General features: G+C 68.3%; 46 protein-coding genes and 1 tRNA gene (1 of these 47 only partly in view). 22 read left to right on the forward strand and 25 right to left on the reverse strand.

Annotated features, from left to right (window positions below; translation table 11 throughout):
• From K9U41_RS00470 to K9U41_RS00515, 10 genes are all read right to left on the reverse strand, one after another.
• Positions 1-2,069: the 5' portion of an Eco57I restriction-modification methylase domain-containing protein gene (locus K9U41_RS00470; RefSeq protein WP_282638871.1), read on the reverse strand. The gene continues 2,044 nt to the left of window position 1, outside the view; only the first 2,069 of its 4,113 coding nucleotides appear in the window; the start codon lies at positions 2,067-2,069; the stop codon falls past the left edge of the window.
• Between the two features lie 85 nt (positions 2,070-2,154).
• Positions 2,155-3,264 (reverse strand): tyrosine-type recombinase/integrase, encoded by a 1,110-nt coding sequence (locus K9U41_RS00475; RefSeq protein WP_282638872.1) that lies wholly within the window; start codon positions 3,262-3,264, stop codon positions 2,155-2,157.
• 4 nt (positions 3,265-3,268) lie between these two features.
• Positions 3,269-3,751: a helix-turn-helix domain-containing protein gene (locus K9U41_RS00480; protein WP_282638873.1), complete on the reverse strand. Its 483-nt coding sequence runs from the start codon at positions 3,749-3,751 to the stop codon at positions 3,269-3,271.
• Between the two features lie 5 nt (positions 3,752-3,756).
• Complete coding sequence (locus K9U41_RS00485) at positions 3,757-3,969, reverse strand: helix-turn-helix transcriptional regulator (RefSeq protein ID WP_282638875.1); 213 nt, start codon at positions 3,967-3,969, stop codon at positions 3,757-3,759.
• A gap of 131 nt (positions 3,970-4,100) precedes the next feature.
• Positions 4,101-4,796, reverse strand: coding sequence for a hypothetical protein (locus K9U41_RS00490; RefSeq protein ID WP_282638876.1), 696 nt, complete (start codon positions 4,794-4,796; stop codon positions 4,101-4,103).
• 112 nt (positions 4,797-4,908) lie between these two features.
• A complete protein-coding gene (locus tag K9U41_RS00495) occupies positions 4,909-6,102 on the reverse strand; it encodes a tyrosine-type recombinase/integrase (RefSeq protein WP_282638877.1) in 1,194 nt (397 codons plus the stop codon).
• Positions 6,103-6,268: 166 nt separating this feature from the next.
• Positions 6,269-6,355, reverse strand: a tRNA-Leu gene (locus K9U41_RS00500).
• Between the two features lie 212 nt (positions 6,356-6,567).
• The gene (locus tag K9U41_RS00505) at positions 6,568-7,338 is read right to left on the reverse strand and encodes an enoyl-CoA hydratase (RefSeq protein ID WP_282638878.1); all 771 of its coding nucleotides are present in this window, start codon (positions 7,336-7,338) and stop codon (positions 6,568-6,570) included.
• Between the two features lie 212 nt (positions 7,339-7,550).
• Positions 7,551-8,432: a bifunctional DNA-formamidopyrimidine glycosylase/DNA-(apurinic or apyrimidinic site) lyase gene (gene mutM / locus K9U41_RS00510; protein WP_282638879.1), complete on the reverse strand. Its 882-nt coding sequence runs from the start codon at positions 8,430-8,432 to the stop codon at positions 7,551-7,553.
• A gap of 110 nt (positions 8,433-8,542) precedes the next feature.
• A complete protein-coding gene (locus tag K9U41_RS00515; protein ID WP_282638880.1) occupies positions 8,543-9,709 on the reverse strand; it encodes a DNA recombination protein RmuC in 1,167 nt (388 codons plus the stop codon).
• Between the two features lie 80 nt (positions 9,710-9,789).
• Between K9U41_RS00515 and def the strand changes: the two genes are divergently transcribed.
• From def to truA, 3 genes are all read left to right on the forward strand, one after another.
• Complete coding sequence (gene def / locus K9U41_RS00520; protein WP_282638881.1) at positions 9,790-10,308, forward strand: peptide deformylase; 519 nt, start codon at positions 9,790-9,792, stop codon at positions 10,306-10,308.
• A gap of 137 nt (positions 10,309-10,445) precedes the next feature.
• Positions 10,446-11,369, forward strand: a complete 924-nt coding sequence (gene fmt / locus K9U41_RS00525; RefSeq protein WP_282638882.1) for a methionyl-tRNA formyltransferase — start codon at positions 10,446-10,448, stop codon at positions 11,367-11,369.
• Between the two features lie 16 nt (positions 11,370-11,385).
• Positions 11,386-12,123 (forward strand): tRNA pseudouridine(38-40) synthase TruA, encoded by a 738-nt coding sequence (gene truA, locus K9U41_RS00530; RefSeq protein ID WP_282638883.1) that lies wholly within the window; start codon positions 11,386-11,388, stop codon positions 12,121-12,123.
• 142 nt (positions 12,124-12,265) lie between these two features.
• Here the strand turns inward: truA and K9U41_RS00535 are convergent, their stop codons facing one another.
• Positions 12,266-13,153 carry an aldose 1-epimerase family protein gene (locus tag K9U41_RS00535; RefSeq protein WP_282638884.1) on the reverse strand — a complete coding sequence of 296 codons (888 nt, stop codon included), beginning with the start codon at positions 13,151-13,153 and terminating at the stop codon, positions 12,266-12,268.
• A 256-nt stretch (positions 13,154-13,409) separates the two neighbouring features.
• Here K9U41_RS00535 and K9U41_RS00540 point away from each other — a divergent pair, with 256 nt between their 5' ends.
• Positions 13,410-13,748 carry a Rieske (2Fe-2S) protein gene (locus K9U41_RS00540; protein ID WP_282638885.1) on the forward strand — a complete coding sequence of 113 codons (339 nt, stop codon included), beginning with the start codon at positions 13,410-13,412 and terminating at the stop codon, positions 13,746-13,748.
• A 15-nt stretch (positions 13,749-13,763) separates the two neighbouring features.
• Here the strand turns inward: K9U41_RS00540 and K9U41_RS00545 are convergent, their stop codons facing one another.
• Positions 13,764-16,994: a multicopper oxidase domain-containing protein gene (locus K9U41_RS00545; protein ID WP_282638886.1), complete on the reverse strand. Its 3,231-nt coding sequence runs from the start codon at positions 16,992-16,994 to the stop codon at positions 13,764-13,766.
• Positions 16,995-17,253: 259 nt separating this feature from the next.
• On the opposite strand from K9U41_RS00545, the gene trxA reads away from it, so the two are divergent.
• Together trxA and K9U41_RS00555 are read left to right on the forward strand one after the other, a co-directional pair.
• Complete coding sequence (gene trxA / locus K9U41_RS00550) at positions 17,254-17,772, forward strand: thioredoxin (RefSeq protein ID WP_282638887.1); 519 nt, start codon at positions 17,254-17,256, stop codon at positions 17,770-17,772.
• 195 nt (positions 17,773-17,967) lie between these two features.
• Positions 17,968-18,993, forward strand: a complete 1,026-nt coding sequence (locus K9U41_RS00555; RefSeq protein WP_282638889.1) for a diguanylate cyclase domain-containing protein — start codon at positions 17,968-17,970, stop codon at positions 18,991-18,993.
• A gap of 184 nt (positions 18,994-19,177) precedes the next feature.
• Here the strand turns inward: K9U41_RS00555 and K9U41_RS00560 are convergent, their stop codons facing one another.
• Positions 19,178-19,645: a MarR family winged helix-turn-helix transcriptional regulator gene (locus K9U41_RS00560; protein ID WP_282638890.1), complete on the reverse strand. Its 468-nt coding sequence runs from the start codon at positions 19,643-19,645 to the stop codon at positions 19,178-19,180.
• A gap of 72 nt (positions 19,646-19,717) precedes the next feature.
• On the opposite strand from K9U41_RS00560, the gene hmgA reads away from it, so the two are divergent.
• The 3 genes from hmgA (at position 19,718) to maiA (ending at position 23,143) form a co-directional block, all read left to right on the forward strand.
• Positions 19,718-21,085, forward strand: coding sequence for a homogentisate 1,2-dioxygenase (hmgA, locus tag K9U41_RS00565; protein ID WP_282638891.1), 1,368 nt, complete (start codon positions 19,718-19,720; stop codon positions 21,083-21,085).
• A 100-nt stretch (positions 21,086-21,185) separates the two neighbouring features.
• Positions 21,186-22,502 carry a fumarylacetoacetase gene (gene fahA / locus K9U41_RS00570; protein WP_282638892.1) on the forward strand — a complete coding sequence of 439 codons (1,317 nt, stop codon included), beginning with the start codon at positions 21,186-21,188 and terminating at the stop codon, positions 22,500-22,502.
• 5 nt (positions 22,503-22,507) lie between these two features.
• The gene (gene maiA, locus K9U41_RS00575) at positions 22,508-23,143 is read left to right on the forward strand and encodes a maleylacetoacetate isomerase (protein ID WP_282638919.1); all 636 of its coding nucleotides are present in this window, start codon (positions 22,508-22,510) and stop codon (positions 23,141-23,143) included.
• 43 nt (positions 23,144-23,186) lie between these two features.
• On the opposite strand, the gene K9U41_RS00580 is transcribed toward maiA, so the two are convergent.
• Both K9U41_RS00580 and K9U41_RS00585 read right to left on the reverse strand, forming a co-directional pair.
• A complete protein-coding gene (locus K9U41_RS00580) occupies positions 23,187-24,977 on the reverse strand; it encodes a monovalent cation:proton antiporter-2 (CPA2) family protein (protein WP_282638893.1) in 1,791 nt (596 codons plus the stop codon).
• A gap of 104 nt (positions 24,978-25,081) precedes the next feature.
• Positions 25,082-25,855 carry an SDR family oxidoreductase gene (locus K9U41_RS00585; protein ID WP_282638894.1) on the reverse strand — a complete coding sequence of 258 codons (774 nt, stop codon included), beginning with the start codon at positions 25,853-25,855 and terminating at the stop codon, positions 25,082-25,084.
• Positions 25,856-25,992: 137 nt separating this feature from the next.
• Here K9U41_RS00585 and K9U41_RS00590 point away from each other — a divergent pair, with 137 nt between their 5' ends.
• From K9U41_RS00590 to K9U41_RS00600, 3 genes are all read left to right on the forward strand, one after another.
• A complete protein-coding gene (locus K9U41_RS00590; protein WP_282638895.1) occupies positions 25,993-26,901 on the forward strand; it encodes a LysR family transcriptional regulator in 909 nt (302 codons plus the stop codon).
• 143 nt (positions 26,902-27,044) lie between these two features.
• Complete coding sequence (locus K9U41_RS00595; protein WP_282638896.1) at positions 27,045-27,506, forward strand: MarR family winged helix-turn-helix transcriptional regulator; 462 nt, start codon at positions 27,045-27,047, stop codon at positions 27,504-27,506.
• Positions 27,503-29,464 (forward strand): FUSC family protein, encoded by a 1,962-nt coding sequence (locus K9U41_RS00600; RefSeq protein ID WP_282638897.1) that lies wholly within the window; start codon positions 27,503-27,505, stop codon positions 29,462-29,464. The genes K9U41_RS00595 and K9U41_RS00600 overlap by 4 nt, the downstream gene beginning before the upstream one ends.
• Positions 29,465-29,515: 51 nt before the next feature.
• On the opposite strand, the gene K9U41_RS00605 is transcribed toward K9U41_RS00600, so the two are convergent.
• From K9U41_RS00605 to K9U41_RS00615, 3 genes are all read right to left on the reverse strand, one after another.
• Positions 29,516-29,746: a DUF2783 domain-containing protein gene (locus tag K9U41_RS00605; protein ID WP_282638898.1), complete on the reverse strand. Its 231-nt coding sequence runs from the start codon at positions 29,744-29,746 to the stop codon at positions 29,516-29,518.
• Positions 29,747-29,759: 13 nt separating this feature from the next.
• The gene (locus K9U41_RS00610; protein WP_282638920.1) at positions 29,760-31,364 is read right to left on the reverse strand and encodes an FAD-dependent oxidoreductase; all 1,605 of its coding nucleotides are present in this window, start codon (positions 31,362-31,364) and stop codon (positions 29,760-29,762) included.
• Between the two features lie 93 nt (positions 31,365-31,457).
• A complete protein-coding gene (locus K9U41_RS00615; protein WP_282638899.1) occupies positions 31,458-31,997 on the reverse strand; it encodes a VOC family protein in 540 nt (179 codons plus the stop codon).
• 205 nt (positions 31,998-32,202) lie between these two features.
• Between K9U41_RS00615 and K9U41_RS00620 the strand changes: the two genes are divergently transcribed.
• Positions 32,203-32,667 carry a MarR family winged helix-turn-helix transcriptional regulator gene (locus K9U41_RS00620; RefSeq protein ID WP_282638900.1) on the forward strand — a complete coding sequence of 155 codons (465 nt, stop codon included), beginning with the start codon at positions 32,203-32,205 and terminating at the stop codon, positions 32,665-32,667.
• A 20-nt stretch (positions 32,668-32,687) separates the two neighbouring features.
• On the opposite strand, the gene K9U41_RS00625 is transcribed toward K9U41_RS00620, so the two are convergent.
• A complete protein-coding gene (locus K9U41_RS00625) occupies positions 32,688-33,155 on the reverse strand; it encodes a MarR family winged helix-turn-helix transcriptional regulator (protein WP_282638901.1) in 468 nt (155 codons plus the stop codon).
• Between the two features lie 208 nt (positions 33,156-33,363).
• On the opposite strand from K9U41_RS00625, the gene K9U41_RS00630 reads away from it, so the two are divergent.
• The 4 genes from K9U41_RS00630 to K9U41_RS00645 all read left to right on the forward strand — a co-directional run bounded on the left by K9U41_RS00630 (position 33,364) and on the right by K9U41_RS00645 (position 37,675).
• Complete coding sequence (locus K9U41_RS00630) at positions 33,364-34,338, forward strand: MBL fold metallo-hydrolase (RefSeq protein ID WP_282638902.1); 975 nt, start codon at positions 33,364-33,366, stop codon at positions 34,336-34,338.
• Between the two features lie 170 nt (positions 34,339-34,508).
• Entirely contained in the window at positions 34,509-35,768 is a 1,260-nt protein-coding gene (locus K9U41_RS00635) for an ABC transporter substrate-binding protein (protein ID WP_282638903.1), read from the forward strand.
• A 155-nt stretch (positions 35,769-35,923) separates the two neighbouring features.
• Positions 35,924-36,322, forward strand: coding sequence for a MarR family winged helix-turn-helix transcriptional regulator (locus K9U41_RS00640; RefSeq protein ID WP_282638904.1), 399 nt, complete (start codon positions 35,924-35,926; stop codon positions 36,320-36,322).
• Positions 36,323-36,367: 45 nt separating this feature from the next.
• Positions 36,368-37,675 carry an MFS transporter gene (locus K9U41_RS00645; protein WP_282638905.1) on the forward strand — a complete coding sequence of 436 codons (1,308 nt, stop codon included), beginning with the start codon at positions 36,368-36,370 and terminating at the stop codon, positions 37,673-37,675.
• 15 nt (positions 37,676-37,690) lie between these two features.
• Here the strand turns inward: K9U41_RS00645 and K9U41_RS00650 are convergent, their stop codons facing one another.
• From K9U41_RS00650 to K9U41_RS00670, 5 genes are all read right to left on the reverse strand, one after another.
• Positions 37,691-38,644 (reverse strand): GlxA family transcriptional regulator, encoded by a 954-nt coding sequence (locus K9U41_RS00650; protein ID WP_282638906.1) that lies wholly within the window; start codon positions 38,642-38,644, stop codon positions 37,691-37,693.
• A gap of 62 nt (positions 38,645-38,706) precedes the next feature.
• Entirely contained in the window at positions 38,707-39,507 is an 801-nt protein-coding gene (locus K9U41_RS00655; RefSeq protein ID WP_282638908.1) for an SDR family NAD(P)-dependent oxidoreductase, read from the reverse strand.
• A 201-nt stretch (positions 39,508-39,708) separates the two neighbouring features.
• A complete protein-coding gene (locus K9U41_RS00660; protein ID WP_282638909.1) occupies positions 39,709-40,647 on the reverse strand; it encodes an antibiotic biosynthesis monooxygenase in 939 nt (312 codons plus the stop codon).
• The gene (locus K9U41_RS00665) at positions 40,644-43,379 is read right to left on the reverse strand and encodes a molybdopterin-dependent oxidoreductase (protein ID WP_282638910.1); all 2,736 of its coding nucleotides are present in this window, start codon (positions 43,377-43,379) and stop codon (positions 40,644-40,646) included. Before K9U41_RS00665 ends, K9U41_RS00660 begins: the two co-directional genes overlap by 4 nt.
• Positions 43,376-44,209: an FAD binding domain-containing protein gene (locus tag K9U41_RS00670; protein WP_282638911.1), complete on the reverse strand. Its 834-nt coding sequence runs from the start codon at positions 44,207-44,209 to the stop codon at positions 43,376-43,378. Before K9U41_RS00670 ends, K9U41_RS00665 begins: the two co-directional genes overlap by 4 nt.
• Before the next feature lie 571 nt (positions 44,210-44,780).
• Here K9U41_RS00670 and K9U41_RS00675 point away from each other — a divergent pair.
• The gene (locus K9U41_RS00675; RefSeq protein WP_282638912.1) at positions 44,781-45,704 is read left to right on the forward strand and encodes a helix-turn-helix transcriptional regulator; all 924 of its coding nucleotides are present in this window, start codon (positions 44,781-44,783) and stop codon (positions 45,702-45,704) included.
• 421 nt (positions 45,705-46,125) lie between these two features.
• Here the strand turns inward: K9U41_RS00675 and K9U41_RS00680 are convergent, their stop codons facing one another.
• Positions 46,126-46,515 carry a winged helix-turn-helix transcriptional regulator gene (locus K9U41_RS00680; protein ID WP_282638913.1) on the reverse strand — a complete coding sequence of 130 codons (390 nt, stop codon included), beginning with the start codon at positions 46,513-46,515 and terminating at the stop codon, positions 46,126-46,128.
• Positions 46,516-46,602: 87 nt separating this feature from the next.
• Between K9U41_RS00680 and K9U41_RS00685 the strand changes: the two genes are divergently transcribed.
• From K9U41_RS00685 to K9U41_RS00700, 4 genes are all read left to right on the forward strand, one after another.
• The gene (locus K9U41_RS00685) at positions 46,603-47,226 is read left to right on the forward strand and encodes a hydrolase (RefSeq protein ID WP_282638922.1); all 624 of its coding nucleotides are present in this window, start codon (positions 46,603-46,605) and stop codon (positions 47,224-47,226) included.
• A gap of 158 nt (positions 47,227-47,384) precedes the next feature.
• Positions 47,385-48,221, forward strand: a complete 837-nt coding sequence (locus K9U41_RS00690; protein ID WP_282638923.1) for an alpha/beta fold hydrolase — start codon at positions 47,385-47,387, stop codon at positions 48,219-48,221.
• Positions 48,222-48,272: 51 nt separating this feature from the next.
• Positions 48,273-48,584 (forward strand): XapX domain-containing protein, encoded by a 312-nt coding sequence (locus K9U41_RS00695; RefSeq protein WP_282638914.1) that lies wholly within the window; start codon positions 48,273-48,275, stop codon positions 48,582-48,584.
• A gap of 13 nt (positions 48,585-48,597) precedes the next feature.
• A complete protein-coding gene (locus tag K9U41_RS00700) occupies positions 48,598-50,562 on the forward strand; it encodes an amidohydrolase (protein WP_432715705.1) in 1,965 nt (654 codons plus the stop codon).
• Positions 50,563-50,692: the final 130 nt, after the last annotated feature.

A 50,692-nucleotide genomic window follows, 5' to 3' on the forward strand; every position in this document is an offset into this window, starting at 1 on the left:
TCGGCAATTTCAACGTCTACCGCGCGCTCGATCAGTTGCATGGCGGCGGCAGCTGACTGGGCCTCCTTCAATTCCTTGACATAGAGCAGTTCACCGCCGCCCCAGGCCGCCGCCTTGTCGATGGCGTCGCGCACCCACAAACCGAATAAACTATCGCCTGCGCGCAGATGATGGTCGACGAAGGAGAGAGGCGCACCCACGGTGAAGGTGTGGAGCCAAAGGGCAACCTTCGCCAATTCCACCGCCATGGGGTTCTTGTCCACCCCATAGATGCAGCGCTTAAGGACCATGCGCCGGACGATATGCCGGTCGTCGAGCTGGGCTTCGTCGATTGCCCATTTCGCCGCGCGGGCGTTACGCAGAATGGTAGTGCGAATATCCTCGATCTTTTCCGCCAGCGGCGAAACATAGCCAAGCTCCCGTCCCTGCGCTGCCGCCTCAGCCATGGCATCGAGCACATGGTCGGCCAACATATCCACGAGGCTCACCAGGAAGTGACCGGAGCCCATGGCGGGGTCGCAGATGCGCAGCCGCAGGATGGCCTCGGCCGGGTCCACCTCACGCAGTTCGCGGCGGCGCACCGCTTCGGATTCTTCGGGGTCGAGTTCAGCAAGCGCCGCATGGAACGCGCCAAGCCGCTCCGAAATGAGTGGCTCCAGTGTCTCGGCGAGAATCAGCCCCACGAGGTCGTCCGGCGTGTAATAACTTCCGCTATTCTTGCGGGCAAAAATATTTGGGCGCACCGAGAGCGTGCCGTCATCGCCACGGACCAGTTCGAACTCCAGCAATCGCTCATAGATTGAGCCAAGCTGCTGCACCGATAGATCGCGATAATTGATATATCGCCTTTCTCCGGTGGAACGCTCAAAGGAAAGGGCATCGAGGGCGCCAGCCATGACGGCATCGCCGATGCGCACCCGCGCGAGAAGCGGCGTCCCGTCGGTGGCGAACAGGCCGCCGTTGTAGGGCGGAATCCCGACGCTCGTATCGCCCCGGTCGATGATGCGCGCCAGGTCCGCCACATGCCCGAAAATACGCTCCGCGCTGGTGGAGAAGGTGTCACCATTCGACACACGCCTGCCTACGTCGAGCCGCAAGTTGCGCAAGGCATAGTCATCATAGCGCTTGTCGTTCACCGGCAGCAGCGCACGGTCTTCAGCGTAGAGCAGGAACAGGAGCCGATAGAGCAGCACCAACGCCGTATCGCGAACCTCGGCTAAGGGTGCTTCGGGGGCCGCCCCGGCGATGGCGCTGGCAAGGCCGGGGAAGACGATGGTAAACACCAGTTCCGACAGGCTAGATGCGACCTTCTCCTCATAGAAGGCCGCATCGGCGCGGGCGCGCTCGTGGAAGGTTCGCCGATCGACGCCTGTGCCGAGGAACGCTTCACGCGAAAACAGGACGGCAAACACGCGCAGCCAATGCTCGCGGTCCGCGTCGCCAGCGAAGAGGTCAGCACCGTCGAGGGCGAGAACACGAGATAGGTCGATTTCCAGAAACTGTTCCGACACCGAACGCGCACCAGCCCAATAGAGCCGCCACCGCGAGCCGTTGGTAAGGATACCCCAACGCAGACGGCCACCGGTCAAGTCGTCGATGCGCCGCAAATATCGCAACATCTGAGTTGATGGTGCAGTGGTCTCATCCTTACCCGATGCGCGGTCAAGGGGCCGAGCCCACCGCTTGCACTCGACGACGCCGAGGCCATGGGCATAGCGTCGCCATTGCTCGGCCTGTGCGTTGGCCGCCACCTTCGATGCGGCGTCGGCGAACAACAGCCCGTCCGGTACATCATCGCGGCCGCCGGCGGTCAGATTCTGCTGGCGTAGACTTTCGGACCAGCCAAGCGCCCCGAGCACGGGCCAAATGAAGTCATCTTCGGTCTGGCTTTCGTTGGTTCGGGTGCTCTTGGGAAACGGAGCAGCGATTTCGGCCAAACGGGCGCGAAGGCTGGCAGCGTCGACGGAGCGATAGGCTTCAGTATGCCTGATCGCGTCCGCGAGGTAGTCGGTCGTGAACAGCGAGCCAGAAATGAACGAAGCCGAATCGGACAAGGTTTCCCCCTGCATCCTCCGCTCAATACCCCCAGAGCCCCCCCCGGCAAAGCGCATTATCGGTCCGGTGCCTCCAACATTTCTCAATCAAGGCCTGAACCTAAGCGACCAAATCGCTACCTTTCCGTCGGGCGAGCAAGGCGCCAATCTGCGCCAATGTATCATCGTCTCCGCCGCAGGTTTGCGCGCCCATCCGCCCCATTACCTCGCCCTGCCGGTGGGGATCGATTCGGCCATATGAGGTGAGCGTGGTGGCGATGTTCTCGTGGCCGAGGTTCTGGCTCCAGGCCTTCAGCTCTTCCGGGGTTCGGCACATGGTTTGTGCCAGATGGCCGAGAGTATGGCGGAAGGAGTGGGGCGGGAAATAGGGCAGGCCCGCGCGCTCGAAGGCCCTGCGAAAAATCTCCCGCACGGGCGAGGCATTGCTCCAGTGTTCCCGCTCGACACCCACCGGCGCGAAGCCGCCATCGTCGCCAAGGCCCATGCGGGTGCGGGGAAAGAGCGGGTCGGCCGGGCCGAACAGGTGGACCTTGCGCAATTCCTCGATCCAGGCGAGCGCGATGGCGGCGAGGTCGTCGCCCACAGGGAAGAAATAGGTGACGATGGCCTTCGCGAACTTGGTCTCGACGCTGTTCGGGTCCTGCGCCACCACCGGGGTCTTGCCGGACGTGTCCACATGGCCAAGGGACAGTGAAACCAGCGCCCGGTCGCGGATGCCGGTCAGGAGCGTGAAGGCGACAAGGGCGCGATTGCGCCGGTCAATCACGGTCTCCCCCGGCATCGCGGCGACGGTGGCGCGCACCTGATCGAGGCTGGGGAAAGGGCGGAGCTTGGCCGCCTTGGCGCGAGCCGCATCCTTGTTCGAGGGCGACAGATAGTCGATGTCCGCCATGTGGACCTTGGACTTGAAGCCCGGCTGCCACGACAGCCAGGTGAAGAAGTCTTTCAACGCGGTCAGCGTCGTCGCCTGCGTCGAGGCGCTCAGGGCCTCGCCGGTGCGCATACCCTCGGTCTCGGCCAGCCGCGCCTTGAAGCCCATGGCCTGCTCGCGCCGGAAGGTCTTGAAGTCCTTTGCGGCCGTGTACGCCTCATAGCGGGCGAGGGCCTTGCGCACGGCATCGAGCGTCGCCTCGCTCTTGCCCTTGGCTTCCTTGAGATAGCGAATATAGTCCCTCTTTAGGCGCTCATTGGACGGGTTCAATCTCGTCATCGCGTCACACCTCCTCGAAAGCACGGTTTGCACTGGGGTCGGAACAACCCTTCATTCGTTCCGGGGCCAGCGTGTGCAGATCGATCAGGCAGCTGAGGGCTGGCAGGTCGGCCCGGCGCACCGTACGGTGCATGGGCGTTCCGCAGCAGGCGCAGAGGGCGGCGAGGCGAGCGACCTTCTCATTGCGGAAAGACAGGTCCGCCGTCCCGCCCCACGGCGCGCGCGGCACCCGGCAGCGGAAGCAATAGAACTCGCCGGGGCGGCATGTCTGGCGCCGATTCTCCCGCCGCTTGGCAAGGAAGGCCTTCAGGGCCGTGCCGTGGATCAGCAGGGGGCGCCGGTCGTCGATCGCCGCCAGCCCCTCCTTCAGCCACCGCCGCACGGTGTTACGGTGGATGCCGAGGAGCTTGGCGATCTCGGCCACCTCATAGGTGGTGCCCTGCTTCACCCTCTGCGGCGAGCACCGGCGCGGCTTGCGGGCGCGCATCCCCTTCACCCCCGCCGCCCCGTGGCGATGCGATCGGCAATCCAGCCGTCGATCTCGGCCTCGATCCAGGCGACGCACCGCTCGGTGAGGGCCACGGGCTGGGGGAAACGTCCCTCCCGCATATAGGCGTAGATGGTGCTACGGCTGAGGCAGGTGCGGGCCTTCACGGCCTCAAGGCGCAGGAGAGAGGGGCGGGTCGTCGTGTCGTTCGCGCTCATCGGTTCCATCCGGGTCCGAGTGGATATGGACGGAAGGATGGGCGCGACGCGGACGGTAAAATAGCTGGGCGAATTTGAAAAAACGTAGGCTGATCAGCCCATTAATCGGGCCGAGAGATACCCCAAGTCACCTAGAAAGGTATCTCGTCGTCAAGGTCGGAACGGAACGAACCAGAGTAGGGGTTTTCCTGAACCAGGGGGCCGGTTTGACCAAACCCACCTGAAGGTTCTGGCGCATCCTCCGGGGTAGCCGGAGCGCCACCGTTGGGCCGCCAGTTCGCGACCTTGGCAATATCCTCGATGCCGGTGGCGTTCGGCTTGCCCTTGTGGAGAAGCCCGTATTCGGCGGCGTGCTCTTCAAGCCACTCCTGCAACGCCTGCTTCACTGATTTGCCCCGCAGGCGCTTCGGGTCGGCGGTCACAGCACGCCATGCAGCATTCGCAGCGGCGAGCTTCGGGGCATAGAATGGACCGCGCCGATCATCGAAATCACAAGCAGGTACAGGCTTAATTCTAAAGAACTGATCGAAATTTCCCGCAGCTGCATACCAATGAATTATATGCTTACTGTGAATTAAACTTTCATCAAAATCTATATCGTTATTGAATGAGCTGTTGTGATAGACCTCTCGCATCAGCGGAATTTCGTTATCAATAACTGCGTGTTGCAAAGCGTGAATGACTGGCAGTGTGATGCGCTGAATCGCCAAGGGCCACCGCCCAAATGCCGTGCCATGGAGGAGCGCGGGATCATAGCCGTGGCTCAGAAGAGCTGCTTGATAGACGGTGAACTGCTTTACGAGGCGCCAACGCTCCAGATCGGACATAGCCGTACCGCCAGTTGATTCGCTGGCATAGTTTCCGTCTAACGCGCGGCAAGTCCAACGCTGTCCAGCGGCACGATGCACAACCCGGATCAATCAGAGCTGCGGATTGGATTCAGTCCGCAGCCTCCCGCAGCCCGTCCAGATGATCCGCCCACCATGCCATCATCCGCACCCGCTCCTCCCAATGCTCGCCCCGCAGATAGGCGCGGCGCACTTCATTGTTCTCGGCATGGGCGAGCTGGCGCTCGATGGCATCCGGATTCCACAGGCCGCTTTCGTTGAGGAGCGTCGAGGCGGAGGCGCGGAACCCGTGGGCGGTGGCGATGTCCGGACCGAAGCCCAGGCGGCGCAGGGCAAAGTTCAGGGTATTCTCGCTGATCGGCTTCTTCGCCGCGCCGATGCAGGGAAAGGCGAAATCCTCCTCGGCCGTGACCGCATAAAGGTCGCGCAGAATGGCTACCGCCTGCGGCGGAAGCGGGATGCGGTGGGGCCGGCGCATTTTCATGCGTTCGGCAGGGATGGACCAAACCGCCTTGTCGAGGTCGAACTCGGTCCAGCGCGCGGCGCGCAGCTCGCCGGGGCGAGGAAACAGCACCGGCATAAGTCTCAGCGCCGCGCGGGTCGCCGGCTGGCCCTGATAGCCGTGGATTGCCTTCAGGAGCTTGCCCAGTTCGGCCGCGGTGGTGACTGCGGATCGGTGCTGAACCTTCGGCGTCGTCAGGGCGCCGCGCAGGGCGAAGGTCGGGTCGTTCTCGATTCGGGCGGTGGCGATGGCGTAGCGAAAGATCGAGCCGATGACGGACCGCATCCGCCTCGCCGTCTCATGGTGGCCCTTGGCCTCGATCTCCCGCAGGGCCTCCAGCACGTCGGCGGAGCTGACTGCGCCGATATCCCGGTCGCCGAAATGGGGGTATGAGAAGCCTAGCAGCCAACGCCGCTTCGCCAGCGTGATATCGGCAAGCCCCTCACGGGTCAGCTTGGCGAGGTGCTCCTCTGCCACCGCGCGGAAGGTGTTGACTGGCGCTGCCTTCGCCTCCTCGCGTGCCCGCTTCTTGAGGGCCGAGGGGTCGCCACCATCGACGATCGCCTTCTTGGCGTCATCGCGCCGCTCCCGGGCCTTCGCGAGCGACACCTCAGGATATGGCCCAATGGCGAGGAGCTTCTCCTTGCCCTCAATCCGGTACTTCAGCCGCCAGAGACGCGAGCCGGTAGGATTCACCAGGAGATAGAGGCCACCGCCGTCCGCCAGCTTATAAGGCTTGTCGCCGGCCTTCGCCGCGCGGATGGCCGTATCGGTCAGGGGCATTGGGGGGGCGCCCTCAGTGGGGGTACGTTTCCGATACCCCCAAAAGTACCCCCAAATTTGCCGGCTGCCAACGGATACCCCCAGACACTCCCGGAGCCTCTCGGACCGGAGAATAGAGCGTCTATAAGGTTTTTTGGAGCTTTTTGCACCGACCCGGAAGGGTGAATGGTGCCCAGGAGAGGACTCGAACCTCCACGCCCTTGCGAGCGCCAGCACCTGAAGCTGGTGCGTCTACCAATTCCGCCACCTGGGCCCCGGACGGCGCGTGGCCGTCAGGCAGGGCCTTCACATAAGGGGGGGCGCGGGGCGTGTCAATAACACCCGCGCACCCCGCGACCGAAAGGTGTGAACAAGCGCGTCGGCCAGCCCCGGAGCCCTTCCGCATCCCGGTGGCGCGCCCGGCGCCGACCGGCCAGCATCAGCGACCCGGCCGGTGTCCCGCCCCTTGTCCCGCGCCCCTTGGCGTCAGTGTTCGAACTTCGCCGGGCGCTTCTCGATGAAGGCCGCCATGCCCTCCTTCTGGTCGGCGACGCCGAACTGGGACTGGAACACCCGCCGTTCGAAGCGGATGCCCTCGGCCAGCGTGGTCTCGTAGGAGCGGTTGACGCTCTCCTTGGTCTGCATGGCCACGGCTGCGGACATGCCGGCGACGGCCTTGGCCACCTTCAGCGCCTCGTCCAGCAGTTCGGCGGCCGGCACCACGCGGGAAACCAGGCCCGCACGCTCGGCCTCGGCGGCATCCATCAGACGGCCGGTGAGGCACATTTCCATGGCCTTGGACTTGCCCACGAAGCGCGTCAGGCGCTGGGTGCCGCCGGCGCCGGGCATCACGCCCAGCTTGATCTCGGGCTGGCCGAACTTCGCCGTATCGGCGGCCAGGATGAAGTCGCACATCATGGCCAGCTCGCAGCCGCCGCCCAGCGCAAAGCCCGCCACCGCCGCGATCACCGGCTTGCGGGCGCGGGACAGGCGCTCCCACGAGGTGATGAAATCGTCGAGATAGGTCGCCGGATAGGAGAAGACCTGCATCTCCTTGATGTCGGCGCCGGCGGCGAACGCCTTCTCCGAGCCGGTGAGCACCACGCAGCCGATGCCCCGATCCTGCTCGAACGCATCCAGCGCCGCGTTCAGCTCGCCGATGAGCTGGCCGTTGAGCGCGTTGAGCGCCTGCGGGCGGTTCAGCCGGATGAGCCCCACGCGGTCGTGCTGCTCCACCAGGATCGTCTCGTATGCCATCCCATTCCTCCTCGTCGCCCGGCGTGACGCCGGTGCCTCTTCCGCGTGACGCCAAATCCGGCACCAAGTCCGGCACCAAGCCTGCGGTCACCGTGCTCTATCGCGTCATGGGGGCAAGGCGAAGAGGCAATCCCGCACACGTGCCGTGCAGGCCTGCCTCCCCTTGGCAGGTTGCCTTTGGCAGTTTGCCTTTGGCCGGTTGCCTGCGGCAGCTACCTTTGACAGGTGGGGCAGTAGAAGGTGGAACGCCCGCTCTGCACGATGCGGCGGATGGTGTCCTTGCAGTGCAGGGTCTGGCAGGGCTGGCCCTCCCGGCCGTAGACCTTGAAGGTATGCTGGAAATAGCCAAGCTCGCCATTCACCTGGCGGTGGTCGCGCAGGGAGGAGCCGCCGGCGTGGATCGCCTCGCGCAGCACGTCGCGGATGGCGGTGACAAGCCGCTCCGCCCTCCGGGTGGGCGCGCCATCGGCGGTGGCGAGGGTGTGGGCGAGGCGGCGCGGCGACAGGCCGGCGCGGAACAGCGCCTCGCACACATAGATGTTGCCGAGGCCCGCCACCAGCTTCTGGTCCAGCAGCGCCGCCTTCAGGGCGGTCTGGCGGCGGGCGCAGGCGCGGGCGAGATATTCGGCATGGAAGCCGTTGCCCAGCGGCTCAGGCCCCAGGCCCGCCAGCAGCGGATGGGACATGATCTGGTCGTAGGGGACGATCAGGATGGCGCCGAAGCGCCTGGGATCGTTGAAGGTCACCGTGGCGCCGCCGGCCAGGTGCAGCACCACGTGGTCGTGCGGGCCGCCGGCCGCGCGCGGATGGTGGAAGCGGCCGGGCCGGCCCTTCACCGGTGCGCCCTCGATGCGGATGGACCCCGACATGCCGAGGTGCAGGATCATCACCTCCCCGCCATCCAGGTCGGCGAGGAGATATTTGGCGCGGCGACCGATGGCCTCGACCCGGCGCCCGGCCAGGCGCTCGGCGAAGTTCTCAGGCAGGGGCCAGCGCAGGTCCGGCCGACGGGCCTCGGCGCTTTCGATCACGGCGCCCTGCAGGACGGGCATGAGACCGCGGCGGACGGTCTCCACCTCGGGCAACTCGGGCATGTCTTTCTTATACTCGGTGGGCGGGCCGCAACCGGCGCGCGAATCGTCACGGCCGAGTAGGATCGGGCCGACCGGCCCCCCATGCAAGAGCGTGTTTTGATGTTGTCCCCTCAATCGAGGGGAGCGACCTTCTCTCCCTCCATCCCGCCCGGCGGCGTCTCGAAATCGAGCTGCTCCAGCCGCAGGCCGCGACGGGCGATCTTGTCGGCGGAGACGATGACGCGGCCCACGTCGTCGCCCACCTGCGCGAAATGCTTGGCGAGATCGCCCACCCGCTCGCGCAGGCGTGTCACGTCGACGACCAGGGCCGCCACTTCCGCCCGCACCCGGTCCGCCGCCTCGCGCATGCGGGCATCCTTGGCGATGGCCTGCACCACCTGGATCGCCAGCATGAGCAGGGACGGCGAGACCAGCACCACGCGCAGGCGGTAGGCCTCCTGCACCACACCGTCGAAATGCTCGGAAATCTCCGCATAGACCGATTCGGAGGGCACGAAGATGAGGGCCACGTCCTGGGTCTCGCCCGGCACGAAATAGCGCTCCGCCACATCGTAGACATGCTTCAGCAGATCGTTGCGCAGCCTTTGCCCCGCAGCCTTGCGGATGTCGGCCGAGGGCGCCTCGCGGAAGGCGGTGACCGATTCCAGCGGGAATTTCGAATCCACCAGCAGCGGGCGCGGGTCGCCGGGCAGGAAGATGGCGCAGTCCGGCCGCTTGCCGTTGGAAAGGGTGTGCTGGAAGGCGAAGCTGCCGCGCGGCAGGCCGTCCGCCACGATGGCCTCCATGCGGGCCTGCCCGAAGGCGCCCCGCGCCTGCTTGTTGGCCAGCGTGTCCTTCAGCGCCACCACCTGGGCGGAGAGGTCGGTGAGGCTGCGCTCCGCCTTCTCCACCATGACGAGGCGTTCGGCGATGCGGGTCAGGCTCTCGTGGGTGGCGCGGGCGCTGGTGGAGAGGGTTTCGCCGATGCGGTGGGAGGTGGCGTCCAGCCGCTCTGCGACCGCGCGGGCAAGCTCGCTCTGCCGGTGGGCAAGCACCTCCGTCATGCTCTGCACCCGGCCCGCGGTTTCCGACTGGACGCGCATGAGTTCGCGCAGGCGACGGTCCATTTCGTCGCGCCGCAGCGCCTCCTCGGCGGCCGCCGCGGCCCGTGCCCGCGACTGGCGCACGAGGGAGACGCCGACCATGAACACAAGCAGCGCAAGCAAACCCGCGCCGAAGGCTGCCGCCTCGGCCAGGGTGACGGCGTGACCCGCCAGACTGAAGAGCGCCTCCCGCATGGCCCCTTCTATCGCGATTCGTAATTCGAACAAACAGCGAACATGTTGACCAAACACGAAGCTTCGCTTATTTCGCGAGAATGGCGACGCGACCCATCCTCATCATCCCCGAGCCCAAGCTGCGCACCCTCTCGGCATCGGTCGAGAAAATCGACAGCGAGGTCCGCAAGCTCGTGGAAGACATGTTCGACACCATGTACGACGCGCCGGGCATCGGCCTCGCGGCGATCCAGGTGGGCGTGCAGAGGCGCGTCGTCACCATTGATGTCGCGCGCGAGGGCGAGGCCAAGAAGCCCATCGCCCTCATCAACCCCGAGATCATCGCGACGTCGGACGAGACCTCGGTCTATAGCGAGGGCTGCCTCTCCATCCCCGAATATTACGAGGAGGTAGAGCGGCCGGCGCGGGTCACCGTGCGCTTCCAGGACCTGGAGGGGCAGGTGCGCGAAGTGGCGGCGGACGGGCTGTTCGCCACCTGCGTGCAGCACGAGATCGACCATCTGAACGGCGTGCTCTTCATCGACCACATCTCGAAATTGAAGCGCGACCGAGTGATCAAGAAGTTCACCAAGCTGGCGCGGCACAAGGACGAGGTCTGACGCCCCGCCGCGCGGCATCGCCTTTCCCGCCCCCGCCGATGCGGTCGCATCCGGGTCCCATCGCTCAACCGCCGCGCGGGCCTGACCGGACTTGACAGACCGGACTGGGCAGGCCGCGCCGGCCCGGATCAGGCAGCATGCGCATCGTCTTCATGGGAACGCCGGAGTTCGCCGTGCCGACCCTTTCCGAGATCGTCGGCCGCGGGCACGAGGTGGTGGCGGTCTATAGCCGCGCGCCCGCTCCGGCCGGCCGGCGCGGGCTCGATCTCACCCCCTCCCCGGTCCATCAGGTGGCCGAGCGCTTCGGCCTGAAGGTGCTCACCCCGAAAAGCCTGCGCAGCCCGGAAGCAGCAGCGGAATTTGCCGCCCACGACGCCGACGTGGCGGTGGTGGTGGCCTATGGCCTCATCCTGCCGCCGGCCATCCTTCAGGCCCCGCGCCTCGGCTGCCTCAACCTGCATGGCTCGCTGCTGCCCCGCTGGCGCGGCGCGGCGCCCATCCAGCGCGCCATCATGGCCGGGGATCAGGCCACGGGCGTGAGCGTGATGCAGATGGAGGAAGGCCTCGATACCGGCCCCGTGGGCCTCGTGGAGCGCATGGCCATCGGCCCCGACATGACGGCGGGCGAACTCCACGACGCCATGATGGTGCTGGGGGCCGACCTGATGGCCCGCGCGCTGGCGGCGCTGGAGCGCGGCGGCCTCGCCTTCACCCCCCAGCCGGAGGCGGGCGTCGCCTATGCGGCCAAGATCGAGAAGGCGGAGACCCGCATCGACTGGTCGCAGCCGGCGCAGGTGGTGCACGATCGCATCCGCGGGCTGTCGCCCTTCCCCGGCGCGTGGTTCCCGCTGGGGCCGGACGCGGCCCGGGTGAAGGTGCTGCGCTCGACCCTCGCGGACGGCACGGGCGCGCCCGGCGAGGCGCTGGACGACCGCCTCACCATCGCCTGCGGTTCCGGTGCAGTGCGGCTGGTGGAATTGCAGAAGGCCGGCAAGCAGCCGGCGGGGGCAGCGGCCTTTCTCAACGGAAACGCCGTACCCCCCGGCACCCGGCTCGCCTGAGCCGCCCCGGCCCGCCATGCCCCGCTACAAGCTCACCATCGAATATGATGGCACCCCCTATGCCGGCTGGCAGATCCAGGCCGACCAGGAGACCGTGCAGGGCGCGCTGGCGCAGGCGTTCCGCCGCTTCTGCGGCGAGGAGGTGCACGTGGCCGGCGCCGGACGCACCGATGCGGGGGTTCATGCCACCGGGCAGGTGGCCCATGTGGACCTCTCGCGGCACTGGCGGAGCGACACGGTGCGCGACGCCATGACCGCCCAGCTGCGCCCCCATCCCATCGCCGTCCTGAGCGCCGAGGAGGTGCCGGCGAGCTTCGATGCCCGCTTCTCCGCCACCAAGCGGCACTATCTCTACCGCATCGTCAACCGGCGGCCGGACCTCGCCCTCGACCGCGACCGGGCCTGGCGCATCCCGCAGAGGCTCGACGCGCAGGCCATGCACGTTGCGGCCCAGCGGCTGCTGGGCAAGCACGATTTCTCCACCTTCCGCGCCGCCGAATGCCAGGCCGCCTCGCCGCTGAAGACGCTGGACCAGCTGGATGTCTCCCGCTCCGGCGATGAAATCCGCATCGTCACCTCGGCGCGGTCCTTCCTGCATCATCAGGTGCGCTCCATGGTGGGCTCGCTGATGCGGGTGGGCGAAGGCCGCTGGAGCGCGGACGATCTGGAATCCGCCCTCAAGGCCGCCGACCGCACCCGCTGCGGCCCCATGGCACCCGCCGCCGGGCTCTATCTGGCCGCCGTCAGCTATTAGAGCACGCGCGCTCTTTCCTTAAGTTTAGAGCGTTTGCGAGCAAGGCCGACGCCGGTCCGCGCGACGAAAGCGCGCCAAGGCAAGACGCTGGAGCGGTTGCCGTGAGCCAAGGCGAACGGATAGCCGGTGCTCTTGTCTCAATTCACAGGGCGATGTCGGGCAGCCAGCGGATGGCCATGGCGAACGTCTGCGCGCCGCCCGGCGGAATGTGCGCGAGCCCGGGCTTCTCGACGAAGGGCCGCGCGTCCGCCTCCGGCGTCGCATGGCCGTACCAGGGCTCGATGCACAGGAACGGCGCGCCCGGCTTCGACCACAGGCCGAGCTGCGGCATGCCCGGAAAGGCGATCTCAAGCCCCGGCGCGCCGGGCACCCCGAAGCGGATGCGCTGGGAGCGGACGGTCCGGAAGATCAGCGCATCGCGTTCAAACAAGGCGTCGTCGGGCGCGATGATCCCGCTCGCCGCCGGATTGGGCTCGGTCGCAGCCGAAAGAAGGCCCCCGACCGGCCGGTGCACCGGCTCGGCCTCCGCCGCCTCGAACACCAGCCGGTGGTCGGCCCGGCTGCCGCCATAGGGCAGCGGCCACAGGAAGGCCGGATGGAAGCCGAAGCTCGCGGGCAGGCTTTCCGATCCGGGATTGCGCACGGTCGCCGCGATGGTGAGGGTGGCGTCCTCGAGCCCGTAGGCCACGTCGAGTTCGAAGGCGAAGGGATATTGCGCGCGGGTCTCAGCGCTCGGCAGCAGCTGGAACACGGCGCGCCGGGGCTGCTCCTCCACCAGATCGAACAGGCTGCGCCGGGCGAAACCGTGCTGCTTCATGCCATGGCGCTGCCCGTCGTGGACCAGCTCATCGTCCGGCAGCCGGCCGACTATGGGAAACAGCAGCGGCGCCCGGCCCGCCCAGAACGCCGGATCGCCATGCCACAGGAGGTCGCGGCCGGCGCCGTCGCGCAGCCGCACCAGCTCGGCGCCGAGGCTTGCAATCTCCGCCGACAGGGCGCTCGAACTCAGCGTCACCGTCTTGCCTGCCATGGTCCTGCGCCCTCCGGGTCCTGCGCCTGCCGCCATCCCTACCATCGGAGGATGACGAAAAGCACCCTGGTCGCGGTTGGGTCCGAAACGCGGCCCGCGCCTTGCCTGCCACCGCCGGGCCGTCGCCGGTTTCGCCGCAGGGCAGCCTTTGCCACGTCGTGTTTGCGACATTTGGCGGTCCAGTGGCGGAGCGCCTGTGGTGGTCCGCAACTTGCGTGTGGCGGGCCAGACGTTGGTTTTTGCGAAGGCGACCCCGATGGCGTTCACCTCTGTCTGTCCCACGAGTGCCGTAAGCGAGGGGGCCATGGGCCTCTTTCAAGTCGGTCGCAAGAGCGTGCTGCTGGTCTGGCCGACGGGCGGCGAGCTGAAGGCCTATCGCGGACGCTGCCCCCATGCGGACATGCCGCTGACCGATGCCACCTTCAACGGGCAGACCGTCACCTGCCCGATCCACGTGTGGGGCTTCGACGGCACCAGCGGCAAGTGCGTGACCCACCTGGTGCGCAATGCGCTCCACCCCTATGAGTTGCGGGTCGAGGGCGACGAGATCCTGGTGGACGTGGGACCGGTCAAGCCGGCGCGCGCGTCGGCTTGACCCATAGGCGCGGCGTCAATCGCCGCCGAGGGTGATCCGGCCGAGGCTTGCCACCTCGGCTTGGCCGACGCGGCGGGCCTCGAGCTGCTTCGCCGACGGGTCCGGCCGGGCCATGTGGAAGCGGACGACCTGCGCCGGGCGCCCCCCGTCCGGCGGCGCGCTCACCAGGAGGTCGGCCCCCTCCGTGGTGCTGGTGGTGGCAACGCTCAGGCCGCGCCCGCCCGCCCCGAACGGCTGCAGCGTCGCCATCTCGCCGAAGGCAACCTGAGGATGCGCGGCGGCGCTGTGGAGATACATGGCCGGCCCGCCATCCAGCGCCGAGCCGCTGGAGAACACCTTCACCGCCCCGCCGTCGAGCTGGCCCACCACGATCCGCTCGGCGCCGCCCAGGACCCCGGCCAGCCAGCCGGTGGCGAGGGAGACGCCGCCCTTGTAGTCATCGCCGAAGGGCGAAAATTCGGCCGTGGTCACCGGCTCGAACCGGTCCACATTGCCCCGGCAGATATCACCGAAGGGCGCGAGGGCGGCCGGGATCGGCGTCGCCGGCGCGGGCGGTGACAGGGCCACCGCCGTTCCGGCGCCGACGGGCGACAGCAGCGGGAAGGCGAACACCCTCACCCGCGCCGGCACGCCGGGACCGGGCGCGGTCACGATGCTCTGCCGGCCGGTGGAAAAATCCACGAAGCCGGTGCTGAGGGTGACGCCGGAGCGGTCGTCGCCATAGGGGCTGAAGGAGGAGAACAGGGCCGGCGCCCACCCCAGCGGCAGCAGGGTGGAGCGGAACACCTTCACCTCGCTGCGCGCGCCGGGTCCCGAGCCGGCGATGATATTGTCCGCCGCCGTGCCGTCGATCTGGGCGACGGCGACGCTGACTCCCCCCGTGGCGCCCGCATCGAACGCCCGGAACCGGGCGAGTTCCCGGATGAAGGGGACGGCCCCCTTCGCTGCCGCGCCCGAGACCACCACCACCTCCGGCGCGCGGCCGGCACCTGCGCCCACCACGAGGTCATGGACGCCGTCGCCATCCACATCGCCCATGGCGACGCTCACCGTGCCCTCGAAGCCGGGGAAGGGCGTGACGGTGGCGATGGGGCGGTCGCCGTTGTTGTCGAACACGCGGACGCTGGCCGCCCGTCCCGGTCCGCCGGGGAGCGCGACCGCGTAGGTGGACACCGCCGGGATGATGTTCACCAGCGCCATCAGGCCGTTGTCCTCATGGTTGAGGCGATGGCAGTGCATGACGAACAGGCCGGCATAGTCCAGGAACCGCGTGCGGATGGAGAGGGTGCCGGGCTGGATCACGCTCTCCTCCGGGCCAAGGTTCGGCGCCGGTACGTTGACGTTGTCGAGCCCCTGCATCAGCGGCCCGAGCGTCAGATCCACGGTGGGGTCGGACATGGCGACGAGCTGGAAGTCGTTCACATGCACGTGGATGGGATGCTCGTCGTTGTTGACGTTGCTGAAGGCCCACTCCTCCACCGAGCCGAGGCGCGGCTGGATCAGCGGGACATTGGGGAAGGCGCCGCTGTCGAAGGCATAGATGAAGCTCTTCGGGTCGGCCGTGCTGGCAAGATCATTGAGGAAGCCGCCATTGATGAGGATGCGGCGGGTGAGGTCGGGCGTCAGCTTCGAGAGGTCATCGAACGGCACGCCGGCCACCAGCGGCTCGCCCTCGCGGAACGGTGTCGTGGTGCCCTTCGTGGCGTCCTTCGCGCTGGCCTGGCCCCCGTCCGGCACCGCCCGCGCCAGCACCTGGGTGGGGAAGAAGAAGAAGCCGTCGAAATAGCTCACCGCAGCAGGCGCCACGCTGAGGGTGCCGAGCACGGCGGGCGGGTTGTCGGTGCCGTTGGCGGTATAGAGGATGCCGGGCGCGTTCTGCGTCCGCGCGCCACCGCCCAGCGGCGGCATCTCCAGCACCAGGTCGCCGGTCTCCGGCATGGTCACGGCGATGGCGAAGCGCGACGCCGGCGGGATGAGGAGGCGCGTGCCGTCCTCGTCCTCGGGAAACCGCACCACCGGGCTCGGGTTGCCGTCCTGCCCCACGATGGCGATCTTCGGGTGGCGGCCCGTCGCCGTCTCGGTGAGGCGCAGGTTCACATAGGCGATGTCGCTGATGTTGGAGAGCACCCAGATCTCGGTCTGCCCCGCCTTGGTGCGCAGGGTGGGCTGGAACTGGCCGTTCACGGTGAACTGCACGTCGCGCAGGTGATCGGGCTGGGCCGGGTCGGCCGGCACATTGCCGGCGCTGCCGGCGGCGGCGGTGAAGCTTTGCAGGCTGTTCGGGATGAACTGGAAGCGCCCGCGCATGTTGTTGATGGACAAGGGTCCGGCGTACCACACGGTGGCGAACGTCGTACCGGGCCTGGCCTGCGTGAAGTTCACCGGCGCCAGCACGGGGCGATAGGTGCCGGCGGCAAGCGCCCCGGGGGCGGGCGGCTCCAGCGTGCTGACGAATTGCGGCCAGTTGGCATTGTTGAACTGCGGGCTCGCCCCCTGCCGGTCGAACACGAAATTATACTGCAGCGCCATGGTGCGGATGGGGATGGCCTGCCGCGTCACCACCGGCAGATTGCCGTCCGCCCGCCCGATGGTGAGCAGGCCCGCCAGGCCGAAATAGACATGGGGCGCCGTCAGCGTATGCAAATGCGGATGATACCAGTAGGCGCCCTGCGGATGCTCGGCGGGGATACGGTAGACGTAGGTGTTCGCGGTGCCCGCCGGCATGTGCAGCAGCACATTGTCCGAATTGCCCTTGGGGCTCACGTGCAGGCCGTGGGTGTGCAGGTTGATGGGCGATTCCGAAAGCGGCGCGGGATGGAGCGGCACGGCGGCGCCCCGCGCGGCATAGTTCGGATCGTAGAAATCGCGGACGGTGAGGTCCTTCAGCCCGTTCTCCAGGTGGATGACGAGGGTTTCGCCCGGGGCCACCTGCAATGTCGGCGCGGGATAGACATCGCTGGCGGAGGCGATGCCGTTGGAGGCCGTGCCTTGCACGAGGGTATAGCCGAACAGCAGCGCGTTCCTGACGGGAACGGCTGCGGTGTCGAGCCGGGCGGCACCCTGGTGCGCGTTCAGCCGCACTTCGAGCACGCCATCCTTGCTGGCGAGGGTGACGGGCTCGGCGAAGGCGGGGGAAACGCGGCTGTGCCCGTCGGCCTGCGCCGGCCCTTGGGCGGCGCCTGCGATTGCAGCGAGGGCAACGAGAATCCAGCAAAAACGTCCGCGTGTGCCGTTGGTCCGTTCCATGCGTCTCCCCCGCCCTCTTTGTATTTTGTGCCACCTTAGCACCGCTCACGGCCGCGGAGGCAACGGCTCTGCATGCGGCCACAGGGCGAGCCGAGGCCCATCTCCGGCTCGTTCTCCGGTTCACTGTGCGGGTGCGGTTGCTGCCCGTCGACCGGCGCCCGGCCAGGACGCGAGCGCTGGCTCGCGCGGTCCCATTCTTGCAGCCCGGGCAGCATGGATGTCACACGAGACGATCCGAGCTGGAGCCATGACACATCCCATGCCCCACCCTGACCGCGCCGGCCGCGCCATCGCGTGCCCCGCCTGCGATGCCGTAACCACCCTGGCCGCCGCGGAGGATGCCAAGGCCGCCCGCTGCGCCGCCTGCGGAGGACCGCTTTTCACCGGCCGGCCCATGGCGCTGACCGCCGCGCGCTTCAACGCCCACACCGGGCAGAGCGACCTGCCGCTGGTGATCGACTTCTGGGCCGACTGGTGCGGGCCGTGCAAGAGCATGGCCCCGGTGTTCGAGGCGCTGGCCGCCGAGTTCGAGCCCCATGTCCGCTTCGCCAAGGTGGACACCGATGCCGAGCGGGAGCTGGCCGAATATTTCCGGATCAGCACCATCCCCACCCTCAGCTTCATCCATGAGCACCGCGAGGTCGCCCGCGTCGCCGGTGCCATGTTTGCCGGCGACCTGCGCCGCTGGCTCTACGACGCCCTGTCCCAAACCGAGGGCACGGCCCGGGATACAGAGGAGGACACCGCATCGCCGGCTCACGAGCCGGAAACCCCCTGAGCCGCGACAGGGAGAGATCAGCTCGCCCAAGGCGCCGATGGTAGGCTGAGCCGGCTCAAGCTGACGCACAATCGAAGGTGCGCGCCCAGGCAGCAGGAGAATGGGGACGGCCGCACGCCTGCTCCTATTCGCCGCCCTTGTGTTTCCGCCGTCGGCATAGCCAATATCCTCCGGCGACTCCGCCCGAGTTGTGACATGGTTGAACCCGATATCCTTTTCACCCGTATCCTCGAATTCATGCAGGGCGGAGCGCTCGCCCTCGACCGCCGGGGCCACGTGCGGGCCTTCAACCCAGCGGCGGAACGGATGCTTGGCCTGTCGCCGGCACGCGCCGGGGAGTACCCCTTTGCAACCGTGCTGTTCGACGATCCGGCCAATGACGATTTCGCGCAGGCGTTGCTGGACGCCGTCTACGAAGCCGACAACTGCCACAACCGCGACATCCGATATTATCGGGACGGCGAGCTTGTTTGGCTCAACATGATCACCTCGACCCTGTGGTCGCACCCCTCAAAGGACAATCCCGCCCGCAAGGTGGGCGTGGTGGCGCTGTTCATCGACATCACCGAACGCACGATCGCCACCGCCGAGCTGCGGCGCGCCAACGAAGAGCTGGAGCGGCGGGTCCAGGAGCGCACCGGGCAGCTCGCCGAGGCCAATCTCAAGCTCCAGCGCGAGATTGCCGAGCGCGTCCGGGCGCAGGAGCAGATCGCCCACCTTGCCGAGCACGACGTGCTCACCGAGCTGCCGAACCGCCGGCGCTTCGAGCGATGCCTTTCCGCCGCCGTCGACGAGGGGGGATCGTTCGCCCTCCTCTATCTCGATCTGGACGGGTTCAAGGTCATCAACGACACTCACGGCCACGACACCGGCGACGGCCTGTTGCAGAACGTGGCCGGCCGGCTCAAGGCCTGCCTGCGCGACGGCGACACGCTGGCGCGGCTCGGGGGCGACGAGTTCGCCGTCATCCTGAAATCCGTCCGCACGGCGGCAGACGCCGAGCCGGTGGTGGAGCAGATCATCACCCATGTGGGCGCGCCGTATGATGGCGATGGCGATCTCAAGCTGACCATCAGCGTCAGCGTCGGCATCGCGCTCCACCCGCAGGCCGGGCGCACCCCGCGCGTGCTGCTCCAGGCCGCCGACCGGGCCATGTACGAGGCCAAGCGCGGTGGGCGGCAGCCGGTTCGCCCCCCGGCGCCGGACAGCAAGGACGTCTAGAGCCCGTTCGGCAAACACCGGTTCGCCGAACATGCTCTAAACCTTTGTTTCATCGCAATTGCGGACGCAAAACCGCTTCGCGCTTTTGCTGGAATTGCTCTAGGACGCTCATCCCTCTCGACCATGGCGCCTCGTGGATCCGGTCTGGGACACGGGCGCGATCCGGCGCCGTCAGCCGGCCCGCTCAGTCCGGCGGCGGCGCGCCGGCCAGCCCCAGCACGTCTTCCAGCCGGTCCAGCACATGGCGCACCGCCCGGGTGTCGTCCGGCCCCAGGGCCGCGCACAGGCGGGCCTCGAAGGCGCTCATGTCCGGCACGATGGCGCGGTAGGTGGTGAGGCCCAAGGGCGTGAGGCTCAGGAACTCCTCCCGGCGGTCCTGCGGATTTTCGACCCGCGACAGCCAGCGCCGCTCCTCCAGCCCCTGCACCGCCCGGCTCACCTTGGTCTTGTGCAGCCGGGCATGGCGGCCCACCTCCCGCGCCGTGCTGCGGGGCAATTGGGCCAGCGTCGCCAGCACCCGCCATTCGGGAATGGTGAGGCCGAACTTGCGGCCATAGACCTCCCGCAACTGCTCCGACACCGCGGCGGCCACGCGGTTGAGCCGGTAGGGGAGGAAACGTTCGAGGTCGAGGGTGCTGTCGAGCGTTGTCATGGCTTGTTAGTTACATTTTCAACTGTCATGGTCGCAACCAAATTCTGGAGGTCGCAAATTTTGGAGGTCGCCATGAACAGTCTGCCCCAACCCCACCTGTCGGGCACGCCGGTGCGCCGGAGCGCGCTCGTGCCCGGCTACATGTCCGGCTTCGGCAATTCGTTCGAGACCGAGGCGCTGGAGGGCACCTTGCCCATCGGCCGCAACTCGCCGCAAAAGATCAATTACGGGCTGTATGCCGAGCAGCTTTCAGGCTCGCCCTTCACCGCGCCCCAGGCGGTGAACGAGCGCTCCTGGCTCTACCGCATCCGCCCCACGGTGAAGCATTCCGGCCGCTACCGGCGGGTGGACAAGGGCCTGATCCGCACCGCCCCCATGGCGCGCGACGAGAGCGACCTGACGCTGGGCCAGTATCGCTGGAGCGCGCTGCCGCTGCCGCAGGACAAGCGCACCTTCCTCACCGGCCTTGCCACCCTGACCACGGCGGGCGATGCGGACAGCCAAAGCGGCATGGCGGCCCACATGGCCTTCGTCACGGCGTCCATGGAGAACGACTATTTCTTCAATGCCGACGGCGAATTGCTGGTGGTGGCGCAGCAGGGGGCGCTGCGCTTTCGCACCGAGTTCGGCGTCATCGACATCGCGCCCGGCGAGATCTGCCTGATCCCGCGCGGCGTGATCTTCAAGGTGGAGCTGATCGACGGGCCGGCCCGCGCCTATGTGTGCGAGAATTACGGCGCCACCTTCACCCTGCCGGACCGTGGCCCCATCGGCGCCAACTGCCTTGCCAACCCGCGCGACTTCCTCACCCCCGTCGCCGCCTATGAGGACAAGGAGGCGCCCTCGCAGCTGTTCGTGAAGTGGGGCGGCGAGCTGTTCGTCACCGAGATCGGCCAGTCGCCCCTCGACGTGGTGGCCTGGCACGGCAATTACGCACCTTACAAGTACGACCTGCGCACCTTCTCCCCGGTGGGCGCCATCGCCTTCGACCATCCGGACCCGTCCATCTTCACCGTGCTCACCTCGCCCTCGGGCACGCCGGGCACGGCGAATATCGACTTCGTCATCTTCCCCGAGCGCTGGATGGTGGCCGAGAATACCTTCCGCCCGCCGTGGTATCACCGCAACATCATGTCCGAATTCATGGGCCTCATCTTCGGCGTCTATGACGCCAAGCCGGAAGGCTTCGAGCCGGGCGGCTTCTCCCTGCACAATCTCATGCTGCCCCACGGGCCGGACGAGCAGGCGTTCGAGCACGCGTCCACCGGCGAGCTGAAGCCGGTGAAGCTGGAGAATACGCTGGCCTTCATGTTCGAGACCCGCGTGGCCCAGCGCGTCACCGCCTATGCCGCCGGGGTGCCGCAGCTGCAGGCCGATTATGTGGGCTGCTGGGCCGGCCTCAAGAAGCGCTTCGACCCCACCCGCAAGGATGCGTGGTGAGGGGAGGCCGATACTGCGCAGCTGATTTCACCTCTATCCCCGCGCCGGGACGACATCCCGCGCGGGCGCCCCATTGCACTCCCCTGCCCGGACCTCTGCCATGATCGACGCGACCCACGACCCCGCCCGCACCAGCTGGGTGGCCTCGGCCAATGGCCATCCCGATTTTCCCATCCAGAACCTGCCGCTGGGCGTCTTCAGCCCGCCGGGCGGGTCCCCGCGCGGGGGCGTCGCCATCGGCGATGACATCCTCGATCTTGACGCGGCGCTGGAGCTGGACCTGTTCGAGGACATGGCGAAGACGGCCGCCGAGGCGGCGGCGGGAGCCAGCCTCAACGCCTTCTTCGCCCTCGGGCCGGTTCCGCGCGCCGCGCTGCGCGCACGCCTCGTCCAGCTTCTGGATGCCCATGGCGCGGAGCGGGCCACGGTGGAAGGCCACGCCGGCCGGCTGCTGCATCGCGCGGCGGACTGCACGCTGCATCTGCCCGCCGCCATCGGCGATTACACGGATTTTTACGCCGGCATCTCCCACGCCACCAATGTGGGCAAGCTGTTCCGGCCCGATAGTCCGCTGCTGCCCAACTACAAATACGTGCCCATCGGCTATCACGGGCGGGCCTCCTCCATCCGGCCCTCGGGCTTCGAGGTGCGGCGGCCCAACGGCCAGCGCAAGCGCCCGGACGAGGCGGAGCCGACCTTCGGCCCCTCCCGCAACCTCGACTACGAGCTGGAGCTGGGCCTCTTCGTCGGGCCGGGCAACGATTTGGGCGAGCCCATCTCCATCCACGCCGCCGGCGACCACATCGCCGGCTACTGCCTGCTCAACGACTGGTCCGCCCGCGACGTGCAGGGTTGGGAATACCAGCCGCTGGGCCCGTTCCTCGCCAAGAACTTCGCGTCGACCATCTCGCCCTGGGTGGTGACCCCCGAGGCGCTGGCCCCCTTCCGCATCGCCCAGCCCGCGCGGCCGGAGGGCGATCCCGCCCCCCTGCCCTATCTGCTCGATGCCGCCGACCAGGCGCAGGGTGCCCTCGACATCACCCTGGAGGTGCTCATCGAGACACAGGGGCTCAAGGAGAAGGGCCTGCCGCCCCATCGCCTGTCGCGCGGCTCGTCCCGCGACCTCTACTGGACCTTCGCCCAGTTCGTGGCGCACCACACGTCCGGAGGCTGCAACCTCGCGCCCGGCGACCTGCTCGGCACCGGCACCATCTCCGGCCCGACGCCGGACAGCTTCGGCAGCCTGCTGGAGCTGTCCCAGGGCGGCAAGGCGCCCATCACCCTGGCATCCGGAGAGGAGCGGCGCTTCCTGGAGGACGGCGACACGGTGATCATCACCGGGCGCGCCGACCGCGAGGGCTTCGTCTCCATCGGCTTCGGCGCCTGCAGGGGCACCATCCTGCCGGCGCACGGGTGAGCGCCGTGCGGCTCTACACCTACTGGCGCTCTACCTCGGCCTACCGGGTGCGCACCGCGCTGGCCCTGAAAGGCATCGCGACGGAACAGGTGCCGGTGCACCTGGTGCGAAACGGCGGCGAGCAGCACGCCCCGGCCTATGCCGCCCTCAACCCGCAGCAGCGCCTGCCGGCCCTGGTGCTGGATGATGGCACCGTGCTCACCCAGTCCCCCGCCATCCTCGAATATCTGGAGGAGGCCTATCCCGAGCCGGCCCTGCTGCCGGCCGCTTCCATCGCGCGGGCGAAGGTGCGCGCGGTGGCGGCGCTCATCGGCTGCGACATCCACCCGCTCAACAATGTGTCGCCCCTCACCGTCCTGCGGCGCGAGCTGAAGCAGGACGAGGCGGCGGTCTCGGCCTGGATCGCCCGCTGGATCACGGACGGCTTCCGCGCGGTGGAACAGCTGATCGGCGACGCCGGCTATTGCTTCGGCCCCAGGCCCGGCCTGGCCGACCTCTATCTGATCCCGCAGGTCTATTCCGCCCGGCGCTTCAACGTCCCGCTGGAGGCCTATCCCCGCATCCTCCGGGTCGATGCGCTGGCGGCGGCCCATCCGGCCTTCATCGCTGCCCATCCCGCCCGGCAGGCCGATGCCGAGTGATGCCAGAGGCCCCGGTCCTTGACCGGGGCCGGGTGGGTTTCGCTCAGGAGGCCGTCCGGGAACCGGCCTGTCCCTTCACCGGTGCGTTGCCATGGATGAGGTCGCGGGCGGCATGGATGCCGTCGGTGATCTCGATGGCGAAGCGCTCCGCATCCCGGCGGCGCACGCTCTCCACCACGCGGGTCACTTCCTCATCCTCCACGTCGAGCAGGGACAGGCCCTTGGCGCCGAGCGCGAGCGCTGATTCCAGCGTCTCCCGGATCTGGAAGTCGACGCCCGCATGGATCAGCTCGATGGCATGCTCGCGATCAAACGCCCGGGCGATCACCGGAACGAGGGGAAACTCCGCCTTGACGAGTTCCGCGATCTTCAGGCTGGCCTCGCGATCGTTCACGGTGACGACGATGAGGCGGGCCTCACCCGCGCCCGCCGCGTGCAGGATGTCGAGGCGCGTGCCGTCGCCGTAATGCACCTTGAAGCCGAAATCCCGCGCGTCGCGGATGCTGTCGGTATTGGTCTCGATGATGGTGATGGAGCAGCTGCGGGCCAGCAGCGGCTGGCTCACGATCTGGCCGAAGCGGCCAAAGCCGATGAGCAGCACGCTGGCCGACAAATTCTCCGGCGCCTCCATGCCCTCCAGGGAGGGGGCGGGCTTGGGCATCAGGCGATCGTGGGCGATGACGAGGAGCGGCGTCGCCGCCATGGAGACGATGATGGTGGCGGTGAGGATGGCGTTGCCGGTGATGTCGAGGATGCCCACGCCGGTGGCCGCGGCGTAGAGCACGAAGGCGAATTCACCGCCCTGCGCCATCAGCACGGCGCGCTCCAGCGCCTCGCGGTGGCCGGCGCGGAATAGCCGCGCCACCCCATAGATGCCGATGATCTTCAGCACCATGTAGGCGACGACGGACACCGCCACGAGGCGCCAGTTGGCGGCGATCACCGCAAGGTCGAGCGCCATGCCCACGCCGAGGAAGAACAGGCCGAGCAGCACGCCGCGGAACGGCTCCACATCCGCCTCCAGCTGGTGCCGGAACGAGGATTCCGACAGCAGCACGCCGGCGAGGAAGGCGCCCATGGCCATGGAGAGGCCCGCCGCCTGCATCAGCAGCGCCGCCCCCAGCACCACCAGCAGGGCGGCGGCGGTCATCACCTCGCGGGCCCGCGCCTTGCCGAGCAGGCGGAACATGGGATCGAGCGCATAGCGCCCCGCCACCACCAGCGCCGCGATGGCGCCGAGGCCGATGCCCACGCTGGCGAGGCGCTGCTCAAGCGTCACCTCGGCCCCGCCCGGCGCCAGAAAGGCGACGAGGGCCAGAAGCGGCACGATGGCGAGGTCTTCCAGCAGCAGGATCGCCATGATGCGGTGGCCCTTGGGCAGGCCCAGGGCGCGGCGTTCCTCCAGCATCTGCATGACGATGGCGGTGGAGGTGAGCACGAAGCCGGTGCCCGCCACGAAGCTCTGCGCCGCCGGAAAACCGAGCGCGAGACCCACGCAGATGAGCAGCGCGATGCACACCCCCACCTGCACCAGGCCGAGGCCGAAGATTTCCCCGCGCATGGACCACAGGCGCGAGGGCTGCATCTCCAGCCCGATGATGAACAGGAACATGACCACGCCCAGCTCGGCCACGTGGAGGATGGACTGGGGATCGGAAAACAGGCCAAGCCCGAACGGGCCGATGACGAGGCCGGCGGCGAGATAGCCGAGCACCGAGCCGAGGCCCAGCCGCTTGAACAGCGGCACCGCCACCACCGCGGCCGCCAGCAGGACGACTACGGGAAGGATATCGAAGCCGTGCGCGGCGGCGGCGTGTGCGGTCTCGGCGGCCATGCGGTGTCCCTGATGCTGCGTTGCCCCCAGAATGGCAGGCCGCAACGCAAAAAGCGAAGTGGCTGCGGTGCCGCACGCCGCGCGGCGCGACACCGGCACCCGTATCACTTGGTGGTGTAGCCACCGTTCACGAGGATGGTCTGGCCTGTCATCCACCAGCCCTCCGAAACCAGGAAGCGGATGTAGGGCACGATATCCTCGATGTCGGTCAGGCCGGTTTTCGAGAAGGCGGAGAGGGCTGCGGCGGACTTGTGGTAGGCCTGCGCCTCGGGGGTCTCCTCGCCGTAGAAGAAGGGCGTGTCCATGGGGCCGGGGCCGATGGCGGTCACCGAGATGCCCCGTGCCCCGAACTCCTTCGCCGCGGCCCGGGTGAAATGCTCCACCGGCGCCTTCGTGCCCGCGTAGGAGGCATAGAACGGCGTGAAGGCCCCCAGCAGGGAGGTGACGAGAGTCACGATCTTGCCGTTGTCGTTCACCGCCTTGCCCGCCTCCTTGAGGAAGAAGAAGGCGGACTTGGCGTTCACCGCGCTCATCTCGTCGTATTCGGCCTCGAAGGTCTCCAGGATAGGCTTCTTCAGCACCTTGCCCACCGTGTTCACCGCGATGTCCGGCCGGCCGAAGGCGGCGATAGCATCGGCGAACAGCCGCTCGACCGCGCGCGCCTGGGTCAGGTCGGCCTGGAAGGCGGCCGCCTCAACGCCCGCGGCCTTGACCGCAGCGACGGTGGCCTCGGCCGCGGCGGCGGTCGCCGCGCTATTGTAGTGGATGGCGACAGCCTTCGCGCCGTGGGCCGCCAGATCCCGCGCCAGAAGGCCGCCGAGATTCTTTGCGCCGCCCGCGACCAGAACCGTCTTTCCCGCAATGGTGTGGTCTGTCATCCCCTGAGCCTCCTGTTCTGCCGCCGGACCCCGCTCCCGGCCGCGATGGTGTCGACCCACCCTATTGACTGCACCTGCTGGATAAATCCGCTACCATTGCCAAGACCTGTCGCCATTGACGAACAATCGAGACCCACTTGGACCGCATCGACCTGTTCCGCATCTTCGTCCGGGTGGTGGAATGCGCGAGCTTCACCCGTGCCGCCGACATGCTGGGGCTGCCGCGATCCTCCGTCTCCTCGGCCATCCAGGACCTGGAGGGGCGGGTCGGGACGCGGCTGCTCCATCGCACCACGCGCCGCGTGTCGCCGACCCATGACGGCGCAGCCTTCTACGAGCGGTGCCTGCGCCTGATCCAGGACGTGGAGGAGGCGGAAGGCCTGTTCAGGCAGGCCCGGCAGCAGCCCACCGGCAAGCTGAAGGTGGATGTGCCGGGACGGATCGGCCGCCTCGTCCTTGCGCCCGCGCTGCCAGATTTCCTCGCCGCCCATCCGGGGATCGAGATCGAGCTCGGGGTCAGCGATCGTGCCATCGACCTGGTGGAGCAGGGGGTGGACTGCGCCCTCAGGGTGGGATCCCTGAGCGATTCCAGCTGCATCGCCCGCCCCCTCGGCGATTTGGTGCTCATCAATGTGGCGAGCCCGCGCTATCTTGACACCCACGGCGTTCCCTCGACGCCCGCCGACCTTCCCGGCCATTTCGCGGTGCGCTACGCCTCGCCCTCGACCGGGCGGGTCGAGGATTGGGAATGGATGGAGGACGGCGTCGCGCGCACCCTCGCCCTGCCGGGGCGGGTGACGGTGAACAGCGCCGAGGCCTACATCGCCTGCTGCCGCGCCGGCCTCGGCCTCATCCAGATCCCGGCCTATGACGTGAGGCGCCACCTGGCGGCCGGCGAGCTGGTGGAGGTCATGCCCACGCACCGCGCCGCGCCGCTGCCCATGGCGCTGCTCTATCCCCACCGCCGGCATCTGTCGCCGCGGCTCGAAGTGTTCGCGCAATGGCTCGCCGGCCTGATGCTCCGGGAGCTGGAAGCCGCTGCGTGACCGGCGCGGCCACGCCTCCGGGCCTTGGCGTGGTTCCGTCCGACGCCCGGAAGCTGTTTCGTAGCTTAAGGATGGGGCTGGCGCGGCGGCTCGGCTTCAGCTATATAGATTGAATTCAAATTATTTGAATGATCATAAATCCCATGCTCGATCCTACGTCCGCCCGCGAGCGCTTCGGCATGCTGTTCGTGGTGGTCGCGCGCCGCTGGCGCAGCGCGCTCGATGCCAGCCTCGCCGACAGGGGCCTCTCGGACGCCACCTGGAGCCCCCTCCTCCATATCGGCCGATCCGGCGGCGGCCTCTCGCAGAAGGATCTGGCGGCGCGGGTGGGCATCGACGGGTCGAGCCTCGTCCGCCTGCTCGACATTCTGGCCGCCAAGGGGCTGATCGAACGCCGCCAGGACCCGGCCGACCGGCGCACCAACCTGCTGTTCCTGACCGCGGCCGGCCATGGGGCCATGGCCGACATCCAGAGCATCCTGAACGGCATCGAGGCCCGGATGCTGGCCGATCTCGACGATGCCGAGATGGAAGCCATGACAAAGGCCCTGGAGCGGATCGAGGCGCGGATCCGGGCGTTGCGCCACGGCGGAGACCGGCCGTGATCGCCCGTCCCGCCCTGGAGCGGCTCGGCTTCGATGCGATCCGCCTGAATTTCACCCTGCGCACCGCGCTCGCGGCCTGCTGCGCCGTACTTGTCGCCTGGCTCGTCGGCCTCGAACATCCCCAATGGTCCGCCATGACCGTATGGGCCACCGCCCAGCCGGTGCGGGGGCAACTGGTGGAGAAGAGCTTCTTCCGCGCGGTGGGCACCATCATCGGCTCGGTGGTGGGGATCGGCCTGCTGTTCGCCGCGCAGGGGCAGCAATGGGCCATCGTCCTCGGCCTTGCCGTCTGGATCGGACTGTGCGCGGGGGCCGGCAATCTGGTGCGGGGCTTTGCCTCCTACGGCATCATGCTGGCGGGCTATTCGGCGGCCATGGTGACGCTGCTTCACAGCACGCTGTCGGCCGGCCCCTTCGTGGTGGGCATCGACCGCATGCTCACGGTCCTCCTCGGCATCGCCGTGGCGCTCGCCGTCGGCTGGGTGTTCGCCACGCCGTCCGATCCGGACGATCCCGCGCTCCGGGTGCGCCGGCTGACCGCGCGCATCCTCGACGACCTCGCCAGGCATCTGGCGGGACCGCGACCGCCGGGCCGGGACGAGCACCAGCAGTTGCTCGCCGAAATGGCCGCCATCGAGGACGGGCTGGATGGCCATGCCGCCGGCTCCCTGCGCTCACACGCGACCATCCGGGTCATCCGCCGGCTGCTGTCGGCGCAGGTGGCGCTGCTGCTGTGGATGCGGCGCCCGCCGCGCCCGGCCTCCGACGTGGTGCTGGTGGCCGCCGTGCAGAAGGCCGCCGAAGCCTGCGGCACGTCCGATCAGCCGCAGGATGCCGAAGCCGCCCTGCGCCACGCTGCCCGGCTCACCGGTTCCGACCGCATGCTGCACGAAGCGCTGGCGGACCTCGCCCGTGCCGAGGCCACGCAACCGCCGACCCGGGCCGATGGCCAGCGGGAGAGCGCCGGGGCACATGATGGCGTGGTCCTCCACCGCGACGTCATCGGCGCGCGGGAAGCGCTGATCCGCGCCACGGTCACCCTCCTCGCGGTGGGCGCGGCCTGGCTGGCGACGGGATGGGAGGCCGGAGCCTTCATGCTGCTCGGCACCGCCATCATGACCAGCATCTTCTCCACCGCCGACAATCCGGCGCAGACCCTGCGGCAGGTGCTGGTGGGCCAGATGCTGGGCGCGAGCGGAGCGCTGGCCTGCCGCTGGCTGGTCTGGCCGCTGGCGGGCAGCGCATTCGGCCTGGTGCTGGCCATGATGCCCTTCATCCTGCTGGGGGCGTTCATCCAGGCCCACCGGCGGACAGCGGGTCCGGTCGGCTTCGATTACTCCATGGTGGTGCTGCTGATGCTCCAGCCGGCCTGGCCGCTGACCGGGACCTTCACGCATTCCCTGATGCTCGCCGCCGCCGTCATCCTGGGGCCGGCGGTGGGGCTGCTGGCCTTCCTGCTGATCTTCCCCGTGGATGGCCGCCGGCGGTTGCGCACGCTGGTGACCATGATGGTGCACGACATCCAGTCCATGGCGGAGCGCCGCGGCGCGTCCCGTCACCGTGCCATGTGGCGGGGACGGCTCTATCACCGGGTGCTGCGGCTGGTGCGCTGGGCCGACAAGACCGGCGGCAGCCGGGAGCAGGCCCTAGAGGGGGGCTTTGCCGTGCTGCTGCTGGGCTCCGCCATCGTCCACATGGACGACGTCCTGGGCCGGCCGGATCTGGCGCCGGGAACCGCCCGGCGGCTGAACGCGGCGCGCGCCCGGCTGCGCCGCGTGGGAACGGACCCTGAGCGCGCGGCACGGGCCCTGGGCGCCGCCGCATCCCACCTCGCCGTCTATGGCCTCGGGGATGGGGACCTGCTGCGGGAAGCCGCGACCGAGCTGTCGGAACGCGCCGGCTTCCTGCGGGCGCCCGGCCGCCCGGCAGGCAGGTGGACCCCGTGGCGCGCAGCCTGACCCGCCCGCGACCCTGAGAGACGCGCCGGAGCGGCGCGTCTCTCCATCGCGTTACTTCCCCGCCCCGCCGGCCGCCTTCAGGGCCTGGGTGAGCACCGCGCGGTCGCCGACATGGTTGGCGAGCAGCAGGATGAGCTTGCAGTTCATCAGTTGGGCCTCGTCGTCGCTCAGCAGGCGCTGGCTTTCGATCAGCTCCTCGTAGAAGCCGTCCGGGTCGGGGATATTGGGCGTGCGGTTCAAGGCGTCGTGCCGGGGCGCGTCCGTGGGCATGGCGTGCAGCATGGTGTCTCCTCCTTCAGGCGGCGATGGCGCGCCTGATGGCGCCCTGGATCTTGTCGGGGTCGAAGCTGCGCCAGCGGGCCGCCACATGCTGGTCCGGACGGATGAGATAGGTGGTGCCGTCCATTCCGTCATAGCGCTCGGCGAGGCGGCCCTTGGCGTCCGCCGCATCGATGCCGATGCGCAGCACCGGGGCGACGATGCCCCCCGCCCGCACCTCGCCCAGCGGCGCATCGCCGAAGGTGACCACCGTGAAGCCGCCGCCCAGCAGGCCGAGGAACCAGCCGTCCCTGCCATCCACCCGCACCGGCGCATCGGCGCAGGTGGTGCCCGGCGCCATGAGGCCGGCGAAGGCGTCCTCGTCCGGGGTATTGAGGGGGGAGGCGAGATAGGGCGTGGGGGTGGAGAGCCGCCCGGAATTCACCAGCGGCCGGGCGAAGGGATGGTCCTGCGCCAGTTCCAGCACAGCATTGCGGAAGCGCCGGCTCATGGCGCTCTTGGGGGTGATGAAATCGGTGGAGCGGGTGGAATTGGCGATGTTGTCGTCGGCGGCCAGCGCCCGTTCCTCGTGGTAGGTGTCCATGAGGGTTTCGGGGGCGAGGCCATCCAGCACCAGCTTGAGCTTCCAGCCCAGATTGTCCACGTCCTGCACCCCGGAATTGGCGCCGCGCGCGCCGAAGGGCGAGACCTGGTGGGCGGCATCGCCGGCGAAGATCACCCGGCCGTGACGGAAGCGGTCGATGCGCCGGCAGGCGAACTGGTAGACCGAGGCCCATTCCAGCTCGAACTGCGCATCCGGCCCCAGCATGGCCTTCACCCGCGGAATGATGTTCTCCGGCTTCTTCTCCTCGGTGGGGTCAGCGTCCCAGCCGAGCTGGAAGTCGATGCGCCACACATCGTCCGCCTGCCGGTGCAGCAGCACCGACTGGTTGCGGTGGAAGGGCGGATCGAACCAGAACCAGCGCTCGGTGGGAAACTGCGCCTTCATCACCACATCGGCGATGAGGAAGCGATCCTGGAAGGCCTGGCCGGTGAATTCGGCGCCCACCATCTTGCGGGTGTCGGAATTGGCGCCGTCGCACGCCACCACCCATTGCGCCTCCAGCGTGAACACGCCGTCCGGCGTCTCCACCACGAGGGTGGCGAAATCGTCGTGCTGCTGGAGGGAGAGCAGCTTGTGCTTCCAGCGCAGATCCACCAGGGGCTGGCGGGCGCATTCCTCCACCATGAACTCCTCCAGATAGTATTGCTGAAGGTTGATCATGGCCGGCATCTTGTGGTCCGGCTCGGGCAGAAGATCAAACTGGTAGCGCAGGTCATCTTCGAAGAAGACCTTGCCGATGCGCCAGCTGATGCCCCGCTCCACCATGCGCTCGCCGCAGCCCAGCCGATCCCAGATCTCCAGCGGGCGCTTGGCGTAGCACACCGCGCGCGAGCCCAGCGAGACGGTGTCGTTGTCGTCCAGCACCACGGTGGGAATACCGCGCGCGGCAAAGTCCAGGGCAGCCGTGAGGCCCACGGGGCCGGCGCCGATCACCACCACCGGATGGCGCACGAGGCGGCCGGCCTCCTGCTCGGGCGAGATGCGATAGGGGTATCTGGGATAGGTATAGGTGCTCATCATCGGAGCGTTTCTCCCGAAGCGCGGCGGGCCGTTCGGCCTCGTGACGACTGGTGATGGCGTGCCCGGCGGCGTCCGGGCGCGAGGGTGATCTCAGCTGGCGGAAAATTCCTTCTCGTGGAGCCAGGCGGCGTGGCGCGGGGGCTTCTTGGTCACCGCCCATTCCTCGATCATGGCGGGGGCCACCGCCTTCAGGCGCGCCAGCGTCTCCGGCGTGGTGGTCCAGGCGGCAAGCTCCAGCCGGTGGCCCGACGGATCGAAGAAATAGATGGACTTGAAGATGTCGTGGTCGGTGGGGCCGATGACCTCCACGCCCGCCGCCTCGGCCTTCGCCTTCACGGTCTCCAGCGCGGCCACGTCGCCCACCTGGAAGGCGATGTGCTGCACCCAGTCAGGGGTGTTGGGATCGCGGCCCTGGGGCGGGGAATTGGGCAGCTCGAAGAAGGCCAGGATGTTGCCGCAGCCTGCATCGAGGAAGATGTGCATGTAGGGATCCGGCGCCTTGGTGGAGGGCACCTTGTCCTCGGCGATGGCGCCGATCAGCTCCATGTCGAGGATGTCGCGGTAGAAGTCCACGGTCTGTTTGGCGTCCCTGCAGCGGTAGGCGACGTGATGAATCTTCTCGACGAGCATGGCGTCCTCCGGCTTGTGATTGGGCTGTGTGGGCCGGGATTAAAAGTAACTAATGTTACTAAATGGCGCAAGTGGGATTCGTTGCGATCGAGACGATTTTGCGTCTGGCGTCACCAAACAAGGCAAAGCGCAAGGCGCTGGAGCCCGATCGCCCGGCCATGTATATGTAACCTGCGTTATCAATACGGGACGGAGAACGGGCGGCATGGCGAAGCACGAGGTGATCGCGTTCGCGCTCGCGGATTTCTTTCCCTATCGCCTCGCGGTGCTGGCCGAGCACGTGTCGCAGGCGGTGGCGCAGCTTTATGGCGACCGCTTCCAGATCACCCGGGCCGAATGGCGCGTGCTGGCGGCGCTGGGCGCCAACAACGGCATGGCGGCGAAGGACATCGCCGCCTATTCCACCCTCGACAAGATGCAGGTGAGCCGCGCCGTGGCGCGCCTGGAGGAGGCAGGCCTCATCACCCGCGCCACCGACGACGCCGACCGCCGCGCCAAGATCCTCACCCTGACCGCGTCGGGGCGGACCCTGTTCCAGAAGATCGTGCCGCTGGCGCAGGCGCGGGAAGACTACCTGCTGGAAGACCTCGACCCACAGGAGCGCGCGGTGCTGGAAAGCGCCATGGAGAAAGTGCTGGCCCGCGCCCAAGGCCTCATCGAGCGCGGGTGAACACGCTCCGCATCAAGGCTTCAATCCTCGCACTGCACCAGGTCGAAACTCTGCTCCAGCTTGTCCATCAGGTGATCGAGCTGGGCGCGCTCTTCGGCACTGAGGCAGGAGAGGATGGCCTCCTCGCGCTTCAGCAGCAGCGGCACCAGCTCGCCATAGACCGCCCGCCCCTTGGGGGTGAGTTCCAGCATCACCTCGCGGCGATCGTCGATCGCCTCCGCCCGCGCCACGTAGCCGAGCGCCACCAGCGAGCCCACCGCCCGGCTGATGCGGGATTTGTGGGTGCGGGTGCAACGGACCACATATTGGGCGCTGCGCGGCGTATCGTACAGGCCGAGCGTCGCCAGCACCCGCCATTCGGGAATGTCGATGCCGAAGCGGGCCATGTATTCCACGGCGAGCGCAGTGGAGAATTCCGCCGCCAGCCGGTTGAGCCGGAACGGCATGAATTTCAACAGGTTCAGTCGCTCGACCTTCCGCTTCGACATGGCTCAAGGGGCGTGCGCCCTCTCCTCTTCGCCGCCCCTGCACGGCGGCCTTGACTGTTGCAGTCGCAACTGTATAACTTGGTCTCAATCGCAACCAATTGCGGTATATCAAACTGTCGAAGAACAAGGAAGCGCGCACCGGACGACCGGCGGCCATCGCCGCCGGAAGCCGGCAATCCTGCGCCGCACTCCAAAGGAGGACACCCGCGTGAGCACCGCGACCGCACCAGCCGCCAAGAAATTCGCGAGCCAGGCCGATCTCGCCGAGAAGACGGAAACCTTCACCGAGCTTGCGGACGGCGTCTTCGCCCTCACCGCGGAAGGCGATCCCAATTCCGGCGTCATCATCGGCGACGACAGCGTGCTGGTCATCGATGCCCGCGCCACCCCGGTCATGGCGCGCGAGCTGGTGGAGCGCATCCGCGCCGTCACCGACAAGCCCATCCGCCACGTGCTGCTCACCCATTATCACGCGGTGCGGGTGCTGGGCGCGGCGGGCTTCGACGAGCGCGTCAACGTCATTGCGTCCGATGTCACCCGCGACATGATCGTGGAGCGCGGCGCGCAGGACATGGCCTCCGAGATCCAGCGCTTCCCGCGCCTGTTCCGGGCGCAGGAGACCATTCCCGGCCTCACCTGGCCCAGCCTCACCTTCCACGGGGAAATGACGCTCTGGCTCGGCTCGCGCGAGGTCCGCATCATCCATGCGGGACGCGGGCACACCCGCGGCGACACCATCGCCTGGCTGCCGAAGGAGAAGGTGCTGTTCTCCGGCGACCTGGTGGAATTCGGCGCCACGCCCTATTGCGGCGATGCCCATTTCCGCGACTGGCCCCATACCCTCGACCGGCTGGAAGCCCTGGGCGCGGAAAAGCTGGTGCCGGGCCGCGGCGAGGCGCTCACCACCCCCGACCAGATCAAGGCCGGGCTGGACGAGACCCGCGCCTTCCTGCGCGACGCCTTCGCCATCGCCGAGGCCGGCGTTGCCGCCGGGCACGACCTGAAGACCGTCTATGCCGAGGCGCTGCGGCAGATGCGGCCCAAGTATGGGCACTGGGTCATCTTCGACCATTGCATGCCGTTCGACGTCTCCCGCGCCTATGACGAGGCCAAGGGCATCGACACCCCGCGCATCTGGACCGCCGAGCGCGACATCGAGATGTGGCACGCCCTGGAAGGGTGAAGCCCGCGCGGCGCATGAGCGAACGCCTCACGACCCCGGTAGAAGACCGGGGTCGTGGGTAAAAGACCAACGCCGCCGACGCCAATCGGCGGCCCGTGCATGGATCACACAACAAGACAGAACCGGCGCGCCGCGCAGGAACGACGGCGCGCGCCCATGGGAGGAACATGATGAATCACCTGACTGCCCCGCACACCCCGCGCGCGGCGCTGCCCGCCCTCGCCCCGTCCCTCGCCCTCGCGCTCACCCTCACGGCCGCCACGGCCCTGCTGCCCGCGCCTGCGCACGCCCAGATCTCCGACACTGTGGTGCGCATCGGCGTGCTCGGTGACATGGGCGGGCAGTTCGCCGACATCGGCGGCAAGGGCTCGGTGGTGGCGGCGCAGCTCGCCGTGGACGATTTCGGCGGCAAGGTCGCCGGCGCGCCGGTGGAGGTGATCGCCGGCGATCACCAGAACAAGCCGGACGTGGGCGGCGCCACCCTGCGCAAATGGTTCGACGAGGGCGGCGTGGACGCGGTGGCCGACCTGCCGGTGAGCTCGGTGGCCCTCGCGGCGCAGGAGATCGCGCGGGAGAAGAAGAAGACCCTGCTCATCTCCGGTGCCGCCGTGTCGGACCTCACCGGCAAGGCCTGCTCGCCTTTTTCCACCCACTGGGCGGACGACACCTATGCGCTGGCCAACGCCACCGGCCGCGCGGTGACGGCGGGCGGCGGCAAGAGCTGGTTCTTCCTCACCGTGGACTATTCCTTCGGCCATGCCATGGAGCGCGACGCCTCAGCGGCGGTGGTGGCCACCGGCGGCAAGGTGGTGGGCAATGCGCGCCATCCGCTGGGCGCGGCCGACCTCTCCTCCTTCCTGCTGCAGGCCCAGGCCTCGAAGGCGCAGGTGATCGGCCTCGCCAATGTGGGCGGCGACACCAGCAATGCGGTAAAGCAGGCGGCGGAATTCGGCATCACCTCCGGCGGGCAGAAGCTCGCGGGCTTCCTCGTCTTCATCACCGATGTGCACGCCATCGGCCTGCCGCTGGCCAAGGGGCTGCTCATCTCCACCGGCTTCTACTGGGACCAGAACGCCGAAGCGCGGGCCTTCGCCAAGCGCTTCGAGACCAAGATGGGCCGCATGCCCACCAAGCAGCAGGCCTCGGTCTATGCCTCGGTGAAGCACTATCTGAAGGCGGTCGCCGCCGCCGGCACCGATGACGCCGCCAAGGTGAACGCCGAGATGCGCAGCCTGCCGGTGGACTATTACGGCCACGCCGCCTCCATCCGTCCCGATGGCCGCGTGCTCTACGACCTTACCCTCTATGAGGTGAAGAGCCCGGCGGAGAGCAAGGGACCGTGGGACTATTACAAGCCGGTCACCACCCTGCCCGCCTCCGAGGTGTTCCGCCCCGCCGGCGAGACCGGGTGCCCGCTGGGCAAATCCTGATTGGCAAGTCCTTAAGCCCGGGCACAGGCCGGAGTGGAAAACACAGCGCCGGAGCATGCTCCGGCGCTGTTGCATGTCCGGCCTCGGCTGCCCCCTAACCCCAGCGATTCGATGAAGCATGGACACGGACGCAATAAGCGGGTATATGCACACACATGACATCGCCCTGCTACTGCACCCAATTGCGCACCGCCACCCGGAAGGTCGCCGCCGCCTATGACGCGGCGCTGGCGCCGGTGGGCATCAACATCGCGCAATATGCCCTGCTGCGGATGATCCAGAACCGCCAGCAGGTGAGCCTCACCGAGCTTGGCCGCGTCGCCGATCTCGACCGTTCCACCATCGGGCGGAACGTGAAGGTACTGGAGCGCGATGGCCTGGTGCAGACCGGGCGCGGCGAGGACCAGCGCGAGGCGGTGGTCAGCCTCTCCCCGCGCGGGGTCGAGGCGCTGGCGGCGGCAACGCCCCTGTGGGAAGCCTGCCAGCGCCAGATCGAGAAGCGGCTGGGCGCGGACAAGATCGAGGCCCTGCGCGCCATTGCGCACGCCGTGTGACTTTTTCGGACATAAACGGGCATATGCCCGTAGATTGGACATCCCATGAACGCACCGCCTGATTTTCCCACCCGTGCGCCCCGGCTCGCCGGCTTCCTCGCCCGCAGGGGCATCCACTATGGCTGGGCGGTGGCGGCGGTGACCTTCCTCACCATGCTGGTGACGGCGGGCGCGGTGGGGGCGCCGGGCGTGCTCATCGGCCCGCTGCAATCGGAATTCGGCTGGGCCACCGCCGACATCTCCTCCGCCTTCGCGGTGCGGCTCATGCTGTTCGGCCTGCTCGGCCCCTTCGCCGCCGCCTTCATGAACCGCTTCGGCATCCGCCCGGTGGCAGCCGTGGCGCTGACTTTGATCGCCGCCGGCGTAGTCGGCTCCTTCGCCATGACCAGGCTCTGGCACCTCGTGCTGCTGTGGGGCGTGGTGGTGGGGGTTGGCACCGGGCTCACCGCCATGGTGCTGGGCGCAACGGTGGCGACGCGCTGGTTCGCCCAGCGCCGCGGCCTCGTGCTGGGGCTGCTGACGGCGAGCACCGCCACCGGCCAGCTGGTGTTCCTGCCGCTCCTCGCCCGCCTCACCGAGATGCTGGGCTGGCGCAACGCCCTCGTCCTGGTGCTGGCGATGCTGCTGGTGGCGGTGGTGTGCGTGCTCCTCTTCATGCGCGACCGGCCCTCCGATGTGGGGCTCCTGCCCTATGGCGCCAGCGTGCCGCCGCCGGCGCCGGTGCTGCCCACCACGTTCGGCGCCATGCTGGCCTCGCCTCTGGTGGCGCTGAAGGATGCGGCGCGCACGCCCACCTTCTGGGTGCTGTTCGCCACCTTCTTCATCTGCGGCGCCTCCACCAACGGGCTGGTGCAGACCCATTTCGTGTCCCTGTGCGGCGACTACGGCATGGCGGCGGTGACGGCGGCGGGCATGCTGGCCATGATTGGCATCTTCGATTTCATCGGCACGGTGGGCTCGGGCTGGCTGTCCGACCGCTTCGACAGCCGCTGGCTGCTGTTCTGGTATTACGGCCTGCGCGGGCTCTCGCTGCTCTATTTGCCCTTCACCGATTTCAGCTTTTATGGACTGTCCCTGTTCGCCGTCTTCTACGGCCTCGACTGGGTGGCGACGGTGCCGCCCACGGTGAAGCTCACCGCCGACCGCTTCGGCGAGCGCGCCAACCTGGTGTTCGGCTGGATCTTCGCCGGCCACCAGCTCGGCGCGGCGGCGGCGGCCTATGGCGCCGGCTTCAGCCGGACCTTCTACCAGACCTACCTGCCGGCCTTCTTCGTGGCCGGCGTGCTCTGCATCGTGGCGGCGGCGGCCATCGTCGCGGTGCGCGAGCGGCGCCCCGCCCCAAGTGTTGCATAAACGGCCGCGTAAGGCTCAGTTGAGGCCAGTCCCGCGCATGGCCTCGGCGGCGCGGCGTATCACCTGCGGCGGCTGCCCGAAGGTGCGCACGAAGGCCCGCCGCATGCGCTCGCGATCGGCGAAGCCGGTCTCGCGCGCCACCTCGTCCATGGAGCGGTGGCCCTCCTCCATCAGCATGCGCGCGGTCTCCAGGCGCAGGTGCTCCACCGCCTTGGCCGGCGACTGGCCGGTCTCCTCGCGGAACAGGCGGCTGAACTGGCGCGGGCTGAGGCTGGCGGTCTCGGCCAGTTCCTCCACCGATAGCGGATGGGTCAGGTGCTCCTTGGCATAGACCAGTGCGCGGCGGATGCGGTCCGATTTCGGCTCCAGCTCCAGCAGGGTGGAGAACTGAGACTGGCCGCCGGGCCGGCGCAGATAGACCACCATGTTGCGGGCGGTGGCCTTCGCCACCTCCTGCCCGAAATCGTCCTCCACCAGGGCGAGGGCAAGGTCGATGCCCGCACTCATGCCCGCCGAGGTCCACACATTGCCGTCGGCGCTGAAGATGCGGTCGGCCTCCACCCGCACGCGCGGATAAAGGGTCTGCAACTGGCGCGCATGGGCCCAGTGGGTAGTGGCACGGCGGCCGTCGAGCAAGCCGGCTTCCGCCAGCACATAGGCCCCGGTGCAGATGCCCGCCACCCGCCGCGAGGACCGGCCTGCGGCGCGCAGATAGTCCAGCAGCGCGGGCGCGGAGGGCTTCACCACCAGCGACCCGATGGTGATGGTGGTGTCATGCGTCTGCGCCCCGAACGGCGCCGTCTCGATGGCGAAGCCGAGTGAGTTGCGCACCGGCCCGCCCCGCTCGGAGAGCAGGTGCACCTCATAGGCCGGGCGGCCGAGGACGCCATTCGCCATCTCGAACACCGAGAGGGCGGCAAGGCCCATGATCTGGAAGCCGTCGAACACCACGAAGCCAATACCCGGCATGTGGACCTCACCCCCTATTGACGCAGACGCCGCCGCCGGGCCTTCCGGCGGCAGCTCATGGATCAGGCCGCAGCTGTCGCAGTATAGCGCGGGGCGACCTTGGCGCTGGAGAGGTGGGGCAGCATGGCCTGGCGGGCCGCCTCATAGGCCTCCCATTGCGCGCCGTCCTGAAGCGAGGGGATGGTGACGAACTCGCCGCGGTCGAGGCCGGCCAGCGCCGCATCCACCAGATCCGCCGCCGACATCACCCAGGTCTGCGGCAGCTGGTCGACGGGAAGGCCCGCCGCATCCCAGAAGGCGGTGGCGGTGGCGCCCGGCAGCACCACCTGCACGGTGACGCCGGTGCCGGCCAGTTCCTTCCTCAGCGACTGGCTGAAGCCGAGCACGAAGGCCTTGGTGCCCCCATAGACCCCGTTCAACACCTCGGGCCCGATGGCGACGATGGACGAGATGTTGATGATGGTGCCCGCCCCGCGCGCCACGAAGCGCGGCGTCACCGCATAGGTCAGGCGCAGCACGGCGGTGACGTTGATGGCCACCATCTCCTCCATGCGGTCCACGTCGGACTGGAGCAGCGTCCCGGCCCCGCCGAAGCCGGCATTGTTGACGAGGACGCTGATGGTGTCGTCGTCCCGAAGCAGCGCCTCCACCTGCCGCAGCTGGGCGGCATCGGTCAAATCGGCGTTGAAGACGCGGACGGAGACGCCATGGCGCTGCCCGATCCGCTCCGCCTGCTGCGCCAGCCGCTCGGCGTTGCGGGCGACGAGGATCACGTCGTGGCCGCGCGCGGCGAGCCGCTCCGCATAGATGGCGCCGATGCCGGAAGACGCGCCGGTGATGACGGCAGTACCCTTGGTGCTCATGTGCCTGTTCCCCTCTGTCCGGCGCCGCGGCCGGCTCTGATGGGAGGAGAATAGGTCTGGCGGCCAATGTCTCAAATGTCAAAGACACCACGATTCAGGACATGACGGGAGAGGCGGGACGCTGCGCTGATCCCCAGCGCGGTCGCGCCCTGCGCCACCGGCGCACCCATCCCCACCCGCCGGGCCCGGAACCACCGAGCCTCAGAGCCGCACGAAGGCAGCGATCATGGCGGCGTAGAGGGCGAGGATGATGCCGGCACCCAGCGCATTGGTGCGCGGCGATGCCGCCTGCACCCACCAGTCGAAGCGGCGGCTGGCCCAGGGCACGAGGCGGGTGAGCATCAGCACGCTGGCTCCGTTGCCGATGAACAGCGCCACCGCGAACGGCAGCCCCGCCCGGTCCATCAGCAGCGGCACCTGCACCAGATGGCCGAACAGGAACACCACCGGGTAGAGCATGAGCAGAACCAGCATGTTCTGCTTCCACGGCGCCGGCGGCTTGCCCTTGGGCGCGGAGAACCATTGCTCGAAGCCGGTGCGCACGGTGCGGGTGTGGAACTCGTCGATGAAGGCCCGCGCCTCCTCCAGCATGGCCGCGCGCTGGGACGAGCCGAGCCAGGATTCCAGATGCGCCTGGGTATCGAAGCGCAGGATCGCCAGAAAATCCTCCTGCACGCCGGGAATGGGCGCCTCCAGCCGGTAGCCCTCGAAGCCGGGGGCACGGCTCTGCAGCGCGGTCATGCGCTGCTCCCAGGCGCGATAGGCCGCCTCCTGCCCGCTTTTCAGCCGGGTGGAGATGACCACCGACACCGGCGAGGGCAACACCCCGGCGGCGCCATCGCGCACCAGGTGCACATCGTCCCGCCCCGCCAGCATCTGCTGCACGCCGGAGATGCGCGCAAGGCGCTCCGGCGACTTCAGCCAGCCCACCGCATGCTCGGTGCTGGTGAAGCGCTGGAGGATCACCCAGTCCACCTGCGCCGGCGGCGCGGGGGGCGCCACGGACTGCTCGATGAAGCCGGGAAAGCCGGTGATGACGCGCCTGGTCTCCTCCTGCCAGTCGGCGAAGGCGTGATCGTGGCCCTTCAGCACCCGCGTCTGCGTGACGATGGTGACCGAGCCTTCCGGCGCCCCGCTCATAACGGTCTGCTCACAGGTCCGCCGAGCCGGTCGAAGATGCGGTCGGGGGTGAAGGGCAGGTGGGCGAAGCGCACGCCGGTGGCATGGGCCAGCGCATTGGCCACCGCCGGCGCCACCGCGTTGATGGCGCATTCCCCCTGGGCCTTGGCGCCCAGCGGGCCGATGGTGTCGTGGGTGTCGGCGAACAGCACGGTGGTGCGCGGCGTGTCGGCGAAGGCGGGGATGTGGTAGTTGCGCAGCGCCGCATTCACCACATTGCCCTGCGCGTCATGCACCATGTGCTCGGTGAGCGCCCAGCCCAGCCCCATGGCCACCGCCCCCTCGATCTGCCCCCGGCATTGCAGCGGGTTGATGAGGCGGCCGATGTCGGCGGCATGCACGCTGTGGAGGATGCGGATCTCCCCCGTCACGCGATGCACGGCAAGCCGCACCCCCTGCACGTTGAAGCCGATGGTGCGCGGCGAGAGATAGGCTTTTCGCTTCGCCTCCAGGCGATGGCCCTCGGCGCCGGCGAGCCGGTAAAGCTCCGCGAGCGGGATGCGCGCGGTGGAGCTCTCCACCGCGTCGGCCGAAAGCCGCCAGTCCTCCGGCGACGTATTGGTGCGCCGCGCCGCATAGGAGATGATCTCCGCCGCCAGCGCCCGCGCCGTCAGCTCCACCGCCTGCCCGGCCACCACCGTGCCGGTGCTGGCGAAGGTGCCGGTGTCGTAGGGCGCGCGGTCGGTGTCGGCATTGATGATGGCGATGGCGTCCGCCCGCGTGCCCAGCACCGCGGCCGCGATCTGGCGATGGGCGGTGACCGAGCCGTTGCCCATCTCGGTGGAGCCCACGGCGAGGTGATAGGTGCCGTCCGCCAGCAGCCGCATCTCGCCGCCGGAGCGATGCTCGGTGGGCGGCCCGGCCTCCAGAACGGCCAGCGCCACGCCGGTGCCTTCCGCCCAGTCGCCCTCGGGTCTCGCCTCGCCCCCGCCGCCGGCCAGCTCCGCTTCCACGAGGTCGAGGCACTGGTCCAGCCCATAGCTGCCGAAGGCCACGTCGCTCGGCTCGGCCCACACCGACTGGATCACGTCGTCCGGCCGGATCATGTTCCGGCGGCGGATGGCGAAGGGGTCGATGCCGAGCTTTGCGGCGAGGTCATCCAAAGCGCATTCGATGGCGAACGAGGTCTGCGAGGCGCCATAGCCGCGAAAGCCGCCGCCGGGGATCACATTGGTATAGACCGCATGGCCCTCCGCTTTCTTGGCGGGGCAGCGATAGGCGGCGAGCGGGCTGCCCAGCGCCGCCGCCAGCGTCTCCCCGCCATGGCCGCCATAGGCGCCGGTGTTGGACACCACATGCACCTCCAGCGCCGTCAGGGTTCCATCCGCCGTGGCGCCGATCTTCACCCGCGTGGTCATCTGGTGGCGGGTGGTGGCGCCGAGGAATTCCTCCGGCCGGGTGAACTCCCATTTCACCGGGCGGCCGAGATTGAGCGTGGCAAACACGCACAGATCCTCGGTGAGCATCTCCTGCTTGCCGCCGAAGCCGCCGCCCACCCGCTCGGTGAACACATGCAGGTCGTGGGGGAAGATGCCGAACAGATAGCAGAGCTTCCGGTGGGTGATGAACGGCGCCTGGGTGGAGGTGCGCACATGGATGCGCCCGTCCCCATCCCGCCACGCGATGGAGCCGTGGGTTTCCAGATGCGCGTGCTGCACGCGGGAGGTGGAATAGGTCTGCTCATGGACCACGGACGCGGCTGCGAAACCCTCGGCGACGCTGCCCACCTCGCCCGTGATGGCGAGGAAGACATTGCCCCGCGGCCCTCCGGCGAGACCGTCATTGCCCGGATGCAGCAGCGGCGCGTCCGGTGCCATGGCTAGGGCCGGATCGAACACGGCGGGCAGGATCTCGTACTCCACCTCCAGCGCCCGGCAGCCGGCCTCGGCCGCGCCCTCGGTGTCCGCCACCACGGCGGCGATGCGCTGGCCGACGAAGCGGGCCACCTCGTCGAGGATGAGGGTGTCGTCGGGATCGACCAGATGGTCTTCGTGGGTGGCGCTGCTGAAGAGCTTCTTCGGCACGTCCTCATGGGTGAACACCGCCACCACGCCGGGGATGGCCAGCGCCTTCGCCTTGTCGATGCGGAGGATGCGCGCATGGGCGTGGGGCGAGCGCAGCACCTTCAGGTGCAGCAGGCTCTGGAGCGCGGGGTCGGCGGCGTCCACGTCCATGGTGTAGCGGGCATGGCCGGTGACGATGCCGGCGCTGAACGGATTGGGCAGGCTGGCGCCGCAGGCCGCGCCCGCCAAATCCTGCTCGATGGCGGCGATGCCGTGGACCGCGTCGGCGATGGACCGATAGCCGGTGCAGCGGCACAGGTTGCCCTTCAGCGCCCGCGGCAGGTCGGCGCGCTGGGCCTCATCGAGGGCCGCCACCGTCATGATCATGCCGGCGGCGCAGAAGCCGCACTGGAACGCCTGCGCCTCCAGGAAAGCCTGCTGCACCGGGTGCAGGTTATGGCCCGACGCCAGCCCCTGCACGGTGGTGACCTGCCGCCCCTTGGCCCGGAAGGCGGGCATGAGGCAGGAATGCACCGGGCGCCCGTCGAGCCACACGGTGCAGGCGCCGCAATCCCCCGCGTCGCAGCCCTTCTTCACCCCCAGCGCGCCGCTCTCGCGCAGGAAGGTCCGCAGGCACTGGCCGGGACGCGGCTCGGCGGAAACGGTCCGCCCGTCGATGCTGTAGGTCACGCCGTGCCCCCGGATTCTGCTGCAAGTTCGGCCCGGATCTCTTCGGCGAAATGCACGGTGAGATGGCGCTTGTAGGCGGGCGTGCCGTTGACATCATCGAACCAGCCGTCGGCCGGGATCGCCGCCGCGAGCGCGGCCTGAAGCTCTTCCGCGCCCGGCATCGCCGCGAAGCGCAATTGCACCGGGCGCGGCGTCGCGGCGGTGATGGTCAGGACGAGGTCCCCCTGCGGCCCGCAAGTGCCGATCAGCAGCGCCGCCGAGCGGCCGAGCTTGGTCAGCGACGCCCGGCGCAGGGCGAAGCGCCGCTTCAGGGCCGCTGCCGGAATATGGATGGCGCGCAGCAATTCGCCGGACCCGAGCACATTGGCATGGTTGCCGGTGACGAACTCCGCCGCCCCCACCGTGCGCGGCGCGCCCGCGCGGGGCCACAGCACATAGGTGGCCTCCAGCGCCACGGTGAGGGAGACCATGGCGCCGGCCGGCAGGGACATGCAGATGTTGCCGCCCACGGTGGCCACATCAGCCACCTTGAACGACATGAGCAGGGCATGGGCGCAGGCCCGCAGCAGGGGGGCTGCGGTCCAGTCCGGCGGGGCGGAAAAATCGGCAAGGGCGCCGATGGTGGCTGTGGCCGCAATCTCAAGCCCCTCCTCCGACGCCACCAGCGCCGGCCAGTCGAGGCCGAAGAGATCCACCAGCGTGTCGATGCCGGGCTGCGGCTCGGACATGAGCCAGGTGCCGCCGGACAGCCAGGCGTGGCCCGCGGGCCAATCGGCGATATCGTCAACGCTGGAGGGCGACTTGACCTGCCGCACCGTGTTCAGATCCATTCGTCTTTCCGCCTTGGCCGCCGCAGGATGGGTCACGCAGAAAATCGGGGGCGGAGGTTGTGAGGCGCAAGCCGCGGGCTCGCATTCTCGAACATCACCCACAACCTCAACCACGCATCTCGATGCTCAATACATTCCAAAAACGAGAATATAAATGACATTATTGAAAATAAATGAGAATTTTACACATTGGATATAGATCTTCAAGAAAGTAAAAATACAAATCAAACTGATGCGCCCGCGTGCATCACAACCATCCACTTCGCTTGCAGAATATTATGCTTTCCCCGCCCCTCCGGCATTTGAAGAGCCGGAGTTGATTTTTATTCTATTTCAACGGTACCACGCCCTCCCAGTTGCAGCCAAGGGGCGTCTGGCGATCATCACCAACGGCGAAGAAGAGGCGGGGTCCGGCTTGAGAGCACCTGCGCCCGCGTTGCGCCCGACATCCTGGTGCGGCGCATCGGACGCGTCCGCAAGGCCCGTGCCGGCGCGCCTGCGGTTACCGCCCATTCGAGGGCGTGTCAGCATGACCCTTGCCAGCGGGCCCACAGGGAGGTCTGATACCGGCATGAATGGCGCTCGGTCAGACGCTGCGGAACACCAGGCCGCCGCACCAGGAGCCGCCGCCGGACGGGACAGCCTCGGCTGCTCGCTGGCGGCGCTCTGCGATGGACAGGAACTGAACGGTCACGGTTTCGTGATCTATCGCAAGTCCCACGACGGCAGCGAGCTGAGCCGGGTGGAGACGGGGCCGAGCGACCGGGGCGTGCTCGTCGGCCTGTCCCTCTCCGGCGGCCACCGGCGGCGAATCTTCACCGGCAACCGCTCGGTTTCCTACGATTTCGCGGCGGACAGCTGCTACATCCGCCCGTTTGCCGACGACTATCGGGCCGATATCGAGACCGGATTCGAATTTCTCCTGCTGGAGGTCTCCCAGGCCGCGCTCCACCGAACCTGCGCAGAAGGTGGTGTTCCCCTCGCGGACGGCCTTTCCGCCACGCCCGGAGCAACCGACCCGGTGCTCGCCCACCTCGGCCGCGCTCTGCTGCCGGCGCTTGCGCATCCGGCGACCGCCAGCAAGCTGTTTGTGGAGCAGGTGGCGTGCGCCATGCAGACGCACCTGGTCTCCCGCTATCATGGTGCCCCCGTGCGCGCCGAGCGCGGCGGCGGCCTTTCGGACCTGCAGGTGCGGCGCGCCCAGGAGCTTCTGGTGGCCGGCATGGACGGCACGGTGCTGATTGGCGATATCGCGTCCGCCTGCGATGTCTCGCGCAGCTATTTCATTCGCGCCTTCCGGCAGGCCACCGGCACCACGCCCTATCAATGGCTTCTCGCCCGGCGCGTGGAGCGGGCCCGCGCGTTGCTCACGCGGTCGGGCCTGTCGCTGGCGGACGTGGCGATCCAATGCGGCTTTTCCGACCAGAGCCACATGACCCGCACCTTCGCCCGCCTCACTGGATCAACGCCCGGCGCCTGGCGGCGCGGCCGCTGACATCGGCGTACCCTGCGATGGGCCACCAGACCCGGCTGGCGCGCAAGGTTTGCCGGCGCGCTTGAGGGCAAGCCGGTTCGTTGCAGTGCGATTGTTCAAAGACACCGACTTTCCTTCAAGACGCATCGCCGGTCCGGGGTGATACTTCCTCCCAAGCCAGCCGGAGGTCGAAGCCATGATCGAGACCGTGGGACCCCAGCCCCAACCGGGCCACCACACGCCGACGCATCCCCCGCTGCGGACTTTTGCGAATTCTGGAGCACGCGCCGATCCGCTTGCATCGCAAGCTGATCGGACAACGCGTTCTCTTTCTTGAGGTTAGAGCGTGTCCCGTTCGCCCCGGCTCACGGCAATCGCTCTCGGGTAGTGCGTTGACGCGCTTTCTTCACGCGAACTGGCACCCACTTCGCTTGAAAACGCCCTAAAGCCGGACCTCCGGCACGCCGAAGGCCTCGTTGCGGGCCAGCGCGGCATCCACCGCGTGGCCTTGCTCGGTCAAGGCATATTCCACGTGCCGCACCCGGCCTTCGCGTTCGCGGCGCGTCACATAGCCGGCCGATTCAAGATCCTTGAGCCGCGCCGACAAAACGCGCGCGGAGATGGCACCGGGAAGCGCCCGGCGCAATTGACCGAACCGCAGCGTGCCGTTGCGCGCGAGCGCGGCAATGACATGGCCCATCCATTCCTGGGCCATGAACTTGAGGAAGTGCTCGGCCGGGCAATGCCCGAGGCCGATCTTCTTGCGTTCTGTTTCGTCGTCCATGGATGAAACCAGTATCTCGGAGGTAACTAATGGTCGCCGCGCCGCCATGGCGCTAGGTTCCCGCCCACCCTGTCAATCCCCACCATCACAGCAGGAGATTTCCCCGTGTCAAATGCCGTCGCTGCCCCCGGCGGGATGTTGTTGTCTCCCAACGACCACACCCTGATCATGATCGACTTCCAGTCGCAGATGTCGTTCGCGACCAAGTCCATCGACGCCGTGAACCTGCGCAATAATGCCGCCCTCGTCGCCCATGCGGCGGCCGGTTTCGGCGTCTCCACCATCCTCACCACGGTGGCGGAGAAGAGCTTCTCCGGCCCCATGTTCGCCGAGATCACCGAGGCCTTTCCTGGCGAAAAGCTGCTCGACCGCACCTCCATGAACACCTGGGAGGATGAGGCCGTCATCGCCAAAGTGAACGCCATCGGCAAGAACCGCATCGTGCTGTCGGGCCTGTGGACCGGCGTCTGCATCGTCGGCCCGGCGCTCTCGGCCATCGAGCAGGGCTTCGAAGTGTATGTCATCGCCGATGCCTGCGGCGATGTCTCCGACGAGGCCCACGAGCGCGCCATGCAGCGGATGATCCAGGCCGGCGCCCGGCCCATGACCTCGCTGCAATACCTGCTAGAACTGCAGCGCGACTGGGCCCGCACCGGCACCTACGACATGACCACCGGCATCGCCAAGAAATTCGGCGGCGCCTACGGCCTCGGCATCATCTACGCCAAGACCATGTTCGGCGCCTCCGAAGGCCACTGAGCATGGAAAATACCTCGTCGGCCCCCGGCGCCCCGGCCGGCGGCCTCACGCGCCGCACCGCCCTTGAACTCGGCGCCGGCGCGGCGCTCGCGGCCGCCCTCGGCCTGCCCCTGCCCGCCGCGGCCGCCACTTCAGACACGACCAAAGGAGCCACAGCCATGCCTTTCGTCACCACAAAAGACGGCGTCGAGATCTTTTACAAGGATTGGGGTCCCAAGGACGCCCAGCCCATCGTCTTCCACCACGGCTGGCCGTTGTCGTCTGACGACTGGGACACCCAGCTGCTGTTCTTCGTGCAGCACGGCTATCGCGTGGTGGCCCACGACCGGCGCGGCCACGGCCGCTCCACCCAGGTCAGCGACGGCCACGACATGGACCATTATGCCGCCGACGCCTTCGCGGTGGTCGAGCACCTCAACCTGAAGAACGCCGTCCATATCGGCCATTCCACCGGCGGCGGCGAGGTCGCGCGCTATGTGGCCAGGCACGGCCAGCCCGCCGGCCGCGTCGCCAAGGCGGTCCTGGTCAGCGCTGTGCCGCCGCTGATGCTGAAGACCGCGGCCAATCCGGAAGGCCTGCCCATCGAGGTGTTCGACGGCTTCCGCAAGGCCACCGCGGACAACCGCGCCCAGTTCTTCCTGGATGTGCCCACGGGCCCCTTCTACGGCTTCAACCGCGAAGGCGCGAAGGTCTCGCCCGGCGTGATCCAGAACTGGTGGCGGCAGGGCATGATGGGCAGCGCCAAGGCCCACTACGATGGCATCAAGGCCTTCTCCGAGACCGACCAGACCGAGGACCTGAAGGCGATCACGGTGCCGACGCTGGTGCTGCATGGCGAGGACGACCAGATCGTGCCCATCGCCGACGCCGCGCTGAAGTCCATCAAGCTGCTGAAGCACGGCACGCTGAAGACCTATCCGGGATTCTCGCACGGCATGCTCACCGTCAACCACGACGTGATCAACGCCGACCTGCTCGCCTTCATCAAGGCCTGATCCCGGCGGCGCCGGCCCGGCCGGCGCCGCACCTCCCTGGGCGCAAACCGCATGAAGCTCTATCTCGCCTCGCTGGGCGCCGGCCTGCTGGTCGGCATCGTCTACAGCCTCATCAACGTGCGCTCGCCGGCGCCGCCGGTGGTGGCGCTGGTGGGGCTGCTGGGCATCCTCATCGGCGAGCAGATCGTGCCCGTGGCGAAGAACCTCCTCGCCGGCGACAGCCTGCGCGCCGCCATCGGCCTTGCCGACTGCTCCGACCATGTGCTCGGCCAGTTGCCGGGCCGGCAGAGCGCAGCAGTGGAACGGTCACCGCAAGACACGCCTCTCAGAGACACCCCGCCCCACACCCCTCCCGGTTCCTGAGCGGAGCAGCACCATGCCTGACCAAAAACGGCCCGATCGCCGCCAGTTCATCGCCGCCGCGGGGCTCATGGCCGCCGCCGGCCTTGTCCCCACTTCCCCGAAGGCGCAGACCATGAGCGAGACCGCCGACCTCATCCTCTTCAACGGCAAGGTCACCACCCTCGACCGCACCAATCCGCAGGCCGAGGCGGTGGCGGTGAAGGGCGGGCGCATCCTGTTCGCCGGCACCACCGCCGACGCCATGCGCCATGCCGGAACCACCACCAAGATCATCGACGCGGGCGGACGGCGGATCATTCCCGGCCTCATCGACAGCCACATGCACATCATCCGGGGCGGGCTGAACTACAATATGGAGCTGCGCTGGGACGGGGTGCGCTCCCTCGACCACGCCATGGAAATGCTCCGGAAACAGGTGGCCGTGACCCCGCCGCCGCAATGGGTGCGGGTGGTGGGCGGCTTCACCGAGCACCAGTTCGCCGAAAAGCGCCTGCCCACGCTGGAGGAGCTGAACGCCGCCGCGCCGGACACGCCGGTGTTCATCCTCCACCTCTACGACCGCGCCTTGCTCAATGCGGCCGCGCTGCGCGTGGTGGGCTACACCAAGGACACGCCCAACCCGCCCGGCGGCGAGATCGTGCGCGATGCGGCCGGCAACCCCACCGGCCTGCTGCTGGCCCAGCCCAACGCCACCATCCTTTATTCGACGCTGGCCAAGGGCCCGAAGCTGCCGGCCGAATACCAGAAGAATTCCACCCGCCATTTCATGCGCGAGGTGAACCGGCTGGGCGTCACCAGCGTCATCGACGCCGGCGGCGGCTTCCAGAATTATCCGGACGACTATGCGGTGATCGAGGAGCTGCATCGCGACGGCCAGCTTTCCGTACGCATCGCCTACAATCTCTTCACCCAGAAGCCGAAGCAGGAGCTGGCCGACTTCTCCGGCTGGTCGAAGCAGGTGAAGCCCGGCCAGGGCGACGACCTCTACCGCAACAACGGCGCCGGCGAGATGCTGGTCTATTCCGCCGCCGACTTCGAGGACTTCCAGGTGGCGCGGCCCGACATGGCGCCCAACATGGAGGGCGACCTTGAACCGGTCATCCGCCTGCTCGCGGAGAACCGCTGGCCGTGGCGGCTGCACGCCACCTATGACGAGACCATCTCGCGCGCCCTCGACGTGTTCGAGAAGGTCAACAAGGACGTGCCCTTGAAGGGCCTCAACTGGTTCTTCGACCACGCCGAGACCATCACCGACCGCAACATCGACCGCATCGCGGCGCTCGGGGGCGGCATCGCCGTGCAGCACCGCATGGCGTTCCAGGGCGAATATTTCGTGGAGCGCTACGGCGCTGGCAAGGCGGAGCGCTCCCCGCCCATCCGCCGCATGCTGGAGGCCGGCATTCCGGTGGGCGCCGGCACCGACGCCACCCGCGTCGCCTCCTACAATCCCTGGGTGTCCCTGTCCTGGCTGGTGACGGGCCGGACCCTGGGCGGCCTCTCCCTCTACCCGCCGTCCAACCTGCTCGACCGCGAGAGCGCACTGCGGCTGTGGACGCAGGCCAACACCTGGTTCTCCTCCGAGCCCGACAAGAAGGGGCAGGTGAAGGCCGGCCAGCTTGCCGACCTCGCGGTGCTCTCGGACGATTATTTCTCCGTGTCCGAGGACAAGATCCAGGACATCACCAGCGTGCTCACGCTCCTGGGCGGCACGCCGGTGCATGGCGACGGCGAGTTCAGGACCCTCGCGCCCGACCTGCCGCCGCCCATGCCCGACTGGTCGCCGGTGCGCACCTTCGGCGGCTACCAGAAGCGGGCGGAAACCGGCGAGCGCAAATACGCCTTCGCCGCCGCCTGCGGCTGCGCCACCGCCTGCGGCATCCACGGCCACGCCCATGCCGGCGCGCTGGCGACGCAGGTGCCGGCTTCCGACGAACGCTCGTTCTGGGGGGCGCTCGGCTGCGCCTGCTGGGCGTTCTGATGGGGAGGGGGCAACGATCGTGCCCCGCCGATCATTTCCACCGGTGTCGTGGCCGGAACGAGGCCGGGCCTGACGGCGGTCGGAACCGCCGCTGCGCCCCCTCTCCCGCTTGCGGGGGAGGGTTGGGGAG

The sequence above is a fragment of the Xanthobacter autotrophicus genome, from assembly GCF_029991245.1.
GTDB lineage: Bacteria > Pseudomonadota > Alphaproteobacteria > Rhizobiales > Xanthobacteraceae > Xanthobacter > Xanthobacter autotrophicus_C.

Bases quoted from the DNA above. Each gene is read 5' to 3' on its own strand.
- K9U41_RS00475 (WP_282638872.1), bottom strand. From the start codon at position 3,264: ATGACGAGATTGAACCCGTCCAATGAGCGCCTAAAGAGGGACTATATT.
- K9U41_RS00480 (WP_282638873.1), bottom strand. From the start codon at position 3,751: ATGCGCGCCCGCAAGCCGCGCCGGTGCTCGCCGCAGAGGGTGAAGCAG.
- K9U41_RS00485 (WP_282638875.1), bottom strand. From the start codon at position 3,969: ATGAGCGCGAACGACACGACGACCCGCCCCTCTCTCCTGCGCCTTGAG.
- K9U41_RS00490 (WP_282638876.1), bottom strand. From the start codon at position 4,796: ATGTCCGATCTGGAGCGTTGGCGCCTCGTAAAGCAGTTCACCGTCTAT.
- K9U41_RS00495 (WP_282638877.1), bottom strand. From the start codon at position 6,102: ATGCCCCTGACCGATACGGCCATCCGCGCGGCGAAGGCCGGCGACAAG.
- K9U41_RS00505 (WP_282638878.1), bottom strand. From the start codon at position 7,338: ATGGCATACGAGACGATCCTGGTGGAGCAGCACGACCGCGTGGGGCTC.
- mutM (WP_282638879.1), bottom strand. From the start codon at position 8,432: ATGCCCGAGTTGCCCGAGGTGGAGACCGTCCGCCGCGGTCTCATGCCC.
- K9U41_RS00515 (WP_282638880.1), bottom strand. From the start codon at position 9,709: ATGCGGGAGGCGCTCTTCAGTCTGGCGGGTCACGCCGTCACCCTGGCC.
- def (WP_282638881.1), top strand. From the start codon at position 9,790: ATGGCGACGCGACCCATCCTCATCATCCCCGAGCCCAAGCTGCGCACC.
- fmt (WP_282638882.1), top strand. From the start codon at position 10,446: ATGCGCATCGTCTTCATGGGAACGCCGGAGTTCGCCGTGCCGACCCTT.
- truA (WP_282638883.1), top strand. From the start codon at position 11,386: ATGCCCCGCTACAAGCTCACCATCGAATATGATGGCACCCCCTATGCC.
- K9U41_RS00535 (WP_282638884.1), bottom strand. From the start codon at position 13,153: ATGGCAGGCAAGACGGTGACGCTGAGTTCGAGCGCCCTGTCGGCGGAG.
- K9U41_RS00540 (WP_282638885.1), top strand. From the start codon at position 13,410: ATGGCGTTCACCTCTGTCTGTCCCACGAGTGCCGTAAGCGAGGGGGCC.
- K9U41_RS00545 (WP_282638886.1), bottom strand. From the start codon at position 16,994: ATGGAACGGACCAACGGCACACGCGGACGTTTTTGCTGGATTCTCGTT.
- trxA (WP_282638887.1), top strand. From the start codon at position 17,254: ATGCCCCACCCTGACCGCGCCGGCCGCGCCATCGCGTGCCCCGCCTGC.
- K9U41_RS00555 (WP_282638889.1), top strand. From the start codon at position 17,968: ATGGTTGAACCCGATATCCTTTTCACCCGTATCCTCGAATTCATGCAG.
- K9U41_RS00560 (WP_282638890.1), bottom strand. From the start codon at position 19,645: ATGACAACGCTCGACAGCACCCTCGACCTCGAACGTTTCCTCCCCTAC.
- hmgA (WP_282638891.1), top strand. From the start codon at position 19,718: ATGAACAGTCTGCCCCAACCCCACCTGTCGGGCACGCCGGTGCGCCGG.
- fahA (WP_282638892.1), top strand. From the start codon at position 21,186: ATGATCGACGCGACCCACGACCCCGCCCGCACCAGCTGGGTGGCCTCG.
- K9U41_RS00580 (WP_282638893.1), bottom strand. From the start codon at position 24,977: ATGGCCGCCGAGACCGCACACGCCGCCGCCGCGCACGGCTTCGATATC.
- K9U41_RS00585 (WP_282638894.1), bottom strand. From the start codon at position 25,855: ATGACAGACCACACCATTGCGGGAAAGACGGTTCTGGTCGCGGGCGGC.
- K9U41_RS00595 (WP_282638896.1), top strand. From the start codon at position 27,045: ATGCTCGATCCTACGTCCGCCCGCGAGCGCTTCGGCATGCTGTTCGTG.
- K9U41_RS00605 (WP_282638898.1), bottom strand. From the start codon at position 29,746: ATGCTGCACGCCATGCCCACGGACGCGCCCCGGCACGACGCCTTGAAC.
- K9U41_RS00610 (WP_282638920.1), bottom strand. From the start codon at position 31,364: ATGAGCACCTATACCTATCCCAGATACCCCTATCGCATCTCGCCCGAG.
- K9U41_RS00615 (WP_282638899.1), bottom strand. From the start codon at position 31,997: ATGCTCGTCGAGAAGATTCATCACGTCGCCTACCGCTGCAGGGACGCC.
- K9U41_RS00620 (WP_282638900.1), top strand. From the start codon at position 32,203: ATGGCGAAGCACGAGGTGATCGCGTTCGCGCTCGCGGATTTCTTTCCC.
- K9U41_RS00625 (WP_282638901.1), bottom strand. From the start codon at position 33,155: ATGTCGAAGCGGAAGGTCGAGCGACTGAACCTGTTGAAATTCATGCCG.
- K9U41_RS00635 (WP_282638903.1), top strand. From the start codon at position 34,509: ATGAATCACCTGACTGCCCCGCACACCCCGCGCGCGGCGCTGCCCGCC.
- K9U41_RS00640 (WP_282638904.1), top strand. From the start codon at position 35,924: ATGACATCGCCCTGCTACTGCACCCAATTGCGCACCGCCACCCGGAAG.
- K9U41_RS00645 (WP_282638905.1), top strand. From the start codon at position 36,368: ATGAACGCACCGCCTGATTTTCCCACCCGTGCGCCCCGGCTCGCCGGC.
- K9U41_RS00650 (WP_282638906.1), bottom strand. From the start codon at position 38,644: ATGCCGGGTATTGGCTTCGTGGTGTTCGACGGCTTCCAGATCATGGGC.
- K9U41_RS00655 (WP_282638908.1), bottom strand. From the start codon at position 39,507: ATGAGCACCAAGGGTACTGCCGTCATCACCGGCGCGTCTTCCGGCATC.
- K9U41_RS00660 (WP_282638909.1), bottom strand. From the start codon at position 40,647: ATGAGCGGGGCGCCGGAAGGCTCGGTCACCATCGTCACGCAGACGCGG.
- K9U41_RS00670 (WP_282638911.1), bottom strand. From the start codon at position 44,209: ATGGATCTGAACACGGTGCGGCAGGTCAAGTCGCCCTCCAGCGTTGAC.
- K9U41_RS00675 (WP_282638912.1), top strand. From the start codon at position 44,781: ATGAATGGCGCTCGGTCAGACGCTGCGGAACACCAGGCCGCCGCACCA.
- K9U41_RS00680 (WP_282638913.1), bottom strand. From the start codon at position 46,515: ATGGCGGCGCGGCGACCATTAGTTACCTCCGAGATACTGGTTTCATCC.
- K9U41_RS00685 (WP_282638922.1), top strand. From the start codon at position 46,603: ATGTTGTTGTCTCCCAACGACCACACCCTGATCATGATCGACTTCCAG.
- K9U41_RS00690 (WP_282638923.1), top strand. From the start codon at position 47,385: ATGCCTTTCGTCACCACAAAAGACGGCGTCGAGATCTTTTACAAGGAT.
- K9U41_RS00695 (WP_282638914.1), top strand. From the start codon at position 48,273: ATGAAGCTCTATCTCGCCTCGCTGGGCGCCGGCCTGCTGGTCGGCATC.
- K9U41_RS00700 (WP_432715705.1), top strand. From the start codon at position 48,598: ATGCCTGACCAAAAACGGCCCGATCGCCGCCAGTTCATCGCCGCCGCG.